Raw genomic sequence first — 47,640 nt, forward strand, 5'->3', positions numbered from 1 at the left:
AAGAAAATAAATTAAATGAGAAAGATTTAAAAGAAAATGAAGAATTGACTTTAAATAAATTAGAAAAAGAGAAAGTTTTAATTAAAAAATCAAAAAATCTATTAAATTTTAAATATTCAATCTCTTTTCCTTTAAAACATGATAAAGAATTAATTGGTTTTATCTCTTTTCTATCAAATAAAACAAAATCAATAAATAGACAAAATTTACTTTTTCTTAAAGAGATTTCAAATGACCTAAATCTTGGAATCTCAAAGTTTTTGGACAAGGAGATGGTTATGAAAAAAACAAAAGAACAAGAAAAAACAATAGATCTTATGCTAAAAGCATTTTCAAAAATAATTACAATGAAAGAGCCATATACTGGAGATCATTCATCAAGAGTTTCAATTATAACTTATTTGATAGGAAAGGAGTTAAATTTAAATAAAGAAAGTTTAAAAGCATTAAAATATGCATCATTTTTACATGACCTTGGAAAACTTTTTGTTCCCTCTGAAATTCTAAATAAATATGGAAAATTAAGCGAAAGAGAATTTAGTTTGATAAAAGAACATGTCTTAAAAAGTTATGAAATAGTAAAAGATATAAATCTCCCAGAACCAACAGAAAAAATAATTCTTCAGCATCATGAGAGATTAGATGGTTCTGGTTATCCTTATGGACTGAAAAATGATGAAATAATTCTTGAAGCAAAAATATTAGCAGTTGCAGATGTGATAGATGCGATGCTTTCAAATAGACCATATAGACCTCCTCTTGAAAAAGAAAAAGTTATAGAGGAACTTACAATAAATAAAGGAATTCTTTATGATGAAAAAGTAGTTGATATTGCTTTAAAAATAATTAATAAGATAAAATATAATTAGAAAATTAGGTATTTATAACTATGGCAAAATCTAAAAAGGAAGAACCCGAAGTAAAAGAAGAAGAGTTAAAAAAAGAAAAAGATGAAGAAAAAAAGGTTTTAAAAGAGAGTATCTACACTGGCAGTAAAGCATTGGAAACTGCTCCTAAAATTTATGGTGTATCAACTGGAGTTGAAGGTCTTGATAATCTCTTTTTTACAGTTGAAAGCGAAGATGGAAAAATAGTTAAAAAAAGTTTAAATGGAATTCCAGCCTATTCTGTATTTAATATAACTGGTGTTTCAGACACAGGAAAATCTCTGATGGTTGAACAGTTTGCTGTTGAACAAGCAAAAAGAGGAAATTCAGTTTGTTTTATTACTGTGGAATCTCCGGCTAATTTTGTTATTGTGTCAATGAAACACAGAGCAGAAGCCCTTGGATATGATTTTTCAAAATTTGAAAATAATATTATATTAATTGATGCAGCATCTCATTCAGTTTTAAGAGAGAATATACCAGATTTACTATCAACTCTTGCATATGTTATAAAGACTTATAAAGTAAAATTTACAATTATTGATTCAGTAACAGGTCTTTATGAAAATAAAGAAATGATGGCAAGAGCAGTTGTAAGAATTTTATTTAATTTTATGAAAAAATGGTATCAAACAGCACTATTTGTATCACAAAAAAGAAGTGGACATGAAGAGTTTACAGCAGAAGCAGCAGGTGGCTATGCAGTTGGTCATATTGTTGATGGAACGATGGTTTTTGCAAAAGAAATGATAGATTCTGGAATAAAAGCAAAGTTATATAAAAAAGAGTTAGGAGATATTGTAAGATTATTTAGAATTGATGGTTGTAGAATGTGTGGGCATGATACTAAAACACATTTGATGGAAATAACAGATTTAGGTTTAATTAGAATTCTTGAACCATTATCATCAAAATAAATTAAGGTGAAATCTTTACAATAAACTGAATTCTACTTTCACTTGAATATGGTTTTCCTATAAAGTTATCGAATTTTTTTGTAAGTTCAATTTGTTTATTTAAACTTTCTTTTTGTTTTTCTAATTCATCATTGACTTTCTTTATTCCATCTTTAATATTATTTATTCCATCAGAACTATATTGAAGTCCATAAAAATCAACACCTTTAATTTTTCCTCCTTTGATTAAAATTTCAAGAGATTTTATTAATTCATTCATACTATTATTAATACTATTTCCTAAATAGTTTATTCCTTCTTTAAATTTTGTTAAACCTGAATTTAATAAATTAGATAGACTATTTAGTCCTAATATAGATTTACCATCAACTTCTCCTCCATTTATGACTAAATTTAATGTATCTTTTATTTTTATATTAGAATCAATAAGAGCATTAACACCTAAAAGTGCTATTTTTAAATTTTCTAAAGAATTTATGATTAATTCATTTCCATCATATAATTTTTTAATATTTTCCTTAAGATCTTTTAAAGAAATTATATTTTTACCATCACCTAAATTTCCACCATTCAATAGAAAATTAATTAAAAGGTTTTCAAACTCAAGGTTTTCAATTAATTTTAATTTTAAATCATCTTTTATATTAATAGCTATGTTTTTATTTAATTCATTTATGCTTTTAATTTTATTAATAACTTCAATGTATCCATCTATCAAAAGTTGAAGCGAGAGAAGATTTTTATTAATCTCTCTCATATTACTTAAAATTAAATCAACACCTTGGGGAAGATTTTTAAGTGAATTTAATTTTTCAACATCAATTCCTTTAGATATTTGAAGCAAGATGTTAGAATTAATATTTATTCCCTGAGAAATAAGCATTAATTCTGAAATTCCCTTTTCAATTTCATTAAAATTAAAATTTCCTGCTTTTGTTAAGTTATTTTTAATCTCTTCAACATAAATTTTTTGAAATTCAATTAATTTTGCTAACCCATCTAAACCTTGTAGAAATTTTTTTAAAAAAGAGAAGTCAGGAAATTCGAAAGAAATTAAACCTGGAGAGATTGAAATTAATAGTTCTGGTAGCTCTATTTTATCACTTGTAAATTCAAAATAAACTTCATTAACAGGATTTAAAATTGCCATTAAACTTATTTGATATTTTTTTCCTAAAATTTGAGGCTTTGTATTATTGCTTAAATTTATTTCTTTTATTTTTGATGAATCAAGAGATGTTGTCATAACGAATAAAAGTGGAACAATCTCATTGTTTAATTTTGCTTTACTTTCACCCTTTATAACAACTTTTACATTACCACTCTTTCCTTTAATTTCTTCGGGATTTGACTCTTTACCATTAAAATAATATTTTAAAGTGAGAGAAAATGGAAGTTTGCCATTGTAATTACCTCTATAGTATGTATCTTGAATTTCTTCGCTTTTACCTTTAATTATCACACTATTCTCTTTAACTTCAATTTCACCTTCTCCAAAAACCTTTTTAATATCTGAAAGATTTTGGTATGGATCTATTACTTCATAATTACCAGTTCCTTTTACCCTAATCCAATCAATAAGAATTGCATTTTTTATTTCACCATATGGATTACATAAAACATAAATATTTTCATTATCATAAACTTTTATTTGTGAATTAATAGAAAAAATAGGGATAAATAACAAAGCAAAACATAAAATTATTAATATTATCTTTTTCATAACTTATACCTCCTTTTTAAAAATTTTTTTAATTGATAATTTTTGAATAAATGTATCTAAACTCTTTGAAATTGATGGAAGAAAAATAAGTGAGAATATTAACGATAAAAATGCTCCTCTTCCTAAACTTCCCATTGTATAATTGATAAGAGGAATTTTTGATAAAATGGCTGCAGGAAGGGTCATTAGTATCATTGTTCCAGACTTGTAATAATTGAATTTGAACTCCATTTAACACTTTCTGAAACTGCATCTTTAGGTATCAAACCTTTTCTTCTTTCTTCTTCATATCTTGAATAAACTAAAACTGAATAATCAATTGTTGCACCAAGCTGAATTGTATTTAACATTGTTGGTATAAAGAATGGTGATGATAATCCTATAAAACAATAATATGCAATATTTGTCCAAATCGCACTTTTTACAGTCAGTATTAAAATTGGTGGTACAATGAAAGATAAAAATCCTAAGAAAATTAAAATTATTATAAAAATAAATGAAAGTTTTGTTGTTTTTGATTGATCATCTATTGCAATCATTTTGAGATCATTTAACAAAAGTGATTCACCTGTTAAATATATTTCACCGCTTATATTTTCATTTATTAATTTTTCAATATTTTTTCTTAAAATTCCTCCTTGTGGTTCATTTATTTTATATTTTGAATAAATTATTGCTATTTCATAATTATCAGATATAAATTTATTAAACATTTCTTCAGGAATGAATTCATATGGAATAGTAGGATCCATAATAGTTGAATAGTGAAAAACCTCTTCTATACCATCTAAATTTTTTAATTTTTGAATAAGATTTAGAAAATTTTCATTATTTTTATATGTAATAAGATAAAGAGTTTCTTTTTCACCAAAAATTTCATTAACTTTATTTAAAGTTTTCATTGATTGTAAATTATCAGGATAAAAATTTTTAAGGTCATAAACAAGATTTACTTTGTTTGAACCAAAATAAGAAACAATAAAAATTATCACAAATATAAATGTAATGATAAAAGAGTATCTACTTAAAAATTTACCTAGTCTTTCAAAAGTTAATATTAAAGTTTTATGTTCTATTCCTGTTGCTAATTTATCAAAAATTACTAAAATTGATGGGAGAAATAAAAGAGTTGATAACATAGAAATAGTTACTCCTCTAACTAAAATCCAACCTGCTTGGTTAAATATTGTTAATCTTCCAAATGTAAGTGCATAAAAACCTGCTATTGTTGTTAATCCACTTAATAAAACTGGTTTAAAGGTTCTTAAAAGAGCTTCTTCCATTGCTTTCTCTTTTTCTATTTTCTTTCTCTCCTCAATGTATCTATGGTATAGAAACAAAGAATAATCAAGAGTTACTGCGAGTTGAAGAATAGAAACAATAGTGAATGATAGAAAATATACTTCTGTTTTTAAAAAAGCTGTAATTCCAATATTAATTAAAACACCTGCAAGCATCGAAAAAAGTATGAAAAATGGACCTAAAATTGTTGGAAAGGTAAAAATAAGAAAGATAAAAACAAGAATAACGCCTATTAAAAAATATTTTTCAGTTGTTCCTTTAAAACTCTCCTTTAGTTCCTCTGAAATAACTTCACTCCCTGTAATTAAAGCGTTCTCTGGTAAAATTTTCTTTAAATTATTAATTTGAGATGAATAATTATCTGATGATTTAAGTATTATTTCAATTCTAAAATATCCATCTTTAAACCAAGATTTTGATTCATCTCCCCAAAATTCTTGGGGTAAAGAAGTATCAATGTAATCTTTTATTGTATTTATCGATTCAATAAATGGAAGAGATTTTAATTCAAAAATAAATTTCTCAAACTCTTCTATTTTATCTGTTTTGAGAAGAATAGTGATATTTGCTCCTCTTGAAAGTTCTTTATTTAAAATTTCCATCCCTTTAATTGAATTTATGTCTTTGGGAAGTAATTTAAAAATATCATATGTTATCTTTACATTTCTGAAATAAAAAAGAGAAATAGTTATCAAAACAAGAAATAAAATGAAGATTGGTAATCTATTTTTAACAATAAATCTAAAAATAGCTCTCATATCAACCTCCTATAATTCTTAATATTTTTTTACTCAACTCCTCTACACTGATTTCCTCATTCTCAAATAAAATCTTTCCCCATAAGGAAAGTGTTACTCCCCAGAGGATAAGAACATCTATTTCATCAACATCATTTTTAAATAAATTTAAAAATTTTCTTATCTTATTTTTTAACTCATTTAAAAGTGAATCTCTTAAATTCTCTCTAACCTTTTTAGGTGAAAATCCAACATCTCTTAAGATTGTTAAAATATAAGAAGAGTATTCATTAGCAAGAGAGATATTAAAATTAAAAAAATCAATAAGATAATTTATTGGTTCTTTTTTTTCTTTTTCAATAAGTTTATAAAATCTATTCTCAACATTATTTAACAGTTCTTTTAAAATTATTTCTAAAAGTTCCTCTTTAGATTTAAAATATGTATAAAAACTACCTTTTGAAATAAGTGCATTTTTAGTAATTTCATCTACACTAGTTTCATTAAAACCTTTTTCTAAAAATAGTTTTAATGCTTCTTCAACAATCTTATCCTTTTTTCTCATAATTGACTGACTAGTTAGTCAAATTTTATTATATTATTTTTTAGAAAAAAATCAACTTATTTTTACTCAAGAGGTGACTCTAACTCTCTTGTCTCTATTTTTAATTTTGGTAATTTATCAATTAAACCATGATTTGTTAATGAATTAACCAAAAGAGAAACATATGGAGCTCCATTTTCTATTTCATACAAATTTCTAACAATATAATCAATTGAATCTTGAGGTGTTAATTTTATGTCTTCAACAATTTTATCCTTAAATGTAAAAACTTGAGTAAATTCACCAACTCGTTTTAATTTCATCAAAAGTTTTTCAAAAATATCTTTATCAATATTATTTAAAGAATTCAAAAATTGATTTATTGCATCTATTAAATTATCTTTTTCGCTTTGAGTCCAACTTATAAGATCAAGTCCAACTTCAAGTTTCGTTAATCTTGTTAAAAAATCAAAAATCAATTCCCCCTTAACTACATCTCCATGTTGAGGAGCAATAACCTCTGGTAAAGGATTTAATAATCCAATTCTATCAATTGTAAGAAGGAGTGCTTTTTTAGATGGCATATATATTTGATGAAAAATTGAAATTCCCTCAAAAGAATCTTTTGTGGCATAAATTCCATTATTCTTTTTTGTATTTGTTCCTGCAAGAAAATCGCCACTAAATAGAACTCTACTTTCAAAATCATAAGCCATCATAGCCCCTCTAAAATGACAAAAATATGCTGGAACAAATTGAATAATGTGGCCTGTTCTTGAAATTTTAACTACATCTCTTTTGAACATTTCTACTCCTTTAAAATTTCTTTCAGATATTCCATACATTGAAACAAGACGAAAAGTATCAATCGAGCCTAAAATTAATGCATTAGGGTTTGCAGTAAGAAGTGCCTTTAAATTAGAAGAAACATCAGGATCTTGATGACTTAAAAATATTAAATTTACATTTTGAACACCACCAATTAAATCTTTTAAAATTTTGAAAAGAGATTCATAATCGAGTGGAGTACCAGGATCAAAAATCATATTTACTCTTTCTTTTTTATTATTACTAATAAACCTCTTTAAATAAATATTTCTATGTAACTCTTTTTCTGGAGATCTTATCAAATAAAATTCCTTCCCAATTTCTTCAACTATATAATCCATAATTACCTCCAAAAATTTTAAAAATATAATTAATACAAAATGACTAATTTTTATATAAAATATTATAATAAATTTATAGGAGGTTTAACAAAATGGTTATAGAAGTAAAAGAACCTGAAAGTGAAAAAGAAGATGTTGAGCAATTTGCAGGAAGAGTGTTTTTTAAATGCATAGACCTTCTCGGGGGTCTAAATAAACTTGCACTTTTTAGAACATTAACTTGGCTTCCTTCTCTTGCAAGAGCATCATTTGCAATTGTTTTAAGAGAAGAATATCTTAAAACAGAGGATGAAATTGCAAAATATGTTGGTTTAACTAGAAATAGCGTTAGAAATATTTTAAGAGCAAAATTAAATCTTCAACCAGAAAATCTTGAAAAATTTCTTGAACAAGAAAAAGAGAGCGCAAAAGAATTAAAAATTCATGTAGCAGGAAGTATTGCAAAACTTGCTTATAAACTTGTAAAAGAAGGTGAAGAATCTCAAATTTTACTTGAATTTTCAAGAAAAATTTCTCAAGAAACTATATATGAATTTGATATACCTTGGGCATATCTTGTTTTAAAAAATACAAAAGGACTAAAATATCCAATAAATTTTAAAAATGATTTAATAGAGAGAATAGGTGATATAAAATTACCAAATGGAGTTGAAATAAAAGAAATTCTTTCAAAATTAAAATATCCAATAAAGAATCCGAGTGAACTTTTACATGAGATAAAAGAAACTATAACTTCATAATTGAAAATGGAAGAAAAAATTTCAATTATTTACAAGGGTGGTTGCCCTAATTGTGGAAATAATATATCTTCAGAAAGACTAATTTTAGGTCTTCCTTGTGATAATTGTCTTAAAGAAGAAATTCAAAAAGAAATTATATGTGAGTATATTAATGAGGGAAAATTAAAAGATTTTTGTGAATTAAAAAGAAATTTAAAAGAGTTTAAAGAAATTTTTAAGTCTTCAATTAATTTTGAACCTTGGTCTCTTCAAGAAACTTGGGCAACAAGATTTTTTATGAATAGTTCATTTGCATTAATTGCTCCAACTGGAATTGGTAAGACAACATTTGGCCTAGTATTATCAAAATATATTTTTGAAAAAAATATGGGTAAAGTTTATCTTATATTTCCAACAAATTTACTTGTAAATCAAGCGAAAGAAAAACTTATAAGTTTTGGAGTTCCAGAAGATAATATTATTGCATATTCATCGAAATATTATAAAACAAAAAAACAAGAAGATTCAATTAAAAAGAAAATTAAAAGTAGCGATTTTAAAATTTTAATTACAACAACGAATTTTTTATATAAAAATATTAATATAATACCAAAAGGAGAATATAGTTTAATTTTTATCGACGATGTTGATTCAATTTTAAAGAGAGCAAAAAACATTGATAAAATAATTTATCTTTTTGGGTTTCAAAAAAATGACCTAGATAAAGTTTTTCAGTATATTTCTTTAAAGAAAACTTTTTTAAAAAGTGGTTTTGAAGGAAAAGAAGAGATAATTAATAAATATAATAAACTCAAAGAAGAGATTGAGAATATAAAAAAGAAAAGAAAGGGTGTTTTAATTGTCTCTTCTGCAACCTCTAATCCAAAATCATCAAGAGTTCAACTTTTTAAAGAGCTTTTTGATTTTGAAATAGGAAAAAAAGATATAGGGCTGAGAAATATAGTTGATGTTTATGAAAAAGGAGACAACATAGATTTATATTCGTTGAGTTTAGAAAGAATAAAAGAATTTGGAAATGGAGGTCTTGTATTTATTTCAGGAGATAAAACAAAAGATGAGTTATATAAGTATATAGAATATTTAAACAAAAATGGAATAAAAGCTATATCATATGAAGATTTAGATAAAAAGATAAATGCTTTTAAAAGAGGAAGGATAAAGGTAGTAGTAGGATTTTCAAGTTTTAAAAACCCTCTTACAAGAGGGTTAGATTTTCCAGAAGTAATAAGATATGCCCTTTTTGTTGGTGTACCAAAAATAAAAATTTATCTAAAATTTGAAAATTTCAAAGGTATTTATTACTTTTTACTTTCACTATTTCCAATAATTTCTAAAAATAAAATAATTTCAGATGAAGATAGTGAAAAATTATATAAAAATTTAAAATTTCTTGAGTCTTTTTTATATGTTGATGAAAATAAAATTTCGAAAATAAAAATATTTAAAATTGAAAAAATTATTGATGAAATAAAAGAATTGATTTTTAAAGAGAATAATTTAAAAAAGTTAGAAGAATTAAAAGATATTGAAATTAAAAGAGAAGATGACATAATAACAATTTTTATACCGGATATAATTGGTTATATTCAAGCATCAGGTAGAACTTCAAGGTTATTCCCGGGTGGATTAACAAAAGGCTTATCTTACATTTTAGTAGATGATGATATTCTTTTTGAATCTTTGAAGAAAAAATTAAATTGGATAATTGAAGATATTGAATTTAAAAAAAGTGAAGAAATTAATTTAAAAGAGATTTTAAATGAAATTGATAAAGATAGAGAAAAGATTAAGAAAATAAAAAAGGGGGAGAAAATACAAGAAAAAATTGATTTCAAAACTTCCCTTATCGTTGTAGAATCTCCTAATAAAGCAAGAACAATTGCTTATTTCTTTGGAAAACCTCTTAGAAGAAAAATTGGAGATATAGATGCTTATGAAATCTCAATTGAAAATAAATTTTTAATAATAGTTGCAACAAAAGGGCATATTTTTGATTTAAATAAAGAAGAGGGAATTTTTGGAGTTATTAAAAAAAATGGAGAATTTATTCCAATTTTTGAACCAATAGATGAAGATAGAGTTAAAATAATTGAATCTATAAGAAAATTGGGAATTGAAGTAAATGAAATTTATCTTGCAACAGACCCTGATACCGAGGGTGAAAAAATTAGTTTTGATCTATTTTTAACATTAAATCCTATTAATCCAAATTCAAAAAGAATTGAATTTCATGAAGTCACAAAAAAAGCATTTATAAATTCTATTAATAATATGAGAGAGATAAATTATGATCTTGTTAAATCTCAACTTTTAAGAAGAATTTCAGATCGATGGATTGGTTTTACAATATCTCAATACATTCAAAAAAGATTAAATAATTTAAATTTATCTGCTGGTAGAGTTCAGACACCTGTTTTAGAATGGATAGTTAATAGATTTTTCGAAAGAGAGAAAAAATTATTTGTTGTTAGTTTGGAGTTAGAGGGCGAAAAAATTGAGTTTGAATTTGAAGATAAAAATTTTGGTCAGTGGTTTTTTGTAAATGTTAAGAGAATTAAAATAGTAAAAGAGGGAGAAGAAGTTGAAACAACTTATGTAAGACCTTTAACAACTGATACTCTACTATCTATTTCTTCAAATAAATTAAAATATTCTCCTCAAAAAACAATGGATTTGGCACAAGATCTTTTTGAAGCAGGTCTTATAACTTATCATAGAACTGATAGTACAAGAGTTTCAGATGCTGGTTTAAGAGTTGCTATAGATTATATAAAAGAAAATTTTGGTGAAGAGTATATAAAATTAAGAACCTTCGAGAAAGAGGGTGGAGCACATGAATGTATAAGACCAACAAGAAGCATAGATTCTGAAGAGTTGAAATCTTTCATTTTATACTCAAATATTCAAGGTATAACAGATGAACATATAAAATTATATGACTTAATATTTAGAGAGTTTATTGCATCTCAAATGAGAGAGACAAAAGTTAAGAAAGTTATTATAAAATATATTCCAATATGTGATTCAAAAGAAATGCCAGATCTTGGAAAAAGAGAAAAAAGAGTTTTTGAAATTTTAGAGAATGGATATAACCTTATTTTGCCAATAAAACTTGAAGGTTTTATAGAAGGAGATTTAAAGTTTAAAAATAAAAATTACTATTATAAACCAAAATATCCACCATATACTTATGCAACAATTATTCAAGAAATGAAAGAAAAAGGAATTGGAAGACCATCAACTTATGCTATAACAATAGATAAACTTTTAAAAAGAGGTTACCTTTATGAAAAAGGTGGTTATTTATATCCAACACAACTTGGTATTGAAGTTATAAATCTTATAAAAAAGAGAAAAGATATGTACTCTTTTGTTAAAGAGAGTTTTACAAAAGAACTTGAGGAAGTTATGGATAAAATAGAAAATAAAGAGAGTGATTATAAGTTTGAATTGAATAAACTTTATGAGAATTTAAAAAAAGAAAATTTATTATGAGAAATTTTAAGAAAAATCTTATTATTGCACTAATTTTAAGTTTAGGTGTAATTATTTTTATATTTATAATTTCCTTTTTTAAAGAAGGTGGGGAAATTTTTAAGGTCAAATTAGACTTTAGATTTATTTTAATATCTTCATTAATATTAATTTCGATATGGATTTTTGAGGTTTTAAGGTTAAAAATAATATTTAATTTTCAAAATATTAAACTTTCATTTTTTTATTTATTATATACTCATCTTGTTTCATATTTCTTTTCAACAATAACTCCAATGGGAATTGGAGGATTTGCTGCAAAAGTATATTTAATTTCAAAAAAAAGAAATTTCGAGATAGGAAATATAGTGAGTATTTTTACATTTTTATATCTTTTCAATATGTTTATTTATCTTGTTTTCTCATTTATACTGCTTTTTTTTATTAAAAATTTTTCATTAAATTTTAAATTTGGCACAAGACTCATTTTTTTCTTTGTAATATTTATTTTTCTTTTATCTTTTTTAATTTTTTTAATAATAATAAAACCAGAATTATTTAGAAGGTTAAGTCATAAAATATTAAATCTTTTTAAAAAATTAAATATGGAAAAGAGAAAAAGAATAGAAAAAATAATAGATGAAAATTATTTTAGATTTATTGAAGGTATGAGAAGTATAAGATATCTTAAATTCAAATTAATTCCTATTGCCATTTTAACATTTTTATCATTTATTTTTTTAAATTCACTTTCATTTTTTTTAATTAATTCTTTAAAAGTTAAAATTTCTTTTTATAACTCATTTCTTTTACAATTTATTTATCACTTTTTTGCTGGCTGGTCTATAACTCCTGGAGGAAGTGGGATAAGCGAAGCGCTTTATTCAGCTTTGTTTGTGACTCAAATTGGTTTATCAAAAATTTTACCTCTTACTATACTTTTCAAATTATTCACATTTTATATCTATATTTTAATAGGTGGCATATTAACATTTAGGGAATTAAAATCTTTTCTTGAAATTAATAAAATTTATGAGGAAAGAAGAAATTATTGAAAAATTTTTAATTGAAGAAGAAAAATTAAAGAAAAAGTTGAAAATTAAAAAAATTGAAAAATTACCTCAAATAATTGTTTTTCTTGATTCATCATATTTTGATGACAAAATAATTTCTTCCTTTTTATTTTATGATTTTATAAATAAAAAAACTATTAAGAAAAAATATTTAATTAATAAAGTTAATTTTCCATATATTCCTACTTTTCTATCATTAAGGGAGGGAAAGTTTTATATAAATGGGTTAAAGAATGAAAAATTTGATATGATTGTAGTTGATGGTCAAGGCATTACCCATCCAAGGGGAATAGGTATAGCAACATATTTAGGCATTAAATTAAATAAACCATCAATTGGAATTGCAAAAAATCTTCTTTATGGAAATTATGATAAATTGGGAAACAAAAAGGGAGATATAAGTTTTATAAAAGATAAAAATAATTTTACTCTTGGATTTGCATTAAGAACAAGAGAGAATACAAAACCAATTTTTGTGTCAATTGGAAATTTAATAGATATTGAGGATGTTTTATTTATTTTAAAAAATCTTGAAACAAAAACAAGAATTCCTGAACCATTAAGAGAAGTTGATTTATATTCTAAAGAGATAAGGAGAAAACTCATTGAAAATATTCATAACAGGTGAAAGTGGAGTAGGAAAAACAACTCTAATTGAAGAAATCTCAAATGAATTAATTAAAAATGGAATAAAAATATCTGGATTTATAACAAAAGAAGACAGAAGAGAAGGAAAAAGAATAGGTTTTAAAATAGTTGAAATTTTATCAAAAAAAGAATATCTTTTTGCATCAAAATTAATAGAAAGCAAAATCAAATTTGGAACCTATTTTCTTCATATTGAAAATTTAGAGAAAATATTAAGTGATTCATTAAAAAAGTCTTTTGATTTTTTAATAATTGATGAAATAGGCAAAATGGAGTTTTATTCAAATTATTTTAAAGAAACTATTTTTGAGTTAATGAAAAGTAATAAAAATATCATAGCTGTTCTTCATAGGAATTTTGTTGATATTTTCAAAATTTATGGGAAAATTTTTATATTAACAAGAGATAATAAAATTTCAGTTAAAAAAGATATTTTGAAAATAATTATTTAAATTGGAGGATTTAATGAAAAAAGAGAATGGAGAAGAAAAAATTAGTTGGGAAATTAATATACCCCTACTAAACAATAAAATTCTTATTAAACAAACTATAATAGTATTTGTTATAACTTATATAATCGTCTCTATTTTAATGTCATTTATTTTTATACTTCAAGGTGATTATAAAGCAGCACTCAATCTTCTTTTAATTTTCTTAATTGTTTGTTTTGGATTGTTTCTTTTATCTCTTATTGTTATGTTAATTATTTTTGGAAACAGAATGAAATTAAAATTCACAATAGATAAAACTGGTGTTCTTTATGAAATGATTGATACAAGAGGAAAAAAGTTGACAACCCTTGCTATAATTTTAGGGTTATTATCAAGGAGGTCTAGTTCAACAGGAGCGGGATTAATAGCAAAATCACAAGAAAGAGTTTTTATTAATTTTAAAAATGTTTATAAAATAGACACAAGAGATAAAGACAAAACAATTTTACTCAAAAATGAATGGAGAACTCTTCTTGCAATATATTGCAACGATGAAAATTATGATAAAGTAAAAAATTATTTAAAAGATATTATAGATGCAAAAGAAGAGAAGGAAAAGAAAAAAGTTATCAAAAATCCCCTTCCTAAATATATTTTTCTTTCTATTATTACAATTATAATGTCTATTCCTATTTTTACTCTTCAATATCCATTTGAAATAAATTTATTCATCCCAATATTAATTTTATTCTTTACACTTGCGGGTATTTGGTTATTAAGATTACTAAACTTTGTTACAATTATTGCATCTATTTATGTAATAATTTATGTCATCTTTAAGATCTTTGAACAAAAAGAATCAACTCTATTTGGGGGAAAATATTATGTTTATGAAATATTAAGTTCAGAAGATATAATTTCACTAATTTTTCTTAGTATCTCTCTTTTATATTTTATCTATTTCTCAATTTATTCAATAAAAGGAAATTTTAATTCAATGCTTGAAAGAGATATGGTTTAATATAATTAGTGAGGTGTTTTATGGAAGATATTTTAAATATTATAGTATCAAGAAGAAGCGTAAGAAATTATAAAAAAGATAAAATAAAAGAAGATGATATTTTAAAAATTTTAGAAGCAGGAAGATGGGCTCCATCAGCAAGTAACAACCAACCATGGAGATTTATAGTAATTAATGATGAAAATCAAATTAAAAAAATAGGAGATGTAGCAAAAATCTTAACTATAAATAATTTCGTTTCTAACTCACCATTAATTATAGTGATTTACACTGAAAAAAAACATAGATGGGTTGACATTGATTGTGGAATGTGTGCTCAAAATATGATGCTTGAAGCACACTCTCTTGGAATCGGAAGTTGCTTTATTGGTGCATTCAGAGAGAAAAAATTAAAAGAAATTTTAAATTTACCAGAAGATTTTTATATAGTTGGTTTAATAACTTTTGGTTATCCTGAAGGAGATGTAAAGAAAAAAGAAAGAATTGACCTAAATGAACTTGTAAAATATAATTATTATAAAAAAGAAAATACTAAACCAAAATTTAATTTTAAGCATTTGTTCTTATCAATAATTGGAAAATTTTTCAAGAGTAAATAGAATTTTTTATCTTCCATTTGACAATGAAGCAATTTTTATTGAAAGAAAAAATAAATTTCTTGGATTAATTGAATTTGAAGGAAAATATTTAGAAGCACATATACATGATCCTGGAAGATTAGAAAAAATTTTATATAAAGGAAACAAAATATTGTTTCAAAAAATAGAAAAATTTAATAGAAAAACTAATTTTGAAATAATTTTTGGAAAATATAATGATAATTTTGTTCTTATTAATTCAAAATATCATAATAAAATAGCAGAAAAAATATTATTAAATGGATATATTGATGAAATTAAAGATGTTAAATTTATAAAAAGGGAAAAGAAAATAAATAAAAATAAAATTGATTTTTTAGTAATTGATAAAAAGGGGGAAGAGTTTTTTATTGAAGTTAAAGGATGTACTCTTGAAGAGAATAATATTGCTTTATTTCCAGATGCACCAACAAAAAGAGGATCAAAACATCTAAAAGTGTTGTGTGATCTATTAGATAAGAACAAAAAATGTTTTTTGATAATTCTTGTTTTTATTAAAGAAGCTCAATATTTTTCACCTAATAAATATATTGATGAAAATTTTTATAATAATTTTATAAATTGTTTTAGAAAAGGTCTTATAGTTTATCCATTCAAACTTGAATATAACATTTATGACAATTATATATATTTAACACAAAAATTATCTTTAAATATTTTTTAAACCAATTTTAATTTTATTTATAAAAAATTAAATTTTTAATAAATAATTTTTATATATCTCTTGACAAAATTAAATAATATGATAATATTATTAAAAGATTTATTAATTTTATTAAAGGAGGTGTTAATATGAAAGTTTTAAGTATTAAACAAGAAGATTTTATTAAATTTAAAGAGAAAAAAATTAAAAGAGATTTTAATTTTAATAAAAAAAGATTAAATAATGTTATAATAGAAATAGGAAAAAGTTCAATTTTATCACCATTAAATTATTTAAAATAAATGGAGGTTAAAATGAAAAGATTACCATCAAAGTGTCCTTCATGTGGTTCAATTTTAAATATAACAGAATTAACATGTGAAAAATGTGAAACTATTGTTAAAGGTAAATTTCAGTTGAATAGATTTCTAATGCTTTCTCAACAGGAAGAAGAGTTTTTACTTGTTTTTTTAATTTCAAGGGGGAATTTAAAAGAGGTTCAAGAAAGATTAAATATTTCATACCCTACTGCTAAAGGAAGATTAGAGGATGTTATTAAATCTCTTGGATTAAGTGAAGAGGAGAAAAAAGAAGGGAAAGAGGAGAAAATAGAAAAAATTGAAGAGATATTAAAAAAAGTTGAAAAAGGTGAGATAACAGGTGAAGATGCCCTTAAAATGATCGAGGAGGAAGAATATGAGTGATAAAGAGGAATTAATTAAAAGGATAGAAGAATTGTTTAATCAAGGAAAGATAAGTGAAATTGTAAAAAATAAACTGATTGAAAAGGTTAAAGAGAGCACCAAAGAGGAAAAGATTGGAAAAATATTTAATAATATAATTTTAGAATCTATTTCTGAAGATATAGAAATAATAGGAAAAGAAAATTTGAATGAAATTGTTTTTGAATATGGAAAAGAAGGTTTTGAAATTGAAGAAAGAGAGGGAACACTTTATATAAGGTCAAAATTGAAAAACATAGGAGTAAGTATAAACATCTTTGGATTTTCAACAAGAGAGACTTTGAGTGAAAAAATTAGGATTTTTGTACCAACAAAAACAAATGCTTTAGTGAATACAGTGTCAGGTAATGTTGAAATAGAAAATATAAATGGAAATATTAAGATTAAATGTGTTAGTGGTGATATTGAAATTAAAAATATAGATGGAGATATTGATTTATATTCAATTAGTGGTGATATTATTATTGAGAGTATAAATGGAAATTTTAAGTTAAATTCTAAATCTGGTGATATAAATGCTAAAAATATAAATAAAAGTGGATTTATTAAGACTTATTCAGGTGATATAGATATAAATAAAGGTCATTTAGAAAAATTTATTTTATCAACTTTTAGTGGTGATGTTTCTATTTATAATTTAACACTTGAAGATTCTGTTGAAATTAAAACAATATCAGGAGATATCAATTTAACTACTTCTACAAAAGATATTAATGTTTTCATTGAAACAAAAACAGGAGAAGGATCGATTATATATGAAGGCAAAATAACAAAGTTAACAAGAGGAGAAATAGGTTTTGGCTCAAAAGATAAAAAAATAAATATAAAAACTTTAAGTGGAAATTATAAAATTGAGGTTATTTAAGTTGCTCTCTTTAATTTTTTAGAATAATAGAGAGATTGATCAACTTCTTTTAAAATATCCTCATGTATAATTTCTGAATTAATCTGTTTTCCTTTATTTATATTTTTATTATAATAATCAGCAAAATTTATTGCTCCATATGAAATTCCTATATCAAAAGTTTCAATAAATTTTGTAAATTCTTTTTTAAAACCTTCGTTTATTCTTCCAACAACAATTTCTGCTGTTGGTGGAGGAGTGTTTGGAAGGATAATTAAAAACTCATCTCCACCATATCTAAACACAAAATCAATCTTTCTAACGCACTTTTTTAACAATTCACTAAATTTTATTAAAAAATTATCTCCTTCAATGTGGCCATAATAGTCATTTATTAATTTAAATTTATCTAAATCAATCATTATAATTTGAAAATTTTCGTTTCTTCTTAAAAATACTTCAATATTATAAATAATTATTTCTTTTAATTTTCTTCTATTGTATAAATTGGTTAATGGATCAGTTATGGATAAATTTTCTAATTTTAAATTTAACTCTTTTATCTCTCTAATCAATTCATCTTTTTCGTACATTGTTGAAATTATTTTTGAAAATGTCTCAAGATTTCTTACATCTCTTTCTTTAAATTTATATGGTTTTTTTGAATCAACATTAAGTACTGCAACAACTTTATCTTTAAATAAAATAGGTACACCAATATAAGACCTTAAGTGAGTAACTTTAACCCAATATGGAACTTTCCAAACATCATCAAATTTTAAAAGTTTTTTTGTTTCTTTTATCTCCTCTAAATTTTGTGGTTTTTGATTTTTAAATAATTCTTCTATTCGAAGTATCAAATTATCATCAATTTTATCCCAAGCAATAAATTTATATCCACCATTTCTTAGTTCAATAATTGATGCTGTATCACCCTCAACAAGTTCTCTTGCAATTTTTAAAATATTTTTTAAAAATGCCTCTCTATCGCCTAAATAGGAAGTTAAAAGAAGCGCTCCATCTCTTAACAAATCTTCTACTTTCTTCTGTTTATTTAAATTTAATATTATTGTATTGGCAAAAAGAGAAAAAATAATTATATACAAACCTAATAAGATAGTTCTTTGAAAAACTAGTGGGAATGTAATGTTTATATTTTCAGTTGAATAATATTGCAAAGTCTTAAAGATTTTGAAATATTGACCATATATTAATAAATAATAAAAAGCAATAGAAATAATACCTATAATAAAAGGAATATTAGGAATTCTGTAAACAGAAACAGAAACTATTATTATAAAGTATATTACAAAAAGAGAGCTCATTATTCCACCAGTATAAAATATTACAAGAGTGATAAGAAAAATTTCGATTATTGATAAAAGTATCAAGCTTAAGAAAATTTTATCTTGTTTTATTTTTTTAAAAATTAAATGAAAAAAAATTAAAATAAATAAATAAATTAAAGAGATATAAAAAAATGGCAATAAAGGATATTTTGTAAATTGAAGTAAACTATATAATAAATATAAAAAAATACCCATAAATGGCATTATGATTTTAAACTTTATAAGTTCATTTTCAGTTTCAATTAACTCATTTTTTGATAAAACTGTTTTCATTATTTTATTAAATTATATAATTAAAATAAAAAAATTCAAAAGGAGAAATTTATGAAAGGAGTATATTTTGGACATTATGAAGATTTTGTAGGAATAACTGGTGTTTCTGTTATTATTTTTCCAGAAGGTGCTATAGGTAGTTGTGATGTAAGAGGTTCTGCTCCTGGAACAAGAGAAACTGACCTTCTTGAACCTACTAAAATGGTAGATAAAATTCATGCAATTTGTCTTTCTGGGGGAAGTGCTTTTGGACTTGCTGCTTCATCTGGAGTTATGAAATATTTAAAAGAGAAAAATATTGGTTTTGATACACCTTTTGGAAAAGTTCCAATTGTTCCTTCTGCAATAATATATGATCTAGGAATTGGAAAATCTGATATATTTCCAGATGAGGAGATGGGGTATAAGGCATGTCTTAATTTATCAGAGGAACCGCATGAAGGGTCTATTGGTGCAGGAACTGGAGCAACTGTTGGAAAAATTTTAGGAATGGCTAAATCTACAAAAAGTGGAGTTGGGTTTTATTCTGAAAAAATTCATGGTGTAGAAATTGCGGCTTTTTCAGTAGTTAATGCCTTTGGAGATGTTTATGAAAATGGAAAAATAATTGCTGGTGCAAGAAAATTATTTGGTAAAGGTTATTTAAATACAGAAGAATATCTTAAAACTTTTGTTGGATTTCTTACAATGAATAAAATAGAAAATACAACACTTGTTGTTGTTTTAACTGATGCGAAGTTAAAGAAATGGGAGGCTAAAAAAATTAGTGAAATGGCTCATGATGGAGTTGCAAGAGCAATAAAACCTGTTCATACAATGATTGATGGAGATATTGTTTTTACTGTAAGCACATGCAAAGGGAAAGAAATTGACCTCACAACTCTAGGAACTTATGCAGCAAAGGTAACAGAAAAATCTATTATAAGAGCTATAAAAGTTTCAAAATCTCTTGGTGGAATTCCTTCATTTGAAGATTTAAAAGATTTTATCCAAGAAGATAATCAAGAATCATCATGACAAGAAAGCCAACAATTATTGAAAAAGTTGCTTCTTTTTCATACCCCCTTCTATGACTTTCTGGAATTATCTCATCTGATATTACATAAAGCATTGCGCCACCTGCAAAAGAAAGTGCAAAGGGTAAGATTTTTATAAAAATTTTTACAAGAATAAAACCTAAAAAAGCCATAATTGGTTCAAATATTCCAGTCAAAAAAGAAATCAAAAGTGCCTTACTTTTTGAATAACCCTCTCCAAAAAGAGGAAGAGCAACTGCAAGACCTTCTGGCATATTTTGAAGTCCAATTGCTGTTGCAATAATAATTCCTGTTTTGAAATCGTTTGAACCAAAGCCAACACCAACAGCAAGACCTTCAGGTAAATTATGTAAAGTAATTGCATAAATAAAAAGCCATATCTTTTTCAACCTTGAACTTGGCCCTTCTTCACCTTTTATAAAATGAGTGTGTGGTGTAATTTTATCAAGAAAAGAAAGGAAAATTGAACCAGTAATAACACCTATAACTGTAATAAAAACACCTCCTCTTTCAAGAGAAGGTAAAAGCAAACTAAAAAATGTTGCAGCAAGCATAACACCTGCTGCAAAACCTAAAAGTGCATCAATATATTTAAATTGAATATCTTTTTTCACAAATAAAATTGGTAATGATCCAAGACCTGTTAAAAGTCCAGGAATTATTAATCCTAAAAAAACTATCCAATTCATATTTAATATTATATCAAGTTAGATAAAATAAAATTTAATAATCCACCAATTAGAATTGCAAATATAATTTGGAAAATTGTTATCAAAAGGGAAAACAATAAACCTATTTCTTTTTTCAAACTTGCAAATGTTGCTATACATGGAAAATAAAATAGTGTAATTATAGAATATATTATTATTTGTTTAAAATTCATAATTGATAAAATATCTTCTGTTCCAAAAAGAGAAAAAAGCATTAAAAGAGTTAATTCTTTTCTTAAAATTCCAAATATTAGTGGAACTGCTGTTAATGAAGGTAAACCTAAAAATTTATTAAAAAATGGAGAGACTATTATAACAAAAGAATCTAGATAATTAGACAAACTAAGAATTTGCATAATAAAACTTCCTAAAATTATTATAGGAAAGGCAAAATAAATAAAATCTCTTATTCTAAACCAAGATTGTCTAAATATAATTTTCATTGATGGTTTTCTTAAAGGTGGCATCTCCATTATAAGACCATAACTTTTACCAGGTACAATAATTGATAATATTTTTCCTATTAAAAAAATAACTATTATGTCAATTAAATAAATTATTAAAACATATTTAAATCCTAAAAAAATTCCAACAAGACCAAGTATTACAATTGTTCTAGCGCTACAAGGAACAAGAGTTGCTAGAGTTGCAGTTATAAATTTTTGTTTTTTTGTTTCAAGAATCCTTGAACCAAGAACTGCTGGAACATTACATCCAAAACCAAGTATTAAAGGAAAAAAGGCTTTTCCATGAAGACCGATAAGATGCATAAATGTATCTGTTAAAAAAGCAACTCTTGCTAAATATCCTGAATCTTCAAGAAAAGATAAAAGAATATAAAAAGGTATAAGATATGGTAAAGCAATAGACAATCCCCCAATTACTCCATCAAATATTCCATCAATTAAAAGTTTTTTTGTTAATGAAGAAATTTTTAAACTTAAAATAGCTTCTTTTATTTTTTCAAAAATAGAATCAAGTAATCCACCAAAAATTCTTCCAAAACCAAAAATTAAGTAAAAAATTAAAAATAGAAAGGTAATTAAAAAGATGTATCCTAAAATTGGATGTAAAAAAATTTTATCTAAATAGAATGATAATGGAAATTTTCTTTCTCTTTTATGCAAAACCTCTTTTGTAATTTTATTACAGATATTATATTTTTCTTGAGTTAAAATAAGAGATATCTCTTCTCCATGAATATCTTCAAGTTCATTAACAAATTTATTCACAATTTCAAGAATTCTTGAATCTTTAAATTTATTAATAATTTCCTCATCTTTTTCTAATAACTTTATTGCAACCCATCTTTTGGGATATAGAAAATCTTTGGGTAAAATTTCCATCAATTTTTTTATTCTTTCTTCAACCTCTTTTCCATAACTAATTTCAATTGGTTTGACTTTAATATTCTTTTCATATATCTCAATGCATTTTTCAATTAATCTATCAATACCTTTATTTTCTACTGCAACTGTTGGAATAACAGGAACTCCTAAAATCTCTTCCAATTTTTTTATATCTATTGAAAAGCCACTTTCTTCAAGTAAATCAATTTGGTTTAATGAAATTAATAAATTAACATTTAACTCAATAAGTTGAAGAGTAAAAAATAAATTTCTTTCAAGATGAACTGCATCAACAACATTTATAACTATATCTGGTTTTTCCTCTAATATAAAATTTCTTGTTATTAACTCTTCTTCAGAATATGCAGAGAATGAATATATTCCTGGTAAATCTATTACTCTTATTTTATAGCCCTTATAAATTAGATATCCCTCTTTTCTTTCAATAGTTTTACCAGGCCAATTACCTATTATTTGATGTGATCCAGTTAATTCATTAAAAATTACGCTTTTTCCTACATTAGCATTTCCAGCAAGAGCAATTGTTAGTTCTTTTTCACCCATATTCTATTTACAACTCCTTTTCCAAGAGCAAGGTTATAACCTCTTACAGATATTTCAATTGGACCAAATAGTGCTTTTCTTATAACTTTTATTTTTGTATGAGGAGTAAGACCTAAATCACACAATCTTTGAATAAACCCTTTTCCACCTCTTATTATTATAACTTCAACCTCTTCTCCTTCTTTTATTAAAGACAGTGGTATTAAATTTTTGTATTCATCTTCTTTAACATAGTGTTCTAATTCACATGCTTTTTCATGAGCGAAACCTTCAGGAACACCAATATTTTTTAAAAAATCTTCAACAAATTCATGTTTATTTTTTATACTTTCACCTTCAATTGAGCCCTCTTTAGTTAATAATATAAAACCATCTTTTAAAATAATCTTTTTTTCTAAAATTAAAGAATTAATAATATCTTCAATATTTAATGAACTAAATTCTTTTTTTAGTTCAGCTAAAGAAATCTTTTCTTCTTTTTTTCTAAATAAAAATTCTAAAATCTCTTCTTTAATCTCTTCCATAAATTCTATTCTTGAAAAATTTTTTCAATAATATTATAACATATTAAAAATTTAGTGTATAATTAACTTATTAAGATGAAAACTTATTTTTTTAAGATATATGGAAGAGTACAAGGAGTAGGGTTTAGACCTTTTATTTATAAACTTGCAAAAGAATTTGGATTAAATGGATATGTTGCAAATACATCTAGTTGTGTTGAAATAGTTTTGCAAGGTGAGAATATAAAAATAAAAAATTTTATTGAAAAGGTTAAAAAAGATCCACCTCCTCTTTCAAAAATTGAAAAAATAGAAGAGAATCTAATAGAATTAGAAGAGTTTAAAGATTTTTTTATAAAAGAGAGTAAAGAAGATAAAGGTTTTAATTTTATTTCTCCTGATATTGCAATATGTGAAGATTGTCTTAAAGAACTTTTTAATCCAAATGATAGAAGATACATGTACCCATTTATTAATTGTACAAATTGTGGCCCGAGATATACAATAATTGAAGATTTACCATATGATAGAGAAAAAACAACAATGAAAATTTTTAAAATGTGCGTTGATTGCGAAAAAGAGTATAAAGATCCTAATACAAGAAGATTCCATGCACAACCTAATGCTTGTTTTAATTGTGGACCTCATATTTGGATTGAGAATATAGAAGAAAAAAAGATTATAAAAGAAAATATTTTTAAAGAAATTTCAAATATATTAAATAGTGGGGAATTAATTTTAATTAAAGGGGTTGGAGGTTTTCATATTGCTTGTGATGCAACTAACGATTTAGCAGTAAAAAAATTAAGAGAAAAAAAGAAAAGACCAATAAAACCATTTGCATTAATGATGAAAGATATTGAGACAATTAAAAAATATTGTTTTGTTTCATATTTTGAAGAAGAGATTTTAAAATCTAAAGAAAGACCAATAATTTTGTTAAAAATTAAAGATCTTTTAGATATTTCGCCTAATGTTGCACCGCAAAATAATTATCTTGGATTAATGCTTCCTTATGCTCCTTATCACTATTTACTTTTTGAAGAGTTCAACAAACCTCTTATAATGACAAGTGGTAATTTATCAGATGAACCAATTGTAAAAGATAATGATGAAGCAAAAGAAAAACTTAAAATCATTTCAAAGTTTTTTGTTTTTCATAATAGAGAAATAGAAAGAAGAATTGATGATAGTGTTATTTTTGTTGAAAGAGGAGAATTTCAATTTATTAGGAGAGCAAGAGGTTATGCACCAGACCCAATAAAGGTTAATATTAATTTGAAACCCACTCTTTCTCTTGGAGGAGAATTAAAAAATACATTCTCTCTTGGATATAAAAATTATGTTTTTATGAGTCCTCATATTGGTGATTTAAAAGATAAAGAAACTCTTGAAATATACGAAGAAACAATTTTTGAATTTATTAAACTTTTTAAAATTAATCCAGAAATTTTAGTTTGTGATCTTCACCCACAGTATCTTTCAACAGAATTTGGAGAGAAATTCAAAAATATTCTTGAAATAAAATATATCCAACATCATAAAGCACATGCATTAAGTTTGATTCTTGATAGAGAGATCAATGAAAAGACAATTATATTTTCTTTTGATGGAACAGGATATGGTGAAGATGGAAAAATTTGGGGTGGAGAAGTTTTTGTAGGAGATATTAATGAAATTAAGAGAGTTGCACATTTCAAATATTTTCCAATTACAAAAAGTGATTATTCAATTGAAAATCCAAAAAGAATTCTTTTTGTATACCTTTCTAAATTTTTGAATGAGTATTCAGAAAAATTTTTATATAAATATAGTGAATTTGAAGTTGAATTGATTAAAAAAATGATAGAGAAAAATGAAAATCTTATAGAAACATCATCTTTAGGAAGAATTTTTGATATGGTTTCAAGTTTACTTGATATAAAAGATAAGGTTAGTTATGAAGGAGAGGCAGCAATTTCTCTTGAAATGTTATCATCAAAAAGTGAAACAAAAGATTTTTATAGTTATCAATTAATTGATGGAAATGAAATTGAAGTTGACTTTTTAAAAGTTATTCAAGGAATTATAGAAGATAAAGAAAGGTATACAAAAGATTACATAGGAAAAAAATTTCATAATACAATTGCAAAAATTATTTTTGATATCTCAAATATTTTTAAAGAAAAAGAACACATTAATAATATTGGATTTAGTGGTGGCGTATTTCAAAACCGCCTTTTGATAAACTTAATATATGAGTTATTTGAAAAAAGTGATTTTAAACTATATTTTCATAGAAGAGTTCCAACAAATGATGGAGGAATATCATTAGGACAAATTATTTTAGGAAAGGAGTAAATTTTAAGAATGTGTCTTGGAGTTCCTTTAAAGGTAATAAAAATTCTAAATCAAGATAAAGCAATTGTCTCAATGGGTGAATCATTTCTTGAAATAAATACGGTTTTTACACCAGAGATAAAAGAAGGAGATTATGTTATAGTACACGCTGGTTTTTCAATTTCAATACTTTCAAATGAAGATACAGAAGAGATAAATTCTCTTTTAAATGAATTAAAAAATGGAAAAGAATAAAAAAGAAATTATCTTAAAAATCTCAAATTTAATTAAAAAAATCTCAAAAAAGGAAATTAATATAATGGAATTTTGCGGAACACATACTCATGAAATTATGAAAAATGGCTTAAAACAACTCTTGCCAGAAAATATTAATCTTCTCTCAGGACCAGGATGTCCTGTATGTGTTACATCTCAAGAAGATATTGATTATATAATAAAAGTTTCTCTTGAAGAAAATTTTCAAATTATTACTTTTGGAGATCTTGTAAATGTTAAGGGCAGTGAAATGAGTTTAAATGATTTAAGAATTATGGGAAGAGAAGTTCATATTGTTTATAATCCTTTTGAAGCTATTAATATTTCAATGGAAAATAAAGAAAAAAATTATATTTTGATTGGTATTGGTTTTGAAACAACTGCTCCAAATTTAGGATATACAATCATAAAATCTAAAGAATTAGGAATAAAAAATTTATTTTATTATTCTTTAAATAAATTAACTCCACCAGCAATGAAAGCTATATTAAAAATGGGAGAGGTTAAATTGAATGGAATAATTGGACCAGGTCATGTTTCAACAATTATTGGTAAAAAAGGTTGGATGGATGTTTTTCAAGAATACAAAATTCCTTTTGTTATTTCTGGTTTTGAACCAATTGATATTATTTATGGAATATATCTTCTTGTTAATATGATTGAAAAGGGTGATGCAGATGTTTTAAATGCTTATAAAAGAAGTGTAAAAGAAGAGGGAAATAAAACCGCAAAAGAAATTTTAAATAAAGTTTTTAAAGTAGAAAATGCAAATTGGAGAGGCTTAGGTATTCTTGAAAAAAGTGGTTTGTATCTAAAAGATGAATTTGAAAATTTTGAAATAAGAAATTACTTTAAATATGAGATTAAAAGTAAAAAAGTTTTAGGTTGCAGGTGTGATGAAGTTATTAGAGGAGTCATAAAACCAAATGAATGTTCATTATTTAAAAAGGTATGTAATCCACAAAATCCAGTAGGACCATGTATGGTTTCAAGTGAAGGTGCGTGTTCTGCATATTTTTTATATGGAGATAACTAAACTATGAGTGAAAAAATCTCTATTTTTCATGGAAGTGGTGGAGAGGGTACAAAAAAATTGATTGATAAAATTTTAAAGGAACTAAACAATGAAATTCTTTCAGAATTATTAGATTCAGCAATTTTAAATTTAAAAGACAAATTAGCATTTACAACAGACTCTTATGTTATTTCACCTCCATTTTTCAAAGGAGGAGATATTGGAAAACTTGCTATATTCGGAACTGTAAATGATTTATCAGTTGTTGGAGCAGAACCCCTATTTTTTAGTTTAAGTTTTATAATTGAAGAAGGTTTTGAATTAGAAGAGTTTGAAAAAATTATTAAATCAATAAAAGAAGCAAGCGAGATAACTAAAGTTAAAATTGTTACTGGTGATACAAAGGTAGTTGAAAAAGGTAAGGGGGATAAAATTTTTATTAATACTTCAGGAATTGGAATTATAAAAAACAAAAGAGATTTAAAGGAAAGAAAAATAGAAAAAGGAGATCTTATATTAATAAATGGTGGAATTGGAGAACATGGGCTTGCAATTATGCTTGAAAGGCTTGGTGTTAAAACAGGAGATGAAGTTAAATCTGATCTAGCACCACTAAATTCTTTAGTATTACCTTTACTTGATAATTTTACAGAAATAAAATTTATGAGAGACCCAACTAGAGGAGGAGTTGCGACAGTTTTAAATGAAATAACTAAAAAATATAAATTTGATATTGAAATTTGGGAAGATTCTTTGCCAATAAAAAATTGGGTAAAGGAAGCATCAAATATCCTTGGTATTGATCCTCTTTATTCAGCAAATGAAGGAAAAGTTATTATGGTTGTTGATAAAAATAAAGGTGAAGAAATTCTTAAATTTATAAAAAAACATCCTCTTGGAAAAGAAGCAAATATAATAGGTGAGATTAAGGAAGAAGGAGAAAGGGTTTATCTTAAAACAGAAATTGGAACAAAAAGAATTTTAGATACATTAAAGAGAGATTTACTCCCAAGAATCTGTTAAATAATAAACAATATATTGATTTTTTCTTTTAAAATAAGTATAATTTTAAATATATATTATGCATGAATGGGCCTTAGCAGAAGCAGTTGTTGAATCATCTTTAAGATTATCAAAAGAAAAAAATATTGAAAAAGTGAATGAAATTTACATTAAAGTTGGTGAACTTCAAAATATTGATATTGAAGTATTTGATTATGCATTTAAAGAGTTGATTAAAGATACACTTCTAAAGAATTCAAAAATAATTTATGAAACTCAAGAGGCTATTTTAAAATGTAACAATTGCAGAAATGAATGGAAATTTATGGAAAGCTTTAAAAACTTAAGCGAAGATGAAAAAGAAGCAATACACTTTATACCAGAAACACTTCATATTTACATAAAATGTCCGAAATGTGGAAGCATTGATTTTGAAATTATAAATGGAAGAGGAGTTTTTTTAGAGGATATAAAGTGAGTATCGATCCTAGAGTCTCATATATAGAAAAAAAATTAGATAGAATAAAAAGAATTTGGGCTGTATCTAGTGGAAAAGGTGGTGTTGGTAAAAGTACAATTGCATCAATTCTTTCTCTAATTTTAAAAGAAAAAGGGTTTAAAGTTGGTTTGCTTGACCTTGATATATATGGTCCATCAACTCATGTTGTTTTAGGAGTAAAAAATTTTGAATTAATTGAAGAAAATGGAGTTCTTCCTCAAGATATAAATGGTTTAAAATATATATCAATCTTATCATTTACAAGGAATAAACCTTTATCTTTAAGAGGAAATGAACTAACTGATATTTTTCTCGAACTTTTTACAATTACAAATTGGGGAGAATTAGACTTTTTAATAATTGATATGCCACCAGGCATTGGAGATACAACTCTTGATTTATTAAAATTTATTAAAAAATGTGAATATTTAATAATTTCAAACAGCTCAAGAATTTCCTTTGAAACAGTTATTAAACTTTTTGAAATATTAAAACTTTCAAATGCAAAAATTTTAGGTTTAATTGAGAACATGAAATTTTCTTCAGACGAATTCATATTAAAGGAGTGCGAAAAAAGAAATATAAATTATATCGGTAGTATAAATTTTTATTTTGATTTAGATTATTTATACGGTAATATTAATGCTATAATTAATTCTGATTTATCTTTGTTTTTATATAAGATTTTAGAAAGGATTTTAGATCAAAACTTTTAAAGAGAGAGGGTGATTATGGAGAAGATTAAGATTAAAATTAATGGAAACGAGATTGAAGTAGATCAAGGAAAAACTATCCTTCAAGTTGCTAAAGAGTTAAATTTACATATTCCAACATTATGTTATCTTGAACCACTTTCACCACAAGGTGCATGCAGATTATGCATAGTTGAAGATAGAGGTAAACTTGTTGCATCCTGTAATACTCCTATTGCTCCTAATATGGATATAAAACTTGATACTCCAGATGTTATTAGTTCAAGAAAATTATTGCTTCAACTACTTTTTACTGAAAGAAACCACTATTGTATGTATTGTGAGGTATCGGGAAACTGTGAACTACAAAACATGGGTTATGAATTTGGTTTAGATCACTTTGAATTTCCAACTTATGAAAAAAGATTTGAAGTTGATAATTCACATGACTACATAATTATGGATCCAAATAGATGTATTTTGTGTAGAAGATGTGTTAAAGCATGCTCTGAACTCGCTGGACATTTTGTATTAGGTGAAATGAATAGAGGAATTGAAACTTTAATTATTGCTGACATGAATCTACCTCTTGGAGAATCAAGTTGTACCTCATGCGGATTATGTACTCAAGTTTGTCCAACCGGAGCATTAATTGATAAAAGAAGTGTTTATCTTGGAAAAGATGTACAAACAGATATTATTTACTCAAATTGTAATGAATGTGCAGTTGGATGTGGTACAAAAATTTATAAAAAGAAAAATTCAAATTTTATAGTAAAAATTTATGGAGATATGAATTCAGAGATTAATGGTGGAGTTTTATGTAAAATTGGAAGATACTCTGCCTTGTTTGAAGAGAAACCAAGAGTTATTTCTTCAAAATTTAAAGAAGAAGCAAACTTTAAAAAATTAGATAGAGAAAGACTAATTAAACTTATTTCTGAGAAAATTAATGAACTTATTGTTTATATTGATGGAACTCTTTTTAATGAAGAGATTGAATTAATAAAAAATGTTTTTAAAGATAAAGTTTACTCTCTATATACAAATGAACCTCAAATTCCATCAAGTATAACACTAAAAGATTTAAATAATGAAAAAGAATTTATTGTTATAGGTGTTGATTTAAACAGAGAATATGGAGTTGTTGGTTCTTTTGTTAAAAGAAAAGTTTTAGGAGGAGAAGGAAAACTTGCTGTTTTTGATTCAGATTTTAACTCTCTTGCACAAATTTCTCACTATACATTTAATATAAATCAACTTAAAGAGGGACTTGAGGAATTAAAAGATTTTAAATCTCCAGTTGTAATTTATAAAGAAATCCCAAAAGAGGCAGCTGAGATTCTTAAGAGTAAAGACAATTACAAATTCTTATGGCTTCCTCCAGAAACAAATTCTATTGGTTTAAATAAATTTGGTATTAAAAATGAAATTAAAAATTCAAAGGTAGTTATATTCTTTGGAGAAAATATTGATGGTCTCAAGAATTTTAATAAAGATACTTATATTATTGCATTTACTCCATATGAAACAGAAGAACTTTTAAAAAGAGCTGATGTTATTGTTGGAATATCTAATGGGTTTGAAAGAGAGGGTACTTTTTATAATATTGATGGTAAAGTTGTTAAAAAAGAAAAAGTTTTAAATCCAAAATTTGAAACTCTTGACCTTAAAAATTTTTTAAATGAATTTAATAGAGTATCATCAATTAAATGAGGTGAAAGGATGAAAAAAATAAAAGTTGCATCAATTTGGTGTGAAGGTTGCTCTGGTTGTCATATGTCTTTTCTTGATATGGATGAAAGATTAGTAGAATTGATAAATAAAGGTTTAGAGATAAATGCAACTCCAATAACAGACCTTAAAGTTCCAGACGATGATACAGATATAGGAATAATTGAAGGTGCAGTTGCAACAGACCATCATGAAGAAGAAGTCAAAATGATGAGAGAAAAATGTAAATTTATAGTTGCGATTGGTGATTGTGCAGTTTTTGGTGGAATTGTTACTATGAGAAATTATTTCTCTGTCGATGAATTATTAAAAAGAGGATATATAGAAACAGAAACTACTGTTGATGGAAAAATTCCAACATCACCTGAACTTGGAAAACACCTTCCAAAAGTAAAGGCAGTAAATGAAGTTATTAAAGTTGATTATTATATTCCAGGTTGTCCTCCATCTGCAGATTCAATTTATCATGTATTAAAAGAAATTTTAGAAGGTAAAACACCTGTTTTAACAGGTGAACTCTTAAAATATGAGTAATGAGGTGAAAGATGAATAAAAAAATAACAATAAATCCTGTTACAAGAATTGAAGGACATGCAAGAGTAACAATATTTTTAGATGATGATGGAAAAGTAGATGAAGCATATCTTCATATAGATCAGTTTAGAGGTTTTGAAAAGTTTTCTGAAGGGCGTTACTTTGCTGAAATGCCAATTATTACCCCAAGAATTTGTGGAATTTGTCCTGTAAGTCACCACCTTGCAGCAGCTAAAGCAACAGATGAAATTTTAGGAGTTGAAATTCCAAAATCTGCAAAACTTCTAAGAGAATTAATTCATATGGGTCAAGTTATTCAATCACATTCAATGCACTTTTTTGAACTTGCAGGTCCAGATCTAATTTTAGGTTGGGATGCTGATCCAAGAATAAGAAATGTTGTTGGATTAATACAAACAAACCCAGAACTTGCTCTTAAAGCAGTAAAACTAAGAAAATTTGGGCAAAGGATAATTGAACTTGTTGCTGGAAGAAGAATTCATCCTACATTTGCAATTCCAGGAGGGGTAAATCAAGCACTTTCTGAAGAAGCAAGAAATGAAATTCTTTCAGGAATAGATGAAATGATATCTTACATTCAAGAAGGAATAAAAATTGCACTCGATTTTATTGAGAAAAATAAAGAATTATGTGATAAATTTGCTTCATTTCAAAGTGGTTATATGGGACTTGTTAAAAATGATGGTTCTCTTGAACTTTATGATGGAAAGATAAGGTTTATGGATAAAAATGGAAAAGTTGTTAATGAGTTTGAAGATAAAGATTACATAAAATACATTGGAGAAAAGGTTGAAGATTGGAGTTATCTTAAATTTCCATACTATAAACCATTTGGATATCCTGATGGAGTTTATAGAGTTGGGCCACTTGCAAGATTAAATGCATCAGATAAAATTTCAACACCTCTTGCTAATGAAGAGTTTAAGAAATTTAAGGAAATGGGTAATGGAAAACCAATTGAAGGTTCAATTTATTATCATTATGCAAGACTAATTGAAACAATTTATGCATTAGAGAGAGCAAAAGAAATTCTTGAGGATCCAGAGGTTGTGTCAAAAGATACATTTATTCCAGGAAAACCAACAAATAAAGAAGGTATTGGAGTAATAGAAGCACCTCGTGGAACTTTAATTCACCACTATTGGGTCAATGAAAAAGGTACAATTGAAAAAGCAAATCTAATTGTTGCAACAGGGCACAACAATTGGGCAATGAGCAAAGCAGTTGAACTTGTTGCAAAAGGTTTTGTTGATGGAAAAAATCTTAAAGAAGGTATGTTAAATAGAGTAGAAGGCGCGATAAGATGTTATGATCCATGTCTTTCATGTTCGACCCATGCAATAGGGAAGATGCCAATTGTTATTGAACTATATGATAAAAAGGGAAACTTAATTAATTTTGTCAAAAGAGACTAAAAAGGTAATTTTAGTTGGTTTTGGTAATGAATATAGAAGAGATGATGGATTAGGCATAAAGCTCCTGGACCTTATAGAAGATGAGAAAGTTAAGAAGATTAAGGTTCAGGAGCTTTCTTATTCTTTGATTGATGATATAAAAGATTATGATATTGTAATTTTTATTGATGCAAGTATTGAGGGGAAGGATGTAAATTTAAAAAAAATTGAAAAAACTCAAAAATTTTCACCTTTAACACATCACTTACCACCAGAAGAACTATTAATATGGGCAGAATTTATTAATAAAAAACATTATGATTTTTATTTGCTTTCAATAAGGGGTTATGATTTCGATTTTGGAGAAGAGATATCAGAAGAGGGAAAGAAAAATTTAGAAAAAAGTTTAGGTTTTTAAAAAAATTTTTAGAAACTCTTTAAAAATTGTCTTTTGTTATAATTAATTTATGTTAAAAGAAAAATTTAATGAATTTATAAAATTAATATTTGGAAAATCAAAAAATTATTATAAAGATAAATTTTTCAAAAATTTTCTTGATAATTTAATAGAAAAATTAAAAACAAATAAAACTAAAAAATTAAAAATTAATTGTATCCATAAAGATTTTATAAGAGAAAATTTAAGGAATCCATACTAATATGCTTAAAAAAATTTCAAAGAACTATATAAATAAATCTCAAAAAATATTAATGAATTTTAAAATTCTATCTAATGAAGAATACCTTTTTGATCTAATAAGGTGGACTTATGAGATTGTTGACCCAAAAAAACTTTAGAATATCCATTTTTTATTGTATAAATTGATTAAAATTTATTGAGTAATTTTGGAGGATGTGATGATTGACAAATTAAATGATTATTTTAAGGCATGTTGTTATATTGCATGTGGGATGATTTATCTTCAAGATAATCCTCTTCTTAGAGAACCGTTAAAAAAAGAACATATTAAAAATAGACTACTTGGACATTGGGGAGCAAGTCCTGGTTTAAGTTTTGTTTATGTTCATTCAAATAGAGTTATTAACAAATATGATATTAATGCTATTTTTATTGCTGGTCCAGGTCATGGTGCCCCAGGTGTAATTGCACCAGTTTATCTTGAAGGAACTCTGAGTGAAATTTACTCAGAATTTAGTCAGGATGAAATTGGATTAAAAAATTTATTTAAAGCGTTTTCTTTTCCTGGAGGTTTTGGAAGTCACTGTACTCCAGAACTTCCTGGTTCAATTCAAGAAGGTGGAGAACTTGGATATTCTTTATCTCATGCCTATGGAGCAGTTTTTGACAATAAAGATTTAATTGCAATAACTGTAATAGGCGATGGAGAAGCAGAAACAGGACCACTCTCTACATCTTGGCACTCAAACAAATTTTTAAACCCAATTACAGATGGAATGGTTCTTCCAGTTTTACTATTGAATGGTTATAAAATAAACAATCCAACAGTTTTATCAAGAATTGAAAATGAAGAACTTTTATCACTTTTCAAAGGTTATGGATATGAACCTATTTTGGTAGAAGGGGATGATGGTCTTGAAGTTCATGAAAAAATGGTTAAAGCATTTGATTATTCAATTGAAAAAATATTTTCAATTTGGGATTTAACAAGAAAGAGTGGTACACCAAAAAGATATCTTTATCCAATGATAATCTTAAGAACACCAAAAGGTTGGACTGCTCCAAAAAAATACAAAGATCATTTCATTGAAGGTTATTGGAGAGCACATCAAGTTCCATTTTCAGATGTAAAAGAAAACCCTGAAAGCCTAAAAGCTCTTGAAGAATGGCTTTTAAGTTATGAACCAAATAAACTTTTTGATGAAAATGGCTCATTAAGAAAAGATTTAAAAGAGCTTTCTCCAAAAGGAAGTAAAAGAATGAGTTCAAATCCTGTAACAAATTGTGGATTAATAAGAAAAAGTTTAATTCTTCCAGATGTAGAAAATTTTAAAGTTGAAATAAACCAAAGAATTAAAGATAGTTTTGAAAATACAAAACCCCTTGGTAATTTTTTGAAAGAAGTAATTAAATTAAATAGAAATAATTTTAGAGTTTTTGGACCAGATGAAACAAAATCAAATAGATTAGATGCAACATTTGAATATGGAAAAGCTTGGATGGCGAAAATATTGCCAGAAGATTCAGATGAAGGATATCTTTCTCCATATGGAAGAGTTATGGAATATCTTTCTGAACATACAATTGAAGGTTGGCTTGAAGGGTATCTACTAACAGGAAGACATGGTTTTTTAAATACTTATGAAGGTTTTTCTCAAATTATTTCTTCAATGGTAAATCAGTTTGGAAAGTGGATTGATATTTCAACTGATGTTTCATGGAGAGCTCCAATTTCTTCATTAAATCTTCTTTTAACATCTGTTGTATGGAGACAAGATCACAATGGTTTTACCCATCAAGATCCAGGATTTATAAATTCAATTGTGGATAAATGGCCTAATGTAGTAAGAGTATATTTTCCTCCTGATGCAAATACTCTTCTTTGGGTAGTTTGGCACGCTCTTCAAACAACTGATAGAATTAATATAATTGTTATTGATAAACAAAAACATCCTCAATATCTTACAATTGATGAGGCAAAAAAGCATGCAACAAAAGGAATTGGAATATGGGATTTTATCTCAACATATCCAAATGAAGAGCCAGATGTTGTAATTGCAAGTTGTGGTGATATTCCAACAAAAGAAGCAATTTTTGCAGTAAATATTTTAAAAGAAAATTTCAAAGATTTAAAAATAAGATTTATAAATGTTTTAAATCTTTTTACATTAACTCAGAATACAGAGCATCCAGACGGATTAACTGACAAAGAATTTGACTTATATTTTACAAAAGATAAACCAATTATTTTTAACTTTCATGGTTATCCTTGGCTGATTCATAGATTAACTTATAGAAGAACAAATCATAAAAATCTTCATGTTAGAGGATATAGAGAAAATAGAAAAATTGGTATTGACTCATCATATCTTGTATCGTTTTTAAAAGGAAGAGGTGGAATTACAACTCCACTTCAACTTGCAATTTTAAATCAAATAGATAGGTTTAGTATAGCAATTGATGTAATTGAAAGAGTTGAAAAATTAAGTGAAAAAGGTGCAAATTTAAAAGATAAACTAAAAGATATGCAGATTGAAGCTCTTGATTATGCTTATAAAAATGGAATAGATAAAGAGTAAAAATTTAAAAAAATAATATAAAATAAAAATAATGTTTAATAAATTATTTATATTTATATTAATTTTATTTTTTGTTTTTAATTTTGTTTTTTTAAAAGTTGAAGGTAAAGAAAAAGATAATTCTGTTTTAAATTTTGAGAAAAGTTTATATGAAATTGGAAGACTTTTATCAATTGAAAAAATAAGTAATGGAGGAAGAGATAAAATATTAAAAATTAAAAATTCTATATTATCAAATGGAAAAGAGAAACTTTTAATATTTATGTATCACGGTTTTTATGATGATCAAAATGATTTAAAAACAAAATATTTTATATCTAAATCAGAATTTGAGGAACACTTAAAAATATTAAGAGAATTTAATTTTAAACCTGTAAATATGATAGATATTTATTACTTTATAAAATTTAAGAAAAAAATTCCTGAAAGAGCAGTTTATCTTACTTTTGATGATGGATTTAAAAACTTTATGAAAGTTTATGAGTTGATTAAAAAATATGAATTTAAAGGTGGCATATCTATAATTACTGGATTTGTTAATGACAGATGGACTCTTGATTTAGATGAGATTTCTAAATTAAAAGAAGAAGGATATATCGATATAATATCGCACTCACATAAAATACATAACTTATTTAAGAAACTTGTTAAAAATAAAGATTATGAAACTATTAAAAATGACATTAAAAAATCTAAGGAGTTTTTAAATTTATATAATTTAGATACCTTTGCATTTGCTTACCCTTTATCAATTGGTTCTAACGATTTAAATATTCATAAAATTTTGTCAGAGTTAGGATTTAAAATGGCTTTTGATGGGTTTAATGGATATTTTGTAAAAAATGGAATAAATTTATTTAATATTCCAAGAATAGAAGTTTCAACAAGAAATGGTTTAAATAAAAAAGAAAATTTTAGAAATCTAATTTTTAACATTGTTAATAACTCAAATTAAAAAATTATTGAATCAAAGTTCTCTTTTAATTCTTTTTTATTTAATAAACCTTTAATATCAACTATTAAAGCATCCTTTTTAACTAAATTTTTTATATCTTCAACTTTTAAATTTTCATAACTTTTTTGAATAATACTTATAACAATTACATCAGAATCTTTTAATGTTGAAAAAAGATCTTCTTTTCTCTCCTCCAAATGAATAGAAACTTCATTATCAAAAACGCAAACTTCTTTAAAATATTTTTTTGAAATATTTAGAAATTTTAAAGATGGGCTTTCTCTCGTATCTTTTGAATAATCTTTCATAGCTAAACCAAGAAGAGCAAGTTTTGCACTCTTTGGATCTTTTCCTTTTTTCTTTAATCTTTCAAGAATTATTTTTAAGACTCTCTTAGGCATGTCATCATTTATTTTTCTTCCAAGTTCAAACAGCGATAAATCAATTTTGTTTATCATTACACTTTCTTTAAGATAATAATATGCATAAGGAAGACAATGACCTCCTACACCAAGACCAGGAGAAAGAAGATTTTTAACCCTTTTATGGGTTTTTGCTGCTTCAATAACTTCATGAGGAATAAGACCAATATTTAAAAATATATTTGCTAATGAATTTACCATTGCGATGTTTAAATCTCTTTGAAGGTTTTCAATTATTTTTGATGCCTCAGCAACTTCAACTTTACTTACAATATGATAATCACCATTAAAGTTTGTTTTAAAAAAGTTAAGTGTTTTCTCTATGCTTTTTTCTCCAATACCTCCAATCAATGTTGTCATGTTTACCAATTCTTCAAATGCTTTACCCTCAGCCATTCTTTCTGGTACATATGAAAGATAAAAATCCTTATCTATTTTAAAACCAGTGTATCCTTCAAGCATTGGTAGAACTAACTTTCTTGTTGTTCCAATAGGAACTGTGCTTCTTAAAATAATTAGAGTGTCTTTCTTTAAGTTTTTTCCAATATTTTCAATTCCTTTTATTAAAAAGTCATAATTTATCTCTTTGTTTCTCTTCAAAGGTAGTGGAATTGTTATCATGATAACTTCTGAGTTCAAAACTGCTTCTTTGTAATTAGTTGTTGGAATAAAATTTCCTTTACTTATCTCATCTACTATTATTTCATCAATGCTTTTATCATTATAATATTCAAAAAGTCCACTGTTTCCATTTTTAATATCTTCAATTCTTTTCTTATTTATATCAACCCCATAAACTTTAAGGCCTTTCATGCTTAAAATAAGAGATAATGGTAAACCTACTGCACCAAGCCCAAAAACTGATATCATTATAGAACTCCTCCATCTTTTAGAGATTCAATAAATTTTTCTGATATATTTTCCATTGAAAATTTATTAATTTCATCATTATTATATTTTATCTGAACCCCATTTAGATAATCATTATATATTTTTTTTAAAGTTCTCTTTATATTTTCAATATTATCTGGTTCAACTATATCTATTACTCCACATTTTAATAAAATTTCTTTACATTCCCCATCTGGAACAAGAGCAATGATTCTTTTTCCACTTCCAAGATATTCAAATGTTTTTTGTGGAACAGTATCTTCTCCACCTCTTCCTAAAAATAGAAATAAAAGTTTTGATCCTAATAGATATTTCATTGCTTCTTTATGTGGTAAGAATCCTGAGATATTAACAAATTCAACTAAATTCATTTCATCAACAATTTTTTTTGTATTTTCCTCAAAAGGAGACAAAATATAAATTTTTGCTTCTTTTCTAAAATTCTCATCCTCTTCTATAAGTTCCTTAAATGCTTTAAAAAAGAATACTGGTGTTTGAAGAGAATAAAAACTACCTATATAAGAAATTGAGAAACAAGAAAACTCTTTAGATTCAACTTCAAAATCTTTTTTGTCAAAACCTCCATAAACAACTTTTATCTTTTTTTCATCTAAAAATTTAAATTCTTTAAGCAAAACTTTTTTAAAAGATTCTGTAACCACAATTATTAAATCGGTTTCTTTAAGACATTTTTCCTCTATTTTTCTATTTTTAATCTTTGAAGATGGTGGATATTCAACAAATGGATTTTCACTCCAAAGGTCTCTTAAATCCATAACCCATTTAATATTTAATTTTCTTTTTAAATATAGACCAATAAGATGAGTTGAATGAGGAGGCCCTGAAGTTATAACAACATCAATTTTTTGTTTTTCAACCAGATTTTTTGCAACTCTTTTGGAATCTTTTACCCATCTTATTTTATCATCTGGAATAAATAACCTTAATCTTATTTTTGTCAATAAAGAACTTTTTAAAACTCTATATCTTTCTAAAATATCTGTCTCGTTACTCCCTTTTTCTCTTTTTAAAAATCTATATATAAATTTAGGAATAAAAATTCTTGGGTCTTTAAATTTTACTCTTATAACTTTAGTATCTTCTGGTATTCTTGATGTGTCATCTCTATATTTGTAAGTTGGATAATCGCTTGTTAAAAGATATTTTTCATACCCTTTTATATATTTTATTAATTTTATAACTCTTTCACCTCCGCCACTACCAATTGGAGGAGAGAAAAATGAAACAAAAAGAATTTTTTTCATAAAATAACCTCTTTATAAATCTTTTTTGTTTCTTCAACCATTTTTTCTTTTGTGAATTTTTCCAAAACTTTTTTTCTATTTCTCTCACCAAATTCTTTTCTTTTATTTTCATCTAAAAAATAAATTATCTTTTCAGCAAAGATTTCTTTGTTTAACTCATTAATAATAAATCCATTTACTCCATTATCAACTATATCTCTTACTCCTAAAGAATCATAAACAACAACAGGAAGAGATGAACTCATTGCTTCAATTATTGCAATAGAAAACCCCTCTTTAATTGAAGGAAGAACAAAAACATCAAATATTCCATAAATTCTTCTAACATCTTTTCTAAAACCTAATAGAATGACTTTTTCTTTTAAAGAAAGTTCATCTATTCTTTTTTCAATCTCACCTCTTAATGAACCATCGCCAACTATTAATAACTTTGCATTTTTTAATTCTTTTTCAATAAGAGAAAAGGTATCAATTAAAAAAATCGGATTTTTTACCCTTTCAAGTCTCATTACAGAGCCAATTACAAAATCAGTTTCTTTCAAACCAAAATCTTCTCTTTTATAAAACTCATTATATATTTCTATTCCGAGGTGAACAACTCTTACATCCCTCTTATATCCTCTTTTTAATATATACTCTTTTAAAGAAGTAGAAGGAACAATAATCATTTCAGGAATTTTTAAAGTAAAATTATCTATTTTTTCAAAAATCACTCCTTTTAATTTTGAACTATAATCTTCATACATAAAACTTGTGTAAGATGTGATAGATTTTATTTTTAATTTTTTTGAAATTATTCTTCCATAAAAATTTCCTCTAAAACCATAAGTGTGAATCAAATCTAATTTTTCATTAATTATTGATTTTTCAATATCTTTAAAATTGAATAAACCTTTGAATAAATATTGTTTAAAATTTGATTCTTTTATTTCTTTATAAAGTAGTCCTTCATAAAAATTAAAAAATACAAAATCAAATTCACTTTTTAACTCTTTTGCTAAAGTCATAACTTGATATCTTGACCCACCCTTTTCCCCTCCACTTATAAAAACACCAATTTTTTTCATTCTTTTCTAATTGAATATAAAATTGCAACAATACTCCACATTGTTACACTCAATGTTGGAATCTCCCACAAATTTTCTGTCAGATTATTTAAGAAAAATGCAACTAAACCCAAAAATATTCCTAAAGATATCATCTTTTCTTTATCAGATTTTACATTAATCAAATTTGATATACCTTTTCTTAAAATTGAAAAAATAAGATATAAAAATGAGATAAAACCAATTATTCCTGTTTCAACTAAAGTTTTTAAATAATAGTTATCAACATAAAGCCCTTCAAACATACCTAATCTACTTGCAACTGCACCACCAAAACCCCCAGGACCTACGCCAAAAATTGGTTTTAAAGAAAAAATTGAAATTGCAAGATTCCACCTAAAAAGTCTTCCATATGTCTTTGCTTTTTCAAGGTAAATTGGTGATAATAGATTTAAAAATCTTACTCTTATTTGAGGAATAGAAAAAGCAATTAGAATAAGAATTAGTAAAACAAGAAAATATCTTTTATCCTTATATAAAAGAGTAAATATTAAAAAAGAAAAGGCAATTGAAATTTGTGCTGCTCTTGTTAAAGTAAAAAGAAGTGCGAATAAAGATACTCCAAGAACAAAAAGATAATATAATTTTTTGATTTTTTTCTTTTCAGTTAAAAATATGGTAAAAATTAAAGGAATTAAAAGTATTAGATAACCAGCAAAAGCATTTGGAGATCCAAAAATTGAAAATGCTCTTGTTGAAATTGTTGTTTCAAGGTCTTTATCTATCCATGATGAAGGAATTGATACTTTTGCGATATATTGATATATACCATAAAGAGATAAAATTAAAACTGAAATAGTTGAGAGATTTATAAAATTTTCAATATCTTTTTTATCTTCAATAAAATTTAAAACAATTAAAAAGAAGAGAAACATTTCTAAATAACTTCTTATTCCATCAAATGCAATTCTTGTATCAATTTTTGTAAAGTAAGAAGAAATTAGTAATGATAAAAGAAAAATAAGAACAGGATAAATTAATTCCCCTAATTTTATTTTTTTAGTTTTTACTCTGAATAGTAAAATAAGAATTAAAATCAATATAAAACCTTCATCCCATATTGATGAAACGCTTGGAAATGAATTTCTTATAAAAAAATCAATTATAGGATAAAGAGGTATAAGGTAAAAAGTAAATTTATATGGAAAATAATAAAAAAGAAGGGGAATTGAAAAAATAAAACTAAACTGAGGTTTAATCAAAAGAGATAATGCTATCAAAAATGAAAAAAAGAGAGCGCCTAACTCAATCATTTTTTCCACCCAATAGTTTATAGAGGAATGAATCTTTTATTAAATCTTCTTTTATAAAGAGAAATAAAAAAATAAAGTATAAAAGAGTAAAAATTAAAATTTTTATTGATAAAGAACCGATTTTTAAAATATAAGGAATTGATATAATTATGAAGAAGATTAATAAAGTTTTATAGTTTCCTTCATACTTAATTTTAAAAAATTTTACATTAAAACAAATCTCCTCATCTTCTTTTTTGAAAACCTTAAAAATAAAACTATCATAATATAAATTTCTTATCAAATTGAAAATTTTTGAAATAAAACTTTCATAATATAATTCGCTTAAAAATAAAAGTGCCTTATTAATAAAACTTTCATTTATTAAATTTTTTATAAATTCTTTAATCTTTAAGGTATTCATCAATTATATTTTGAATTTTATCATAATCGAGAATATAATATGAAAGACCATTTTTCCAAGAGTTCACTCCTGGAAGTGTCATTGATATCATGTCATCTTCATGAATATTTTTCATTATTAATCCTAATTTTATTATTTGTGTTGGTTCAAGATTTGTCTTTACCCAATTTTTAAGTTCAAGAAGTGCTTTTTGAAGCTTTAAAGTATTTGAAATTTCAAGTGCCTGTTGAATTACTGCCTTAATAAATTTTTGCTGTCTTTCCATTCTTCCAATATCCCCTGTCTCATCCATCCTGAATCTAACATATTCAAGTGCTTTCTCTCCGTTAAGGTGTTGTAATCCCTTTTTAAGATGAATTTTTACATCTCCAAGATAAGATTCATAATTCATATCTTTTTCTACATCAATAGTAATTCCTCCGATCAAATCAATCATTTTTACAAATCCTTCAAAATTAACTTCAACATAATAAGGAACTTCAATTTGTAAAATTGATTCAACAGTTTTAATAAGAAGAGGTACTCCTCCATATGAATGAGCATGGGCTAATTTTTCATCACCCTCATAACCTGGCAAAGTAACTAATGAATCTCTTGGAAGAGATATAAGAACCAATTTTTTATTCACAGGATCAATAGAAAGGAGAAGATTTGTATCTGATCTTGACATTTCATCTTCATATCTTTGGTCAATTCCAACAAGAAGAATATTTATTTTTTTGTTCCAATCAATTTCTTTAGGAGGAAGATTATTTTCATTGTTTTCACTATTTTTTGGATTAATTGAAGATAAAATGTAGTAAGTATAACCTATAAATGATACAACAAGTACAACTAATACTATTAACACTATTGTTAATATCTTTTTAACTTTTTTCATCTATTCCACCTCTTATTCTTTCAAGTTCAAGTTTCAAATTTTTGTAATCTCTTAAATATAATACAGTAAAATATATAAATAATGTTACAACTATTACAATTCCAACTTGAACAAGTTGTCCATATTTTGAAACAGTGAAACCATTTCTGTCTAAATAGTTTGAGATTAAAAAAGACACTAAAGTTGCAATTAAAGAATAAATTGAAATTTTTGAAAAATCTATTATAAAACTTTTTAAACTCAAAGTTTTTAATTTTTTAAATAAAATTCCATAAAGTAGAATAAATTGAATAACACTTGCTATAGATGCACCAAGAGGAATGCCAGAAAGTCCTATTATTCTTGAGTTTAAAAAATAAAGTGAAATTTGTATCACTATTGTTATTATGCTTATTATAACTGGAGTTATTGTATCTTTAAAAGAATAATAAACTCTAACAAGAAGAGAGGTCATGCCCCAAAAAGGAAGGCCTATTGAATAAAAAATCAGGAGATTAGAAACTATTCTTGTTGCATTTTCTGTAAACATTCCTTGTTCAAAAAGAAGTCTTATTATAGGATACGAAAATAAAATTAAACCAACAGCAGATGGTATCATAAGGTAAAGAATAAATTTTATACCAAATTGAATTGTTTTTGATAATCTTTCAATCTCTTTTCTCGAAACAAGTTGTGATAATGTTGGAAAAATAATTAATGAAACAACAAATGCAAAAATTCCAAGCGGAAGTTGTGATACTTTAAAAGCATAATCGAGAGAAGAAATTGCTCCTTCTCCAAAAAAAGAACCAATAGATTTCTCAAAAATTGGAGTAATATATCCAAAAGTAGAGTTTATTAAAATTGGAACTGCTAAAATTCCTATTTTTTTAACATATGGATTTTTTAAGTTAAATAAAAATTTATATTTCCAACCCTTTTTAATTGCAAAAGGAACTTGAATTAAAAGTTGAAGAATTGCTCCAACCATAGATCCATATATAATTGCATAAGGACCATAAAATTTTGTAAAAAATATAAGAGAAAAAACTATTGAGATGTTATATAAAACTCCCCCTAAACCAGGAATAATAAATGATTCATATGTGTTATGAAGACCTCCAAAAAGAAAAGCCCATGCAAGAATAAGCATTTGAGGAATTAGGTATATAAACATTGAATTTGCAAGATTTTTCATTTCATTGCTTGAATGTGGTGCCATTATATTAATAAAATTTTTTGAAAAAACAAAAAATATAAAAGATAAAATTATAAAAATAACACCTATAACATTAAATAAAATATTAAAAGTTTCCCACATATCTTTTTCTTTTTTCTCAACTAAAAAATCTGTGAAAACTGGAATAAAAATTGCTGATAATAGACCTGCAACAAGAAGGTGTGAAATTGTTAAAGGAATATATGTTGATATTTTAATTGCATCAGATTGAAATGTTGCTCCAAAAAAATAAGCAATAACTTGTTCTCTTATAAAGCCTAATATCCTTGTAATTAGAGTGATAAGAATCATTATGAAACTTATTGATATTAACCTTCTGCCTCTCAATTGTGAAATTCCTCCAAAAGTTTGTTTAAATCAAAATAAATTAAATCTTTTTCTCTTTTCACCACTCATAAAATTTTATTCAATTTCCTCCCCTTTGTCAAATAAATTTAATTATGGTATAAAATAAATTAATGAAAACAGGGGAAATTGAAAAAAAGATTTTTGATTATTTAAAAGAATTTCCTTATAAAATGGGATCAGATTGTTTAACTCAGTTTTTCACATCCATTTTAAATTTTAATTATACAAAAGAGGAAATTCCTAAAAACATTCTAAGAGAAGAAATAAAGAATAGAGTTAAAAATATTAATATTATTTCAAGTAAAAATGATTTTAATATTTTCTTTATTGAAGTTGAAAAATTAAATAATGCGATTGAAAGAGAAGTAATTGAAAAACTTTTTTCTTATGGTTATCCATTTGGGTTGTTTATCTTTTCAGATGAAAAAAAACCAAGAACACTACATTTTGTAAATGTAAAATATGAAGAAGAAAAAGAAGTAAAAAAGAAAATATTAAGAAGAATGGTAATAGGTGAAGGTGAAGGATTAAGAACATATTCTGAAAGATTGGCAATTGTTGAGATAAAAGATGATACTATTCCAGGACTAGAAATTCAAAGACTTTTTGATGAAGCATTCAATGTTGAAAAAGTAACAGAAGAATTCTTTGAAAAATATAAAGAAATTCTTGAAGAAATCTCTATTTATTTAGGAAAATTTGGAATATCAGAAGATAATAGCAGATTTTTTGGAATTCAATTATTAAATAGAATGATGTTTATCTATTTTATACAGAAAAAAGGTTGGTTATATTGGAAAATTGAAGATAAAGAAATAGATAAACCAGACAAAAAATATCTTTATAATTTTTATTTAAAATATAAAAATAATTGGAAAACAAAAGAGAGTAATTTTTATAGAGATTATCTATCAAATTTATTTTTCTATGCATTTAATCATAATTATGTTTATAAAAACACAAAATTACCAGATGAAGTAAAAATTTCATTTTCAATAATGCCTTATTTAAATGGTGGTTTATTTTCAAAAAATAAATTTGATGAAATTGGTGAAATATTGATAAAAGATGAAATATTTGATGATATTTTTAATAATCTTCTCGAAAGATTCAATTTCACAATAAGAGAAGATTTGCCTTTTGATATTGATGTTGCAGTTGACCCTGAAATGCTTGGAAAAGTATATGAATCACTTGTCCATGGTGAAGAAATAAATGAAAGAAGAAAAGCAGGAATTTTTTATACTCCAAGAGTTGAAATTGATTATATGATTAAAATGTCTTTAGTTGAAAATTTAAACAGAAATCTCAATATTGATAAAAATAAACTAATAAAATTTATTTTTTCTGATGATAAATATTATGAACTAACAGAAAAAGAAAAGTATGAAATCAAAAATTATCTTGATAATATAAAAATTCTTGACCCAGCAGTTGGTTCTGGTTCATTTCTTGTTAGGGCAATGAATATTTTAGTTGAATTATTCATAAAGTTAGGTTATGAAACCAACTTATTCAATTTAAGAAAAAATATTATGAAAAATTCTTTATATGGCGTTGATGTAATGGAATGGGCAGTAAGAGTTGCTGAATTGAGACTTTGGTTGAATTTACTTATTGATATTGATAAAGATGAAATAGATATATATACGAATCCACTTTTACCAAATTTATCTTTTAACATAAGACAAGGTGATTCTCTTGTTCAAGAAATACTTGGTAAGAGTATATCTTTAAGAAATATAGATCTTCCAAAAATAAAAAATTTAACACAAGAAATTGCAAAAGAAAAAAGAAGATTTTTTGATGGAGAATCTGATAGAAAAGATATTATTAAAAAATTAGAATATGATCTTATAAAGACGATTTATGATGAAAAAAAGAATAAATTAATAAAAGATAGAAATAATTTGGTAAATGAAAAAAATAAAAGTTGGGATCAATATAATTCAAAATTAAGTTATGTTGAAGAAAATGCTTTTGAAAAAAAGAAATTTGAAGAAGAAATTGAAAATATTAATAATTCAATTGAAAAAATAAATCTTGAAATTGAAAATCTTAACAAAGAATTTAGAGATTTATTAGAAAAAGAAAACAAAGAATTTTTCTTATGGGATATAGATTTTTCTGATGTTTTTGTTGAAAAAGGAGGTTTTGATATTATAATTGGAAATCCTCCTTATGTAAGACAAGAATTAATAGGACCTCCATTAGAAAAAAATCCAACAAGAGAGCAAAAAGATAACTATAAGAAAAAACTTCAAGAAATGGTGGAAAAATTATGGAAAATAAAAGTTGGTGGGAGATGTGATCTTTATGTTTATTTTTATTTTCTTTCACTCTCTCTTTTAAATAAAAATGGAACATTTTGCTTTATTAATTCAAATTCTTGGTTAGATGTTGATTTTGGAAAATATCTTCAAGAATTTTTGCTCAAAAATTTTGAAATGAAAAGAATAATAGATAATCAGGTCAAAAGAAGTTTTAAAGAAGCAGATATTAACACTGTTATAGTATTAATTAATAATACAAATAAAATTAATTTAGATAATAAAGTTAAATTTATAATGTATAAAAAACCTTTTGAAGATGTAATATCAATAGACAATGAAATCTTTATAGAAGAGGTGAATGAATTAAAGAAAAACAGCAATTTAAGAGTTTTTCCAAAAACTCAAAAAGAACTTCTCCTTGAAGGCATTGAAGGTGATGAGCCAAAAGAAATTAAATTAATTAGTGGAAAATATGAAGGTGGAAAATGGGGAGGTATTTACCTTAGAGCACCAGATATTTATTTCACTATCCTTGAAAAGGGGCTAAAATGTCAAAAATTAGCAAAATTGAAAAATTTTTGTATATTTTATGGTTATGTAC

45 protein-coding genes are annotated in these 47,640 nt (G+C 25.1%); 29 read left to right on the forward strand and 16 right to left on the reverse strand.

The annotated features are described in order from the left end of the window. Both N3D74_03655 and N3D74_03660 read left to right on the forward strand, forming a co-directional pair. Positions 1-869 (forward strand): HD domain-containing protein (locus N3D74_03655; protein ID MCX8095260.1); only part of this gene is annotated, 869 nt, incomplete at its 5' end. 20 nt (positions 870-889) lie between these two features. Continuing rightward, complete coding sequence (locus tag N3D74_03660; GenBank protein ID MCX8095261.1) at positions 890-1,804, forward strand: KaiC domain-containing protein; 915 nt, start codon at positions 890-892, stop codon at positions 1,802-1,804. 1 nt (position 1,805) lies between these two features. Here N3D74_03660 and N3D74_03665 read toward each other — a convergent pair whose 3' ends face one another. The 5 genes from N3D74_03665 to N3D74_03685 all read right to left on the reverse strand — a co-directional run bounded on the left by N3D74_03665 (position 1,806) and on the right by N3D74_03685 (position 7,279). Continuing rightward, a complete protein-coding gene (locus N3D74_03665) occupies positions 1,806-3,527 on the reverse strand; it encodes a hypothetical protein (GenBank protein ID MCX8095262.1) in 1,722 nt (573 codons plus the stop codon). A gap of 3 nt (positions 3,528-3,530) precedes the next feature. Beyond that, positions 3,531-3,722 carry a hypothetical protein gene (locus tag N3D74_03670; protein MCX8095263.1) on the reverse strand — a complete coding sequence of 64 codons (192 nt, stop codon included), beginning with the start codon at positions 3,720-3,722 and terminating at the stop codon, positions 3,531-3,533. After that, complete coding sequence (locus N3D74_03675) at positions 3,719-5,587, reverse strand: MMPL family transporter (GenBank protein ID MCX8095264.1); 1,869 nt, start codon at positions 5,585-5,587, stop codon at positions 3,719-3,721. Before N3D74_03675 ends, N3D74_03670 begins: the two co-directional genes overlap by 4 nt. A gap of 1 nt (position 5,588) precedes the next feature. Beyond that, positions 5,589-6,131: a TetR/AcrR family transcriptional regulator gene (locus N3D74_03680; protein MCX8095265.1), complete on the reverse strand. Its 543-nt coding sequence runs from the start codon at positions 6,129-6,131 to the stop codon at positions 5,589-5,591. Positions 6,132-6,193: 62 nt separating this feature from the next. Beyond that, the gene (locus N3D74_03685) at positions 6,194-7,279 is read right to left on the reverse strand and encodes an MBL fold metallo-hydrolase (protein ID MCX8095266.1); all 1,086 of its coding nucleotides are present in this window, start codon (positions 7,277-7,279) and stop codon (positions 6,194-6,196) included. A gap of 92 nt (positions 7,280-7,371) precedes the next feature. Between N3D74_03685 and N3D74_03690 the strand changes: the two genes are divergently transcribed. From N3D74_03690 to N3D74_03740, 11 genes are all read left to right on the forward strand, one after another. Then, the gene (locus N3D74_03690; protein MCX8095267.1) at positions 7,372-8,019 is read left to right on the forward strand and encodes a bacterio-opsin activator; all 648 of its coding nucleotides are present in this window, start codon (positions 7,372-7,374) and stop codon (positions 8,017-8,019) included. A gap of 6 nt (positions 8,020-8,025) precedes the next feature. Continuing rightward, positions 8,026-11,514, forward strand: coding sequence for a reverse gyrase (rgy, locus tag N3D74_03695; GenBank protein MCX8095268.1), 3,489 nt, complete (start codon positions 8,026-8,028; stop codon positions 11,512-11,514). Next, the gene (locus N3D74_03700; protein MCX8095269.1) at positions 11,511-12,548 is read left to right on the forward strand and encodes a flippase-like domain-containing protein; all 1,038 of its coding nucleotides are present in this window, start codon (positions 11,511-11,513) and stop codon (positions 12,546-12,548) included. Before rgy ends, N3D74_03700 begins: the two co-directional genes overlap by 4 nt. Further along, complete coding sequence (locus N3D74_03705; protein ID MCX8095270.1) at positions 12,526-13,194, forward strand: endonuclease V; 669 nt, start codon at positions 12,526-12,528, stop codon at positions 13,192-13,194. The genes N3D74_03700 and N3D74_03705 overlap by 23 nt, the downstream gene beginning before the upstream one ends. Further along, positions 13,172-13,666, forward strand: a complete 495-nt coding sequence (locus N3D74_03710) for an NTPase (protein MCX8095271.1) — start codon at positions 13,172-13,174, stop codon at positions 13,664-13,666. Before N3D74_03705 ends, N3D74_03710 begins: the two co-directional genes overlap by 23 nt. A 13-nt stretch (positions 13,667-13,679) precedes the next feature. Continuing rightward, a complete protein-coding gene (locus N3D74_03715) occupies positions 13,680-14,666 on the forward strand; it encodes a hypothetical protein (GenBank protein MCX8095272.1) in 987 nt (328 codons plus the stop codon). 20 nt (positions 14,667-14,686) lie between these two features. After that, entirely contained in the window at positions 14,687-15,265 is a 579-nt protein-coding gene (locus N3D74_03720; protein MCX8095273.1) for a nitroreductase family protein, read from the forward strand. Further along, on the forward strand, positions 15,240-15,968 hold the full coding sequence (sfsA, locus tag N3D74_03725; protein MCX8095274.1) for a DNA/RNA nuclease SfsA: 729 nt from the start codon (positions 15,240-15,242) through the stop codon (positions 15,966-15,968). The genes N3D74_03720 and sfsA overlap by 26 nt, the downstream gene beginning before the upstream one ends. A 128-nt stretch (positions 15,969-16,096) precedes the next feature. Continuing rightward, the gene (locus tag N3D74_03730; GenBank protein MCX8095275.1) at positions 16,097-16,249 is read left to right on the forward strand and encodes a hypothetical protein; all 153 of its coding nucleotides are present in this window, start codon (positions 16,097-16,099) and stop codon (positions 16,247-16,249) included. A gap of 12 nt (positions 16,250-16,261) precedes the next feature. Further along, positions 16,262-16,651 (forward strand): DUF2089 domain-containing protein, encoded by a 390-nt coding sequence (locus N3D74_03735; protein MCX8095276.1) that lies wholly within the window; start codon positions 16,262-16,264, stop codon positions 16,649-16,651. Next, a complete protein-coding gene (locus tag N3D74_03740) occupies positions 16,644-17,555 on the forward strand; it encodes a DUF4097 domain-containing protein (GenBank protein ID MCX8095277.1) in 912 nt (303 codons plus the stop codon). The genes N3D74_03735 and N3D74_03740 overlap by 8 nt, the downstream gene beginning before the upstream one ends. Here the strand turns inward: N3D74_03740 and N3D74_03745 are convergent. Further along, positions 17,552-19,156, reverse strand: coding sequence for a sensor domain-containing diguanylate cyclase (locus N3D74_03745; GenBank protein ID MCX8095278.1), 1,605 nt, complete (start codon positions 19,154-19,156; stop codon positions 17,552-17,554). The two genes, N3D74_03740 and N3D74_03745, sit on opposite strands and share 4 nt — an antisense overlap. Before the next feature lie 51 nt (positions 19,157-19,207). Here N3D74_03745 and N3D74_03750 point away from each other — a divergent pair, with 51 nt between their 5' ends. Further along, positions 19,208-20,173: a P1 family peptidase gene (locus N3D74_03750; GenBank protein ID MCX8095279.1), complete on the forward strand. Its 966-nt coding sequence runs from the start codon at positions 19,208-19,210 to the stop codon at positions 20,171-20,173. On the opposite strand, the gene N3D74_03755 is transcribed toward N3D74_03750, so the two are convergent. From N3D74_03755 to N3D74_03765, 3 genes are read right to left on the reverse strand one after another with little or no spacing between them, the layout of a single operon-like run. After that, a complete protein-coding gene (locus tag N3D74_03755; GenBank protein ID MCX8095280.1) occupies positions 20,142-20,882 on the reverse strand; it encodes a ZIP family metal transporter in 741 nt (246 codons plus the stop codon). The genes N3D74_03750 and N3D74_03755 overlap by 32 nt on opposite strands. An 8-nt stretch (positions 20,883-20,890) precedes the next feature. After that, positions 20,891-22,816, reverse strand: a complete 1,926-nt coding sequence (gene feoB / locus N3D74_03760) for a ferrous iron transport protein B (protein MCX8095281.1) — start codon at positions 22,814-22,816, stop codon at positions 20,891-20,893. Then, positions 22,798-23,340, reverse strand: coding sequence for a metal-dependent transcriptional regulator (locus N3D74_03765; GenBank protein MCX8095282.1), 543 nt, complete (start codon positions 23,338-23,340; stop codon positions 22,798-22,800). Before N3D74_03765 ends, feoB begins: the two co-directional genes overlap by 19 nt. Before the next feature lie 75 nt (positions 23,341-23,415). On the opposite strand from N3D74_03765, the gene hypF reads away from it, so the two are divergent. Genes hypF through N3D74_03835 form a run of 14 tightly spaced genes read left to right on the forward strand, consistent with a single transcriptional unit; the run spans position 23,416 to position 36,979 of the window. Then, a complete protein-coding gene (gene hypF / locus N3D74_03770; protein ID MCX8095283.1) occupies positions 23,416-25,659 on the forward strand; it encodes a carbamoyltransferase HypF in 2,244 nt (747 codons plus the stop codon). Positions 25,660-25,668: 9 nt separating this feature from the next. Next, positions 25,669-25,893, forward strand: coding sequence for a HypC/HybG/HupF family hydrogenase formation chaperone (locus N3D74_03775; GenBank protein ID MCX8095284.1), 225 nt, complete (start codon positions 25,669-25,671; stop codon positions 25,891-25,893). Continuing rightward, positions 25,880-26,950 carry a hydrogenase formation protein HypD gene (hypD, locus tag N3D74_03780; protein ID MCX8095285.1) on the forward strand — a complete coding sequence of 357 codons (1,071 nt, stop codon included), beginning with the start codon at positions 25,880-25,882 and terminating at the stop codon, positions 26,948-26,950. The genes N3D74_03775 and hypD overlap by 14 nt, the downstream gene beginning before the upstream one ends. A gap of 3 nt (positions 26,951-26,953) precedes the next feature. Further along, positions 26,954-27,952, forward strand: a complete 999-nt coding sequence (hypE, locus tag N3D74_03785) for a hydrogenase expression/formation protein HypE (GenBank protein ID MCX8095286.1) — start codon at positions 26,954-26,956, stop codon at positions 27,950-27,952. Positions 27,953-28,010: 58 nt separating this feature from the next. Next, on the forward strand, positions 28,011-28,409 hold the full coding sequence (gene hypA, locus N3D74_03790; GenBank protein MCX8095287.1) for a hydrogenase nickel incorporation protein HypA: 399 nt from the start codon (positions 28,011-28,013) through the stop codon (positions 28,407-28,409). Beyond that, a complete protein-coding gene (locus N3D74_03795; protein ID MCX8095288.1) occupies positions 28,406-29,146 on the forward strand; it encodes an Mrp/NBP35 family ATP-binding protein in 741 nt (246 codons plus the stop codon). Before hypA ends, N3D74_03795 begins: the two co-directional genes overlap by 4 nt. Positions 29,147-29,161: 15 nt before the next feature. Beyond that, complete coding sequence (locus tag N3D74_03800) at positions 29,162-30,838, forward strand: 2Fe-2S iron-sulfur cluster-binding protein (protein ID MCX8095289.1); 1,677 nt, start codon at positions 29,162-29,164, stop codon at positions 30,836-30,838. A gap of 9 nt (positions 30,839-30,847) precedes the next feature. Further along, positions 30,848-31,390: an NADP oxidoreductase gene (locus N3D74_03805; GenBank protein ID MCX8095290.1), complete on the forward strand. Its 543-nt coding sequence runs from the start codon at positions 30,848-30,850 to the stop codon at positions 31,388-31,390. Between the two features lie 11 nt (positions 31,391-31,401). After that, a complete protein-coding gene (locus N3D74_03810) occupies positions 31,402-32,826 on the forward strand; it encodes a Ni/Fe hydrogenase subunit alpha (GenBank protein MCX8095291.1) in 1,425 nt (474 codons plus the stop codon). Then, positions 32,810-33,223: a hydrogenase maturation protease gene (locus tag N3D74_03815; protein ID MCX8095292.1), complete on the forward strand. Its 414-nt coding sequence runs from the start codon at positions 32,810-32,812 to the stop codon at positions 33,221-33,223. The genes N3D74_03810 and N3D74_03815 overlap by 17 nt, the downstream gene beginning before the upstream one ends. Positions 33,224-33,272: 49 nt before the next feature. Beyond that, positions 33,273-33,464 (forward strand): hypothetical protein, encoded by a 192-nt coding sequence (locus N3D74_03820; GenBank protein ID MCX8095293.1) that lies wholly within the window; start codon positions 33,273-33,275, stop codon positions 33,462-33,464. 1 nt (position 33,465) lies between these two features. Further along, positions 33,466-33,603, forward strand: a complete 138-nt coding sequence (locus N3D74_03825) for a hypothetical protein (GenBank protein MCX8095294.1) — start codon at positions 33,466-33,468, stop codon at positions 33,601-33,603. A gap of 60 nt (positions 33,604-33,663) precedes the next feature. Further along, a complete protein-coding gene (locus N3D74_03830) occupies positions 33,664-36,024 on the forward strand; it encodes a phosphoketolase family protein (protein MCX8095295.1) in 2,361 nt (786 codons plus the stop codon). A 31-nt stretch (positions 36,025-36,055) separates the two neighbouring features. After that, positions 36,056-36,979, forward strand: a complete 924-nt coding sequence (locus tag N3D74_03835) for a polysaccharide deacetylase family protein (protein ID MCX8095296.1) — start codon at positions 36,056-36,058, stop codon at positions 36,977-36,979. Here the strand turns inward: N3D74_03835 and N3D74_03840 are convergent. The 7 genes from N3D74_03840 to murJ are packed head-to-tail and all read right to left on the reverse strand — an operon-like array spanning position 36,976 to position 44,745. Beyond that, positions 36,976-38,271: a nucleotide sugar dehydrogenase gene (locus N3D74_03840; protein ID MCX8095297.1), complete on the reverse strand. Its 1,296-nt coding sequence runs from the start codon at positions 38,269-38,271 to the stop codon at positions 36,976-36,978. The genes N3D74_03835 and N3D74_03840 overlap by 4 nt on opposite strands. Continuing rightward, entirely contained in the window at positions 38,271-39,557 is a 1,287-nt protein-coding gene (locus N3D74_03845; protein ID MCX8095298.1) for a glycosyltransferase, read from the reverse strand. The genes N3D74_03840 and N3D74_03845 overlap by 1 nt, the downstream gene beginning before the upstream one ends. Further along, positions 39,554-40,624: a glycosyltransferase family 4 protein gene (locus N3D74_03850; protein MCX8095299.1), complete on the reverse strand. Its 1,071-nt coding sequence runs from the start codon at positions 40,622-40,624 to the stop codon at positions 39,554-39,556. Before N3D74_03850 ends, N3D74_03845 begins: the two co-directional genes overlap by 4 nt. Then, positions 40,621-41,916, reverse strand: coding sequence for an O-antigen ligase family protein (locus N3D74_03855; protein MCX8095300.1), 1,296 nt, complete (start codon positions 41,914-41,916; stop codon positions 40,621-40,623). Before N3D74_03855 ends, N3D74_03850 begins: the two co-directional genes overlap by 4 nt. Further along, on the reverse strand, positions 41,909-42,319 hold the full coding sequence (locus N3D74_03860) for a hypothetical protein (GenBank protein ID MCX8095301.1): 411 nt from the start codon (positions 42,317-42,319) through the stop codon (positions 41,909-41,911). The genes N3D74_03855 and N3D74_03860 overlap by 8 nt, the downstream gene beginning before the upstream one ends. Next, on the reverse strand, positions 42,300-43,199 hold the full coding sequence (locus tag N3D74_03865; GenBank protein MCX8095302.1) for an LCP family protein: 900 nt from the start codon (positions 43,197-43,199) through the stop codon (positions 42,300-42,302). The genes N3D74_03860 and N3D74_03865 overlap by 20 nt, the downstream gene beginning before the upstream one ends. After that, positions 43,186-44,745, reverse strand: coding sequence for a murein biosynthesis integral membrane protein MurJ (murJ, locus tag N3D74_03870; GenBank protein MCX8095303.1), 1,560 nt, complete (start codon positions 44,743-44,745; stop codon positions 43,186-43,188). Before murJ ends, N3D74_03865 begins: the two co-directional genes overlap by 14 nt. 131 nt (positions 44,746-44,876) lie before the next feature. On the opposite strand from murJ, the gene N3D74_03875 reads away from it, so the two are divergent. Next, positions 44,877-47,640 (forward strand): Eco57I restriction-modification methylase domain-containing protein (locus tag N3D74_03875; GenBank protein ID MCX8095304.1); only part of this gene is annotated, 2,764 nt, incomplete at its 3' end.

The organism is Caldisericia bacterium (genome assembly GCA_026414995.1).
Taxonomy (GTDB): Bacteria; Caldisericota; Caldisericia; order B22-G15; family B22-G15; genus JAAYUH01.

What these genes read in the sequence shown, in the direction of transcription:
- N3D74_03730 (MCX8095275.1), top strand. Translation starts at nt 16,097, where the DNA reads ATGAAAGTTTTAAGTATTAAACAAGAAGATTTTATTAAATTTAAAGAG.
- N3D74_03800 (MCX8095289.1), top strand. Translation starts at nt 29,162, where the DNA reads ATGGAGAAGATTAAGATTAAAATTAATGGAAACGAGATTGAAGTAGAT.
- N3D74_03865 (MCX8095302.1), bottom strand. Translation starts at nt 43,199, where the DNA reads ATGAAAAAAGTTAAAAAGATATTAACAATAGTGTTAATAGTATTAGTT.
- hypD (MCX8095285.1), top strand. Translation starts at nt 25,880, where the DNA reads ATGGAAAAGAATAAAAAAGAAATTATCTTAAAAATCTCAAATTTAATT.
- N3D74_03845 (MCX8095298.1), bottom strand. Translation starts at nt 39,557, where the DNA reads ATGAAAAAAATTCTTTTTGTTTCATTTTTCTCTCCTCCAATTGGTAGT.
- N3D74_03755 (MCX8095280.1), bottom strand. Translation starts at nt 20,882, where the DNA reads ATGAATTGGATAGTTTTTTTAGGATTAATAATTCCTGGACTTTTAACA.
- N3D74_03840 (MCX8095297.1), bottom strand. Translation starts at nt 38,271, where the DNA reads ATGATATCAGTTTTTGGGCTTGGTGCAGTAGGTTTACCATTATCTCTT.
- N3D74_03700 (MCX8095269.1), top strand. Translation starts at nt 11,511, where the DNA reads ATGAGAAATTTTAAGAAAAATCTTATTATTGCACTAATTTTAAGTTTA.
- rgy (MCX8095268.1), top strand. Translation starts at nt 8,026, where the DNA reads ATGGAAGAAAAAATTTCAATTATTTACAAGGGTGGTTGCCCTAATTGT.
- N3D74_03660 (MCX8095261.1), top strand. Translation starts at nt 890, where the DNA reads ATGGCAAAATCTAAAAAGGAAGAACCCGAAGTAAAAGAAGAAGAGTTA.
- N3D74_03735 (MCX8095276.1), top strand. Translation starts at nt 16,262, where the DNA reads ATGAAAAGATTACCATCAAAGTGTCCTTCATGTGGTTCAATTTTAAAT.
- feoB (MCX8095281.1), bottom strand. Translation starts at nt 22,816, where the DNA reads ATGGGTGAAAAAGAACTAACAATTGCTCTTGCTGGAAATGCTAATGTA.
- N3D74_03750 (MCX8095279.1), top strand. Translation starts at nt 19,208, where the DNA reads ATGAAAGGAGTATATTTTGGACATTATGAAGATTTTGTAGGAATAACT.
- N3D74_03805 (MCX8095290.1), top strand. Translation starts at nt 30,848, where the DNA reads ATGAAAAAAATAAAAGTTGCATCAATTTGGTGTGAAGGTTGCTCTGGT.
- N3D74_03680 (MCX8095265.1), bottom strand. Translation starts at nt 6,131, where the DNA reads ATGAGAAAAAAGGATAAGATTGTTGAAGAAGCATTAAAACTATTTTTA.
- N3D74_03835 (MCX8095296.1), top strand. Translation starts at nt 36,056, where the DNA reads ATGTTTAATAAATTATTTATATTTATATTAATTTTATTTTTTGTTTTT.
- N3D74_03745 (MCX8095278.1), bottom strand. Translation starts at nt 19,156, where the DNA reads ATGAAAACAGTTTTATCAAAAAATGAGTTAATTGAAACTGAAAATGAA.
- N3D74_03775 (MCX8095284.1), top strand. Translation starts at nt 25,669, where the DNA reads ATGTGTCTTGGAGTTCCTTTAAAGGTAATAAAAATTCTAAATCAAGAT.
- hypF (MCX8095283.1), top strand. Translation starts at nt 23,416, where the DNA reads ATGAAAACTTATTTTTTTAAGATATATGGAAGAGTACAAGGAGTAGGG.
- N3D74_03685 (MCX8095266.1), bottom strand. Translation starts at nt 7,279, where the DNA reads ATGGATTATATAGTTGAAGAAATTGGGAAGGAATTTTATTTGATAAGA.
- N3D74_03855 (MCX8095300.1), bottom strand. Translation starts at nt 41,916, where the DNA reads ATGATTGAGTTAGGCGCTCTCTTTTTTTCATTTTTGATAGCATTATCT.
- N3D74_03715 (MCX8095272.1), top strand. Translation starts at nt 13,680, where the DNA reads ATGAAAAAAGAGAATGGAGAAGAAAAAATTAGTTGGGAAATTAATATA.
- N3D74_03765 (MCX8095282.1), bottom strand. Translation starts at nt 23,340, where the DNA reads ATGGAAGAGATTAAAGAAGAGATTTTAGAATTTTTATTTAGAAAAAAA.
- hypA (MCX8095287.1), top strand. Translation starts at nt 28,011, where the DNA reads ATGCATGAATGGGCCTTAGCAGAAGCAGTTGTTGAATCATCTTTAAGA.
- N3D74_03720 (MCX8095273.1), top strand. Translation starts at nt 14,687, where the DNA reads ATGGAAGATATTTTAAATATTATAGTATCAAGAAGAAGCGTAAGAAAT.
- N3D74_03705 (MCX8095270.1), top strand. Translation starts at nt 12,526, where the DNA reads ATGAGGAAAGAAGAAATTATTGAAAAATTTTTAATTGAAGAAGAAAAA.
- N3D74_03740 (MCX8095277.1), top strand. Translation starts at nt 16,644, where the DNA reads ATGAGTGATAAAGAGGAATTAATTAAAAGGATAGAAGAATTGTTTAAT.
- N3D74_03820 (MCX8095293.1), top strand. Translation starts at nt 33,273, where the DNA reads ATGTTAAAAGAAAAATTTAATGAATTTATAAAATTAATATTTGGAAAA.
- N3D74_03690 (MCX8095267.1), top strand. Translation starts at nt 7,372, where the DNA reads ATGGTTATAGAAGTAAAAGAACCTGAAAGTGAAAAAGAAGATGTTGAG.
- hypE (MCX8095286.1), top strand. Translation starts at nt 26,954, where the DNA reads ATGAGTGAAAAAATCTCTATTTTTCATGGAAGTGGTGGAGAGGGTACA.
- N3D74_03830 (MCX8095295.1), top strand. Translation starts at nt 33,664, where the DNA reads ATGATTGACAAATTAAATGATTATTTTAAGGCATGTTGTTATATTGCA.
- N3D74_03825 (MCX8095294.1), top strand. Translation starts at nt 33,466, where the DNA reads ATGCTTAAAAAAATTTCAAAGAACTATATAAATAAATCTCAAAAAATA.
- N3D74_03810 (MCX8095291.1), top strand. Translation starts at nt 31,402, where the DNA reads ATGAATAAAAAAATAACAATAAATCCTGTTACAAGAATTGAAGGACAT.
- N3D74_03850 (MCX8095299.1), bottom strand. Translation starts at nt 40,624, where the DNA reads ATGAAAAAAATTGGTGTTTTTATAAGTGGAGGGGAAAAGGGTGGGTCA.
- N3D74_03860 (MCX8095301.1), bottom strand. Translation starts at nt 42,319, where the DNA reads ATGAATACCTTAAAGATTAAAGAATTTATAAAAAATTTAATAAATGAA.
- N3D74_03670 (MCX8095263.1), bottom strand. Translation starts at nt 3,722, where the DNA reads ATGATACTAATGACCCTTCCTGCAGCCATTTTATCAAAAATTCCTCTT.
- N3D74_03675 (MCX8095264.1), bottom strand. Translation starts at nt 5,587, where the DNA reads ATGAGAGCTATTTTTAGATTTATTGTTAAAAATAGATTACCAATCTTC.
- N3D74_03665 (MCX8095262.1), bottom strand. Translation starts at nt 3,527, where the DNA reads ATGAAAAAGATAATATTAATAATTTTATGTTTTGCTTTGTTATTTATC.